The 57671-nt window shown below is 41.6% G+C and carries 58 protein-coding genes and 1 tRNA gene (1 of these 59 running past the window's edge); 29 read left to right on the plus strand and 30 right to left on the minus strand.

What is annotated here, in order from left to right:
• Nucleotides 1-121 precede the first annotated feature (121 nt).
• A complete protein-coding gene (locus JEY82_RS13920; RefSeq protein ID WP_304086516.1) occupies nt 122-1960 on the plus strand; it encodes an alpha-amylase family glycosyl hydrolase in 1839 nt (612 codons plus the stop codon).
• A 66-nt stretch (nt 1961-2026) separates the two neighbouring features.
• Entirely contained in the window at nt 2027-3574 is a 1548-nt protein-coding gene (malQ, locus tag JEY82_RS13925; protein WP_304086518.1) for a 4-alpha-glucanotransferase, read from the plus strand.
• 37 nt (nt 3575-3611) lie between these two features.
• Here the strand turns inward: malQ and JEY82_RS13930 are convergent, their stop codons facing one another.
• Both JEY82_RS13930 and JEY82_RS13935 read right to left on the minus strand, forming a co-directional pair.
• Nucleotides 3612-4256 carry a class I SAM-dependent methyltransferase gene (locus tag JEY82_RS13930; protein ID WP_304086520.1) on the minus strand — a complete coding sequence of 215 codons (645 nt, stop codon included), beginning with the start codon at nt 4254-4256 and terminating at the stop codon, nt 3612-3614.
• A 24-nt stretch (nt 4257-4280) separates the two neighbouring features.
• Nucleotides 4281-4751, minus strand: a complete 471-nt coding sequence (locus tag JEY82_RS13935) for a pyridoxamine 5'-phosphate oxidase family protein (RefSeq protein ID WP_304086522.1) — start codon at nt 4749-4751, stop codon at nt 4281-4283.
• A 47-nt stretch (nt 4752-4798) separates the two neighbouring features.
• Between JEY82_RS13935 and JEY82_RS13940 the strand changes: the two genes are divergently transcribed.
• Nucleotides 4799-5506 carry a TIGR04283 family arsenosugar biosynthesis glycosyltransferase gene (locus tag JEY82_RS13940; RefSeq protein WP_304086524.1) on the plus strand — a complete coding sequence of 236 codons (708 nt, stop codon included), beginning with the start codon at nt 4799-4801 and terminating at the stop codon, nt 5504-5506.
• Nucleotides 5503-6165 carry a TIGR04282 family arsenosugar biosynthesis glycosyltransferase gene (locus JEY82_RS13945; protein ID WP_304086526.1) on the plus strand — a complete coding sequence of 221 codons (663 nt, stop codon included), beginning with the start codon at nt 5503-5505 and terminating at the stop codon, nt 6163-6165. Before JEY82_RS13940 ends, JEY82_RS13945 begins: the two co-directional genes overlap by 4 nt.
• On the opposite strand, the gene JEY82_RS13950 is transcribed toward JEY82_RS13945, so the two are convergent.
• The 7 genes from JEY82_RS13950 to rpmH all read right to left on the minus strand — a co-directional run bounded on the left by JEY82_RS13950 (nt 6162) and on the right by rpmH (nt 11944).
• The gene (locus JEY82_RS13950; protein ID WP_304086528.1) at nt 6162-6416 is read right to left on the minus strand and encodes a hypothetical protein; all 255 of its coding nucleotides are present in this window, start codon (nt 6414-6416) and stop codon (nt 6162-6164) included. The two genes, JEY82_RS13945 and JEY82_RS13950, sit on opposite strands and share 4 nt — an antisense overlap.
• A gap of 1 nt (nt 6417) precedes the next feature.
• Nucleotides 6418-7803 (minus strand): tRNA uridine-5-carboxymethylaminomethyl(34) synthesis GTPase MnmE, encoded by a 1386-nt coding sequence (gene mnmE / locus JEY82_RS13955; RefSeq protein ID WP_304086530.1) that lies wholly within the window; start codon nt 7801-7803, stop codon nt 6418-6420.
• A gap of 98 nt (nt 7804-7901) precedes the next feature.
• Nucleotides 7902-9494: an RNA-binding cell elongation regulator Jag/EloR gene (gene jag / locus JEY82_RS19705; protein WP_369681164.1), complete on the minus strand. Its 1593-nt coding sequence runs from the start codon at nt 9492-9494 to the stop codon at nt 7902-7904.
• Between the two features lie 53 nt (nt 9495-9547).
• Complete coding sequence (gene yidC / locus JEY82_RS13965; protein ID WP_304086532.1) at nt 9548-11152, minus strand: membrane protein insertase YidC; 1605 nt, start codon at nt 11150-11152, stop codon at nt 9548-9550.
• 26 nt (nt 11153-11178) lie between these two features.
• Nucleotides 11179-11445, minus strand: a complete 267-nt coding sequence (yidD, locus tag JEY82_RS13970; protein ID WP_369681165.1) for a membrane protein insertion efficiency factor YidD — start codon at nt 11443-11445, stop codon at nt 11179-11181.
• Nucleotides 11442-11822 (minus strand): ribonuclease P protein component, encoded by a 381-nt coding sequence (gene rnpA / locus JEY82_RS13975; RefSeq protein ID WP_369681167.1) that lies wholly within the window; start codon nt 11820-11822, stop codon nt 11442-11444. Before rnpA ends, yidD begins: the two co-directional genes overlap by 4 nt.
• Nucleotides 11810-11944 (minus strand): 50S ribosomal protein L34, encoded by a 135-nt coding sequence (gene rpmH, locus JEY82_RS13980; protein ID WP_092159822.1) that lies wholly within the window; start codon nt 11942-11944, stop codon nt 11810-11812. The genes rnpA and rpmH overlap by 13 nt, the downstream gene beginning before the upstream one ends.
• 376 nt (nt 11945-12320) lie before the next feature.
• Between rpmH and JEY82_RS13985 the strand changes: the two genes are divergently transcribed.
• Together JEY82_RS13985 and JEY82_RS13990 are read left to right on the plus strand one after the other, a co-directional pair.
• Nucleotides 12321-12971 (plus strand): lactate utilization protein, encoded by a 651-nt coding sequence (locus JEY82_RS13985; RefSeq protein WP_304086533.1) that lies wholly within the window; start codon nt 12321-12323, stop codon nt 12969-12971.
• A gap of 105 nt (nt 12972-13076) precedes the next feature.
• Nucleotides 13077-13847 (plus strand): UPF0280 family protein, encoded by a 771-nt coding sequence (locus tag JEY82_RS13990; RefSeq protein ID WP_304086535.1) that lies wholly within the window; start codon nt 13077-13079, stop codon nt 13845-13847.
• Between the two features lie 10 nt (nt 13848-13857).
• On the opposite strand, the gene JEY82_RS13995 is transcribed toward JEY82_RS13990, so the two are convergent.
• The 6 genes from JEY82_RS13995 to JEY82_RS14020 all read right to left on the minus strand — a co-directional run bounded on the left by JEY82_RS13995 (nt 13858) and on the right by JEY82_RS14020 (nt 19760).
• Entirely contained in the window at nt 13858-14352 is a 495-nt protein-coding gene (locus JEY82_RS13995) for a hypothetical protein (protein WP_304086536.1), read from the minus strand.
• Nucleotides 14353-14414: 62 nt separating this feature from the next.
• Nucleotides 14415-14708 carry an MTH1187 family thiamine-binding protein gene (locus tag JEY82_RS14000; protein ID WP_304086537.1) on the minus strand — a complete coding sequence of 98 codons (294 nt, stop codon included), beginning with the start codon at nt 14706-14708 and terminating at the stop codon, nt 14415-14417.
• 78 nt (nt 14709-14786) lie between these two features.
• Nucleotides 14787-17258, minus strand: coding sequence for a glycogen/starch/alpha-glucan phosphorylase (locus JEY82_RS14005; RefSeq protein WP_304086539.1), 2472 nt, complete (start codon nt 17256-17258; stop codon nt 14787-14789).
• A gap of 258 nt (nt 17259-17516) precedes the next feature.
• Complete coding sequence (locus JEY82_RS14010) at nt 17517-18167, minus strand: ATP-binding cassette domain-containing protein (protein ID WP_304086541.1); 651 nt, start codon at nt 18165-18167, stop codon at nt 17517-17519.
• Nucleotides 18164-18859 (minus strand): ABC transporter permease, encoded by a 696-nt coding sequence (locus tag JEY82_RS14015; RefSeq protein ID WP_304086543.1) that lies wholly within the window; start codon nt 18857-18859, stop codon nt 18164-18166. Before JEY82_RS14015 ends, JEY82_RS14010 begins: the two co-directional genes overlap by 4 nt.
• A gap of 73 nt (nt 18860-18932) precedes the next feature.
• Nucleotides 18933-19760: a substrate-binding domain-containing protein gene (locus tag JEY82_RS14020; protein ID WP_304086544.1), complete on the minus strand. Its 828-nt coding sequence runs from the start codon at nt 19758-19760 to the stop codon at nt 18933-18935.
• 288 nt (nt 19761-20048) lie between these two features.
• Between JEY82_RS14020 and fdhD the strand changes: the two genes are divergently transcribed.
• From fdhD to JEY82_RS14040, 4 genes are all read left to right on the plus strand, one after another.
• Nucleotides 20049-20837, plus strand: coding sequence for a formate dehydrogenase accessory sulfurtransferase FdhD (fdhD, locus tag JEY82_RS14025; protein WP_304086546.1), 789 nt, complete (start codon nt 20049-20051; stop codon nt 20835-20837).
• Between the two features lie 389 nt (nt 20838-21226).
• Nucleotides 21227-22174 (plus strand): formate dehydrogenase accessory protein FdhE, encoded by a 948-nt coding sequence (locus JEY82_RS14030; RefSeq protein WP_304086548.1) that lies wholly within the window; start codon nt 21227-21229, stop codon nt 22172-22174.
• Between the two features lies 1 nt (nt 22175).
• A complete protein-coding gene (moaA, locus tag JEY82_RS14035) occupies nt 22176-23168 on the plus strand; it encodes a GTP 3',8-cyclase MoaA (protein WP_304086550.1) in 993 nt (330 codons plus the stop codon).
• A complete protein-coding gene (locus JEY82_RS14040) occupies nt 23135-24037 on the plus strand; it encodes an IS1595 family transposase (protein ID WP_304086553.1) in 903 nt (300 codons plus the stop codon). Before moaA ends, JEY82_RS14040 begins: the two co-directional genes overlap by 34 nt.
• Before the next feature lie 418 nt (nt 24038-24455).
• On the opposite strand, the gene JEY82_RS14045 is transcribed toward JEY82_RS14040, so the two are convergent.
• The 6 genes from JEY82_RS14045 to JEY82_RS14070 form a co-directional block, all read right to left on the minus strand.
• A complete protein-coding gene (locus JEY82_RS14045; RefSeq protein ID WP_304086555.1) occupies nt 24456-25913 on the minus strand; it encodes a sensor domain-containing diguanylate cyclase in 1458 nt (485 codons plus the stop codon).
• A gap of 129 nt (nt 25914-26042) precedes the next feature.
• On the minus strand, nt 26043-27023 hold the full coding sequence (gene ruvB / locus JEY82_RS14050) for a Holliday junction branch migration DNA helicase RuvB (RefSeq protein WP_092159848.1): 981 nt from the start codon (nt 27021-27023) through the stop codon (nt 26043-26045).
• Nucleotides 27024-27032: 9 nt separating this feature from the next.
• Nucleotides 27033-27647: a Holliday junction branch migration protein RuvA gene (gene ruvA / locus JEY82_RS14055; RefSeq protein ID WP_304086560.1), complete on the minus strand. Its 615-nt coding sequence runs from the start codon at nt 27645-27647 to the stop codon at nt 27033-27035.
• Entirely contained in the window at nt 27644-28150 is a 507-nt protein-coding gene (ruvC, locus tag JEY82_RS14060) for a crossover junction endodeoxyribonuclease RuvC (protein WP_304086563.1), read from the minus strand. Before ruvC ends, ruvA begins: the two co-directional genes overlap by 4 nt.
• Nucleotides 28151-28900 (minus strand): YebC/PmpR family DNA-binding transcriptional regulator, encoded by a 750-nt coding sequence (locus tag JEY82_RS14065; RefSeq protein ID WP_304086566.1) that lies wholly within the window; start codon nt 28898-28900, stop codon nt 28151-28153.
• A 130-nt stretch (nt 28901-29030) separates the two neighbouring features.
• Nucleotides 29031-29630, minus strand: coding sequence for an RlmE family RNA methyltransferase (locus JEY82_RS14070; protein ID WP_092159856.1), 600 nt, complete (start codon nt 29628-29630; stop codon nt 29031-29033).
• A 107-nt stretch (nt 29631-29737) separates the two neighbouring features.
• Between JEY82_RS14070 and JEY82_RS14075 the strand changes: the two genes are divergently transcribed.
• Both JEY82_RS14075 and JEY82_RS14080 read left to right on the plus strand, forming a co-directional pair.
• A complete protein-coding gene (locus JEY82_RS14075) occupies nt 29738-31225 on the plus strand; it encodes a glycosyltransferase (protein ID WP_304086569.1) in 1488 nt (495 codons plus the stop codon).
• A 72-nt stretch (nt 31226-31297) separates the two neighbouring features.
• Entirely contained in the window at nt 31298-31963 is a 666-nt protein-coding gene (locus JEY82_RS14080) for a BON domain-containing protein (protein WP_304086572.1), read from the plus strand.
• Here JEY82_RS14080 and JEY82_RS14085 read toward each other — a convergent pair whose 3' ends face one another.
• Complete coding sequence (locus JEY82_RS14085) at nt 31964-32650, minus strand: GntR family transcriptional regulator (RefSeq protein WP_304086576.1); 687 nt, start codon at nt 32648-32650, stop codon at nt 31964-31966.
• A gap of 459 nt (nt 32651-33109) precedes the next feature.
• On the opposite strand from JEY82_RS14085, the gene JEY82_RS14090 reads away from it, so the two are divergent.
• Nucleotides 33110-35347 (plus strand): MEDS domain-containing protein, encoded by a 2238-nt coding sequence (locus JEY82_RS14090; RefSeq protein WP_304086579.1) that lies wholly within the window; start codon nt 33110-33112, stop codon nt 35345-35347.
• 63 nt (nt 35348-35410) lie between these two features.
• Here the strand turns inward: JEY82_RS14090 and JEY82_RS14095 are convergent, their stop codons facing one another.
• Both JEY82_RS14095 and JEY82_RS14100 read right to left on the minus strand, forming a co-directional pair.
• Complete coding sequence (locus JEY82_RS14095) at nt 35411-37687, minus strand: ATP-binding protein (RefSeq protein ID WP_304086582.1); 2277 nt, start codon at nt 37685-37687, stop codon at nt 35411-35413.
• A 405-nt stretch (nt 37688-38092) separates the two neighbouring features.
• On the minus strand, nt 38093-38554 hold the full coding sequence (locus JEY82_RS14100; protein ID WP_092159862.1) for an Lrp/AsnC family transcriptional regulator: 462 nt from the start codon (nt 38552-38554) through the stop codon (nt 38093-38095).
• Between the two features lie 231 nt (nt 38555-38785).
• Between JEY82_RS14100 and JEY82_RS14105 the strand changes: the two genes are divergently transcribed.
• Together JEY82_RS14105 and tdh are read left to right on the plus strand one after the other, a co-directional pair.
• Nucleotides 38786-39976, plus strand: a complete 1191-nt coding sequence (locus tag JEY82_RS14105) for a glycine C-acetyltransferase (protein WP_304086586.1) — start codon at nt 38786-38788, stop codon at nt 39974-39976.
• Between the two features lie 22 nt (nt 39977-39998).
• On the plus strand, nt 39999-41024 hold the full coding sequence (gene tdh, locus JEY82_RS14110) for an L-threonine 3-dehydrogenase (protein ID WP_170830351.1): 1026 nt from the start codon (nt 39999-40001) through the stop codon (nt 41022-41024).
• Nucleotides 41025-41104: 80 nt separating this feature from the next.
• Here the strand turns inward: tdh and JEY82_RS14115 are convergent, their stop codons facing one another.
• Both JEY82_RS14115 and JEY82_RS14120 read right to left on the minus strand, forming a co-directional pair.
• Nucleotides 41105-41374: a hypothetical protein gene (locus JEY82_RS14115; protein WP_304086590.1), complete on the minus strand. Its 270-nt coding sequence runs from the start codon at nt 41372-41374 to the stop codon at nt 41105-41107.
• 177 nt (nt 41375-41551) lie between these two features.
• Nucleotides 41552-43714 carry an AsmA family protein gene (locus JEY82_RS14120; protein ID WP_304086593.1) on the minus strand — a complete coding sequence of 721 codons (2163 nt, stop codon included), beginning with the start codon at nt 43712-43714 and terminating at the stop codon, nt 41552-41554.
• A gap of 199 nt (nt 43715-43913) precedes the next feature.
• Here JEY82_RS14120 and JEY82_RS14125 point away from each other — a divergent pair, with 199 nt between their 5' ends.
• Entirely contained in the window at nt 43914-44714 is an 801-nt protein-coding gene (locus tag JEY82_RS14125; RefSeq protein ID WP_304086595.1) for a hypothetical protein, read from the plus strand.
• A gap of 97 nt (nt 44715-44811) precedes the next feature.
• Here JEY82_RS14125 and JEY82_RS14130 read toward each other — a convergent pair whose 3' ends face one another.
• The gene (locus tag JEY82_RS14130; protein ID WP_304086598.1) at nt 44812-45216 is read right to left on the minus strand and encodes a MerR family transcriptional regulator; all 405 of its coding nucleotides are present in this window, start codon (nt 45214-45216) and stop codon (nt 44812-44814) included.
• A gap of 227 nt (nt 45217-45443) precedes the next feature.
• Here JEY82_RS14130 and JEY82_RS14135 point away from each other — a divergent pair.
• Nucleotides 45444-45518 (plus strand) — tRNA-Val (locus JEY82_RS14135).
• A gap of 105 nt (nt 45519-45623) precedes the next feature.
• Here the strand turns inward: JEY82_RS14135 and JEY82_RS14140 are convergent.
• From JEY82_RS14140 to JEY82_RS14150, 3 genes are all read right to left on the minus strand, one after another.
• Nucleotides 45624-46646 carry a site-specific integrase gene (locus JEY82_RS14140; RefSeq protein WP_304086601.1) on the minus strand — a complete coding sequence of 341 codons (1023 nt, stop codon included), beginning with the start codon at nt 46644-46646 and terminating at the stop codon, nt 45624-45626.
• A 1-nt stretch (nt 46647) separates the two neighbouring features.
• Complete coding sequence (locus JEY82_RS14145; RefSeq protein WP_304086604.1) at nt 46648-46896, minus strand: DNA-binding protein; 249 nt, start codon at nt 46894-46896, stop codon at nt 46648-46650.
• Nucleotides 46897-47010: 114 nt separating this feature from the next.
• Nucleotides 47011-47508 carry a helix-turn-helix transcriptional regulator gene (locus tag JEY82_RS14150; protein WP_304086606.1) on the minus strand — a complete coding sequence of 166 codons (498 nt, stop codon included), beginning with the start codon at nt 47506-47508 and terminating at the stop codon, nt 47011-47013.
• Between the two features lie 270 nt (nt 47509-47778).
• Here JEY82_RS14150 and JEY82_RS14155 point away from each other — a divergent pair, with 270 nt between their 5' ends.
• The 12 genes in view from JEY82_RS14155 to JEY82_RS14210 are tightly spaced (at most 51 nt apart) and all read left to right on the plus strand, a layout consistent with a single transcriptional unit that may run on beyond the window.
• The gene (locus JEY82_RS14155) at nt 47779-48138 is read left to right on the plus strand and encodes a TraK family protein (protein WP_304086609.1); all 360 of its coding nucleotides are present in this window, start codon (nt 47779-47781) and stop codon (nt 48136-48138) included.
• A gap of 17 nt (nt 48139-48155) precedes the next feature.
• Nucleotides 48156-48875, plus strand: a complete 720-nt coding sequence (locus JEY82_RS14160) for a conjugal transfer protein TraL (RefSeq protein WP_304086612.1) — start codon at nt 48156-48158, stop codon at nt 48873-48875.
• Between the two features lie 8 nt (nt 48876-48883).
• Nucleotides 48884-49288, plus strand: a complete 405-nt coding sequence (locus JEY82_RS14165; RefSeq protein ID WP_304086615.1) for a hypothetical protein — start codon at nt 48884-48886, stop codon at nt 49286-49288.
• The gene (gene trbB, locus JEY82_RS14170) at nt 49288-50262 is read left to right on the plus strand and encodes a P-type conjugative transfer ATPase TrbB (RefSeq protein ID WP_304086618.1); all 975 of its coding nucleotides are present in this window, start codon (nt 49288-49290) and stop codon (nt 50260-50262) included. Before JEY82_RS14165 ends, trbB begins: the two co-directional genes overlap by 1 nt.
• The gene (locus JEY82_RS14175) at nt 50246-50557 is read left to right on the plus strand and encodes a TrbC/VirB2 family protein (RefSeq protein ID WP_304086621.1); all 312 of its coding nucleotides are present in this window, start codon (nt 50246-50248) and stop codon (nt 50555-50557) included. Before trbB ends, JEY82_RS14175 begins: the two co-directional genes overlap by 17 nt.
• The gene (gene trbD, locus JEY82_RS14180) at nt 50554-50856 is read left to right on the plus strand and encodes a conjugal transfer protein TrbD (protein ID WP_304086624.1); all 303 of its coding nucleotides are present in this window, start codon (nt 50554-50556) and stop codon (nt 50854-50856) included. The genes JEY82_RS14175 and trbD overlap by 4 nt, the downstream gene beginning before the upstream one ends.
• Nucleotides 50857-50860: 4 nt before the next feature.
• Nucleotides 50861-53281: a conjugal transfer protein TrbE gene (locus JEY82_RS14185; protein ID WP_304086627.1), complete on the plus strand. Its 2421-nt coding sequence runs from the start codon at nt 50861-50863 to the stop codon at nt 53279-53281.
• The gene (gene trbJ / locus JEY82_RS14190; RefSeq protein WP_304086630.1) at nt 53278-54078 is read left to right on the plus strand and encodes a P-type conjugative transfer protein TrbJ; all 801 of its coding nucleotides are present in this window, start codon (nt 53278-53280) and stop codon (nt 54076-54078) included. The genes JEY82_RS14185 and trbJ overlap by 4 nt, the downstream gene beginning before the upstream one ends.
• Nucleotides 54079-54080: 2 nt before the next feature.
• Nucleotides 54081-55505: a P-type conjugative transfer protein TrbL gene (gene trbL / locus JEY82_RS14195; protein ID WP_304086633.1), complete on the plus strand. Its 1425-nt coding sequence runs from the start codon at nt 54081-54083 to the stop codon at nt 55503-55505.
• Nucleotides 55506-55556: 51 nt separating this feature from the next.
• Entirely contained in the window at nt 55557-56213 is a 657-nt protein-coding gene (locus JEY82_RS14200) for a type IV secretion system protein (protein ID WP_304086636.1), read from the plus strand.
• An 8-nt stretch (nt 56214-56221) separates the two neighbouring features.
• The gene (gene trbG / locus JEY82_RS14205; protein WP_304086639.1) at nt 56222-57193 is read left to right on the plus strand and encodes a P-type conjugative transfer protein TrbG; all 972 of its coding nucleotides are present in this window, start codon (nt 56222-56224) and stop codon (nt 57191-57193) included.
• A protein-coding gene (locus JEY82_RS14210) for a hypothetical protein (RefSeq protein WP_304086642.1) crosses the window boundary here: on the plus strand, nt 57190-57671 show its 5' portion. The gene runs 328 nt beyond the window's last position; the window shows 482 of its 810 coding nt (coding positions 1-482); its start codon is at nt 57190-57192; its stop codon lies off the right edge, out of view. Before trbG ends, JEY82_RS14210 begins: the two co-directional genes overlap by 4 nt.

Consider the following 57671-nt stretch of genomic DNA (forward strand, 5'->3'; position numbering starts at 1 on the left):
ATGTCTTGATTTTAAAACGCCAAATCAAGTATTTAGAGACTTAAACAACAGTTGCACTTACTAGTTGAATCTAGGTAACCCAAAACAAAATTAAAAACCAAAAAGCATTACGAGAGCAAGAATGAAAAAAGCACACTTCGGCGCACAGGTTGATAATAACGGAAACTGCACATTCAGATTATTTGCTCCCCACATCCAAGATGTCGGAATGACTTTAAATACCAAACCGGATCACACTTTCATGCTGTCCCCCGCCGAACATGGGTTTCATGAACTGACCATAAACGATATTGCACCTGACACCTCTTATTCGTTTCTGCTGGATGGATCAAAAAAATTCCCGGACCCAGCATCATTATGGCAGCCGGAAGGATTAAATTCCTATTCAACTATCTTTGATCATCATAAATTTGACTGGAAAGGAGACAATTTTTCCGGTCTGCCTATCCATGAAATGATCATCTACGAAGCCCATATAGGAACTTTCAGCAAGGAAGGCACTATCCACGGGCTTATATCTAAACTCGACCATCTGTCTGAACTTGGAATCAACACACTGGAACTTATGCCTGTCGCACAATTTGCAGGTAGCAGAGGATGGGGAAATGAAACTGTTTTCCCGTATGCAGTCCACAATAGTTACGGAACACCGGATGAATTAAAAGCTCTAGTTAAAGCATCTCACAAGCTAGGCATTGCGGTAATTTTAGATGTAGAATTCTGCCAACATTGCTTTATGAAAGATTTCAACGCAGCTTACATCCCCTTTTTCAGCGACAATCGCACCATGGCATGGGGAAAAACCATAAATTTCGATGAAGAATACAGTTTCGGTGTTCGTGAATTTTATATCCAGTGTGCTCTTTCATGGCTTCGCGATTTTCATATCGACGGACTGCGCATAAACAACACACATTCTATTCTCGATCAAAGTCCGGTCCATTTTCTGGAAGAACTTTCTTTTAGAATCAGATCTTTTGAAAATAAAAGAAAATGTGTTTTAATAATTGATGACAAACACAACTCTCCACGCCCTATTATGCCAGCTGATAAAGGAGGATTCGGGCTTGATGCGTTATGGAGTGATGATTTTCACCATGCACTTCATCACAGAATTACAGGCGATGTAAACGGAGTCTTCCGCGACTATAGTTCACCGGAAAAAATGGTCTCAGCCATGCAGCATGGCTTTGCATACAGAGGACAGTTCTCTGAGCATCGCAAAAGGGTTCATGGGTGCAGTCAGCAGGAACTTTCAGGTTCTAAATTGATCATCTACTCTCAGAACCATGATCAAACCATTTGTTCTGGAGACGAATGCAGGACAATCAAAAAAGCCGGATTTGAGGCCGCAAAACTTAGTGCCGGAGCAACACTGCTCTCTCCATATACCCCACTACTTTTCATGGGGGAAGAGTATGGAGAAACAGCACCGTTCCATTATTTTTCTGACAACGCTGAAGCTCTGCCACCGAATGCAAGCAACGAACAAGAACTAGATTTACTCTCCTTTGAAGCACCAGATCCTTATGATGATTCAACATTCACCGGCAGTCAGCTCGACTGGAATAAAAAAGAATCCGAACAAGGCAAGTTCATGTTTGAGTTCTATAAAAAATTACTTACTTTAAGGCGGGAACACGCCGTTCTAAAAGAACCATGCCACAGCAGATGCCAAGTTCAGGAGATCCAGCCGGGACTTATCATGATGATCAGAAACCCCTCGGCATCTGATGGAAGATACGCCTCAATAATTTTTAATTTCAACAAAACTGCAATATCCGAAAAACTTGAAGCGTACCTGCCGAAAGGACCATGGACACTTGAACTTTACAGTGCGGCAAAAGCGTTCGGAGGGGATCAGCCACCTCTGGACAAAATATTATCCGACAGCAAACCGTTGGAACTGGCTCCGCAATCGTTCGCATTATATTTTCACACGCCACTGAATATATATTAATTACGATTTTGTTTCATAGCTGAATGCAAAGTAGCTGGACAGACTCCCCATGCTCTGAGATATTGTATGGGTATCGTCTTTCGTCAGCAAAAGGAGTTCAATATGAAACGTTCCAGTGGAATACTTCTCCACTTTACATCACTGCCTTCCAGATTCGGAGTCGGTGATATTGGGCCTGCAGCATATGAATTTGCAGATTTCCTCGCCGAAGCCGGGCAACGGTTTTGGCAGGTTCTGCCAATTACTCCTACATCCAGTAAACTTTGTAATTCTCCTTACTCCGGCTTTTCAGCATTTGCCGCAAGCCCCTTACTGATCAGCCCGGAAATTATGGTCGATTACGGACTGCTGACCGAAGAAGAAATTAAAGAATTTGTCCTCCCGGACTCCGATAAAGCTGACTTTGATGCGGCGGCCCATGCTAAAGAAAAACTGCTACGCATGGCCTTCTCACGAGTTGCAAACGGATTGCTGAATGACCCCGTATTTTCCCAGTTTATATGGGACAACATGCACTGGGTTAATGATTTTGCGCTGTTCACGGCTCTCAAACAGGACTTCAACGGTGACAGCTGGACCAAATGGCCCGAAGATATCCGTGAAAGAACTGAAGACGGTATGCGTTACTGGGGCGAATTTTTAGCTCGCGAAATATTATTTGTTAAATTCTCCCAGTGGATTTTTTTCCGGCAATGGGGACAACTGAGAGATCACCTTGCCGAGATCGGTGTCGAACTTATCGGAGACATCCCGATCTATGTTACCCACGACAGTTCAGATGTGTGGGCTAACCGCAAAATTTTCAAACTCGATGAAAACGGTGAATCATGGTGCGTCGCCGGCGTTCCACCAGATTACTTCAGCAAAAAGGGGCAATTATGGGGAAATCCGGTTTATGACTGGGTCGTTCTTGAACAGGAGGGATTCGGATGGTGGATCAGTCGGTTAAAACACAATCTGGGTCTTTATAACTGGGCCAGACTTGACCATTTCAGAGGATTTTCCGCTTATTGGGAAATTCCCGCTGAGGCACAGTCCGCAATAGACGGATATTGGGTTCCAGCCCCCGGACATAAGCTGTTTGAAAGACTTTCCTGCGAAGAAGGATGTTTGCGTATTATTGCAGAAGATCTGGGCCACATAACACCGGATGTAGCTTATCTTAAAGACCGCTTTCAACTGCCCGGCATGAATATTCTGCAATTCTCTTTCGGAAGTGACATCGGCATCTGCGGAGACGCGCTCCACAATCACAGACGAAATTCTGTCGTATATACAGGGACTCACGACAATAACACCAATCGAGGCTGGTTCAATCAGGATGCAGATGAAATAAGCCGCAAAAACATGCTGTCATATCTAGGTCATGACTGGATAGATGAGTCAAAAATTTCATGGGAATTGATCAGACTTTTGATGTCCAGCGTCGGCTGTCTATGTATTTTCCAGGCTCAGGATTTACTGAACCTGGGCGGGGAAGCACGCATGAACGTTCCCGGGGAAGCGAATGGAAACTGGGGATGGAAGCTCATGCCGGGACAACTTACGCCGCTGATACGCGAACGTCTCGGTGAAATGACGGAGATTTTCGGACGCACCAGCCGAATAGATTAAGTCAAACATTAATCAATATTAATAGACTTTTACATAATTATTTACGCCCAATGTAATAAAACCCGTTAGCGCGGTTTCCATTCATTGTGGTGTAAACGACTTTTTTATGCTCAAGATCTGCAAATGGACTTAACAGTTCTTTGATACGTTCATCTGAAAAATGACGTAGAATTCCGCCGCCCTCAATTTCAAATATTCCATAAGTTCCGTGCAGCTTTTGAAAGTGATCATATCTTTCAAGATTACGCTCATCAGTATTCAGCATAAAATCATTGATATAAAGAACTCCACCCGGTTTCAGAACGCGGTAGACCTCTTTCATAACCTGATCCTGATCTTTATTATCCGGTATACAGGTGAGGACTGCGACAAGAAGAGCTGCATCAACGGATTCATCTTTGAAAGGAATAATTCCGTTTTCTATAGGCTGTACATCAAGCTCACGGCTGTCATCCATAAGCCTCTGTCGTAAGGCAGCAGAAGGTTCTACACCCTTCACACAGGTAAAGCCTTCACCAATCAGTCCTCTCATCACGCGCCCATATCCGCATCCTACATCAAGAATATCAGCGTCACTGGAAACATATTTCTTAAATTCATCGAATTGTACCGGAGTGGAAAAAGTTTTCAACGAACCTTTATCTTCCCAATATTCTGAATAATTACTAGAATCTAAAGTCATAAATACTCTCTGTTTATACTAAGTTTATTCCCTGTCCACGAGCCTTGCGGTAGCTGTTGTGATCATTATTTCAACAACTTCTACAGCACGCGTTGCGTCGTTATCAATATCCCATTTTTTACCGCTGTACTGCTCCATAATCAAATTCAAAGCAGCGGCTTTTTCATGATCTTCAAGAAGACGCGGGACACCGCATCCGATAACTGAGCGAAATGCACATCCCCATTTACAAGGTTTTTCAGCTGATTGCAGTTTATGTGAAGCAACCACGCTGAAACCTACTTCTTCACCTAAAATCAATGCAGAAATTTTCCGGCCTGATTTAAATGAATGAATATATATTGCTCCGGGTTTAAAACCGTAATTAACAGGAACAGAATAAATTCCTTCACTGTCTTTTAATGCCAGATGAAGAACTTCCCCTTCACGTAAAACCTCAGCGACGACTGATTCATCACTGGTAACGCCTTTTCTGAGCTTAATATCTTTAGACATACTCATCTCCTCTTTATTCTGTCAGTTAAAGAGTATAAACATATTCCATGCCGATTCATACACGAATATCCATCATTATCCCTGTATTCAATGAGCAGGCAACTATTAACAGTTGCCTCAATAATGTCAAAGCCTGCCTCGGCAATGACTGTGAAATTATTGTGGTGGACGGATCTATAAACGGATCAACAAATATTTGCATCGAAGATAAAAACATAATTAAAATTTGCGGACAAGCAGGTCGTGCTGCTCAAATGAACGCTGGAGCAAAAATGGCTACCGGAGAAATACTTTTATTTCTTCATGCTGATACAATACTGCCTCCGAATTCCGCCCCCCTTATCCGTGAAGCATTGGATGCCCCGGGTGCAGCGGCAGGTGCATTCAGTCTCAACTTTGATAACAACTCAGCCACCATGCGTTTGATTTCCTACGTAGGGAATATTCGCACACGAATAGAAAGAGTTCCTTACGGAGATCAAGCTCCATTTATTAAAAAGAAAACTTTTCTTGAACTGGGATCTTACCCACTGATACCAATCATGGAAGATGTTGAGTTTTTCAGAAATATTAAGCGAAAAAAATTAGAAATTGTTATCCTGAAAGAATCAGTAACAACTTCAGCACGCAGATATAAACAGATGGGTATGATTCGAGGATTTTTAAGAAACTGGCTATTGAGAATATTACATTTATGCGGAGTCAGTCCATTTACTCTTAAAAAGTTATACTCTGATAATGGAGACAAAAATTGAAGCAGGCTCTGCTTTTATTCGTAAAGTTACCGATAGCTGGCAAAGTCAAAACCCGCCTTGGAACAAGTGTCGGAGATGCACAGGCAGCTCTGTTTTATACAGCTTTTGTTCAGGATTTACTTACAAAAATTGATAATCATGGGCTTGAAACCTTGATTTTTTTTAATCAGGAAGAACCCGTCACAAAATACATTGAATGGCTTGGAAATCGAAAACTGTTTCCACAACGGGGAAGAAATCTAGGCGAGCGCATGTTTAACGCTTTTGAGGACAGTTTCGCCCTTGATTATACAAGATGCGTCTTAACGGGAAGCGACTTGCCGGACCTGTCTCCTCAAACAATTGAGGAAGGTCTATCCAGTCTGAAAAAACATGCTGTATGTATTGGTCCGGCAAAAGACGGTGGCTATTATCTCATCGGATTTCAAAACAAAAAACTGACAGATATTCCTTTCACCGCCATTAACTGGAGTACCCCGAGAGTCTTTAAACAAACAATACAAAAATTTAAATCTAACAACCTCGATCCGTATATTTTACCGGAACAAGCAGATGTAGACACACTTCAAGACCTCGAAGATCTGGTACAAAGCAAAGACTTTAAGACAAGATGTCCGCATACTTTCAAAGCATATCGCAAGTATATAAAAACTGCCTAATATTCGACAATATTAAGGCTTGAAACAACACTACATTCCTTGGGGGTAAACCTTAAAACATCAAACCCCAGATCGGTAATAATCTCAATATTCCAGTCTCCGCCTGAGCCGAAACCGCTCATAATTTCTTCACGGATTCCCGGTCTTATATGAAAATCAACAACCGGTTCGGAGACCTCTCCAAGTTGTGCAACTATAGCGGGAACCAGTCCACATGTGACGGAACGCATATCAAAAATCTTACTTTTCATTTTATTTTCCCACGCAAAATTTACTGAAAATTGAATCAAGCACTTCCTGCGGTGTAATTTCACCTGTGATTTCAGATAAAGCAGAGCAAGCAGTTTCCAACCGGACACCGAGCAAATCATAAGGAATTGTCATTTCAATATCCTGAACAAGACCATCAAGTTCAGACAAAGCCTTTCTTAATGTCGCCGCCTGTCGTGAATTAGGCACAAGCTCATCAGGGTCAGGTTCGCCCGCTCCAGCTAAAATGTGTTCACGAATACTAGAAGCAAGTTCATCGATACCTTGGCCCCTTTTAGCTGAAATTTCAACAACTTCATAACCTGCTTCAGCCATAACTTCTGAGGCAGACGGGGTGGACTGAGCCAGATCAATTTTATTGATTACGGCAATACATTTGCCGCTTTGCGCTGAAAATTCAGGGTCAATATCCGAAAGATCAAATGGATCGAAACCATCAACAATTAAAAGAACGAGATCAGCTTGTTGCGCCAGTTCTTTTCCCATATCCAGACCGGCTTGTTCAACCTTATCAGTAGTTTCACGCAATCCGGCAGTATCAACCACCCGTACTTGAAGGCCGTCTAAATTAAGAGTTTCTTCAATAAAATCTCTTGTTGTACCCGGAATATCCGTAACAATAGCGCGATTCCGTCCAAGCAAAGCGTTTAGAAGGCTGGACTTTCCAGCATTTACTTTACCTGAAAGAACAGCAAGCCCACCCTCGCGCCATGCACGGGTACGCTCTACACCTGCGAGAATTTCAGAAATATTTTTTACAGCATCAGTGACTTCCGTCATCATTTTATCAAGGGGCAAACACTCAAGTTCATCTTCGGGAAAATCTACGGCAACACATAGATGAGTGCGCAGTACTTCAAGCCTTCCCCGCAATTCTTCGATGCGATGACCAAGCACCCCTGAAAGCTTCACCCTTGCGAGCTGAGCCGCGCCTTTAGACGGAGCATGAATCATTTCCGCAACGGCTTCTGCCTGCGTAAGATCCATCTTACCATTCAAAAAAGCTCTCAGAGTGAATTCACCAGCACGTGCAAGAACAGCCCCGTGTGATAAAATTTCTCCTAGAACAGATGCAAGAATAGCTCGGCCGCCATGACAGTTAAATTCAACTGTATCTTCACCCGTGTATGAATTAGGGCCGGGCATGAAAACAGCAAGGACATCATCCAGTTCTGTAGAATTTTCATCAAGCACGTACCCATAATGCATGGTGTATGGCTTGAATCCTGAAAAAGAATCTTTTGCGGATTTAAATATTGCTTCTGCAATAGGTAAAGCCTTTTCTCCGCTTACACGGATAATTCCGACTCCCCCTTCACCGGGAGGGGTGGCAATGGCTGCAATGGTCCCGGAAGAACTGACTGACATATTGAAATCTCCATTAACAGATTAAAAAAAGTTAACCCCGCGGACATTGTCCACGGGGTTAACTTAAAAGTCTGTATTCACCGCTCGTAAACTAATGTCTAATAGCGGTTGTAACGATCATCGTTGTAGCCGCCGGTATTTCCTGAACTGCTGTTTCCAGTACGTTCAGTTCTACGGGTTTCGCTAGTTTTTGGTGCGCGATTACCGAAGTTTTCATCCCGTGGTGCACGGTTACCGAAGTTCTCGTCGCGTGGTGCGCGATTACCGAAGTTTTCATCCTGGGGTGGACGATTACCGTAGTTTTCCCCGCGTCCGCGAGGAGCTGTATTTTCAGTACGACCACGTCCGTAATTATCATTACGCTCGCCTGTACGAGGTCTGCTGCGTTCTGGGCCGCGAGCTTCCCCGCGTGAATCATTACGAACAGGACCGCGCGGTGCTCCACGCTCTGGGCCGCGTGCACTACCGCGTTCAGGACCACGAGCTGGGCCGCGAGCGTCTCCGCGTTCTGGGCCACGTGGTGCTCCACGTTCCGGGCCACGGGCACTGTCGCGCTCAGGACCACGAGCTGGACCGCGTTCAGAGCTGCGTTCAGATCCACGACTGTTATAGCTGTCACTTCCGCGACTGTTATAACGATCAGTAGGCTGAGAAGTATATCCTTCGCTGCGCTCTGGGCGTTCAGTTCGTTCGCCACCGCGTCCGCCGGCTGCACGACTACGACGTGGAAGAATCAGCACACGCTTCATAGGGCCATCGCCCTTGCTGCGAGTATTAACATGTTTATCTTCCTGCAAAGCCATATGAACAACTCTGCGGTGATAAGAACTGAGAGGTTTAGTGCTCTGCACCCTTCCGGTATGCATTGCTTTATCTGCAAGATGCCATGCGAGCTGACGAAGTTTTTCATCCTGACGTTCGCGATAATCACCTGTATCAATCTGAACACGAACAGAGGTCTGAAGCTTCTTAGAAACCATCCTGTTGCAGAGATACTGCAAGGAGGAAAGAGTCTGTCCTTCACGGCCGATAATAAGACCGGAATTTTCTTCATCATCAACGAGTACGTTGACTCTATCTTCGCCCACTTCAATTTCAAGTTTAGGAGGCTGCTGAACGATAGGCTCAATCATCCTTTCAAGAGCTTCGCGAACAGCTGCTGCAATATCTTCAGGATCCGCTTCCATTATGCTGCGACGTTCTCTAAAGCCTTCATTTACACTGGAATCAGTATCCGTATCTGCATCAACTGCTTCACTTTTGGATTCAGAAACAGCAGGTACAACGGATTCTTCTCTGACAGCAACGACAGATTCTCTTTTAACAGCAGGAGTTTCAACTTCTGCGCGAGGAGCAATGGCTGTCTCTTCTCTTACAACAGGAGCTTCCTGCTCTACTTTCTTTTCTACAGGTTCAGGCTTTCTTTCTACAGGCCGTTCAACGGGTTTTTCATATCTGGCAGACTGAGCCCTTTCAGGCTTAGTTTCGTTATTTAATAAAGATCTACTCTCTCCGCCTCTAGGACGGGCTTTTACTTTGGCATTCTTTTTTCCAACGAGTCCGAAAACCCCGGTAGAACCACCGCTGAGTATTTCAATTTCAAGCTTATCGCGATTCAGGTTGAAGTAATCGCAGGCGTTATTAATCGCCTCATCCAGATTCTTCCCTTGGAATTCTTTGAATTCGCTCATTCTATCTCCTAGTAGTGTTCATCACTCAATTAATCCGACTAATCGTACGCCCGTTATTTTACTTTGCGAGTAATAATCCACTGCTGGGCTATAGATAGTACGTTGTTCACTAACCAGTACACAACAAGCCCTGCGGGGAAGTTGAGGAACATAAAGGTGAACACCAGGGGCAAGAACATCATGATTTTCTGCTGAGTCGGATCACCTGCTGAAGGTGTCATTTTCTGCTGAAGGAACATGGTAGCACCCATCACGATCGGAGTGATGTAAAGCGGGTCTTTAGCCGAAAGGTCGGCAAGCCAAATGATATCAGTAAAAGGTAAATAAGTAATGAAATCGGCATGCCTAAGTGCAACCGTTCCCAACAAGGCCTTATACAGACCAAAGAAAACCGGAATTTGCAGCACCATGGGTAAACACCCACCAGCCGGATTAACATTATACGTTTTATAGAGCTGCATTGACTCTTTGTTGAGTCTTTCTTTGTCATCACCATATTTTTCACGAAGCTTTGCAACCATAGGCTGTAAGCGCTTCATCTGTTCCATGGATTTGTAACTTTTCTGTGACAGGGGCCAAAAAAGAATCTTAATGGCAATCGTCAACAGGATAATAGAAATACCATAGTTATGTACATACTGGTTAAACCATTCCAGAGCTATTGTCAGCGGTTTTGCAATAATATCAAACCAACCGAAATCAATTGCTGCAGAAAGGTCGCCCGGAACCTTGTTCATAACAGTCGGGTCCATTGGACCGAAGAAATAAGAACAGTTCAGTTTACGCTCAATCCCTTTATCAAAAGAAACTGTCTGTTCAGTTGCTATTCTGAAAATGTTGTCCTGAACTTTACCCTTGATGGTAACACCATTAGAACCAGGCAAAAGAGCCAGAATAAAGAAGTTAGAATCAATAGCTCCCCAGCTCATGTCTCCAGTAACTTCAACTCCGGTCTTTGCGAGGTCTTCGCGATCATCTTCCTGATTTAACCCTTCAGGTCCGAACCATGAAATACGGGTAGGATTGTAACGGTCATCCTCGGCACTGAGGCTTTTGGTCGCAGTGGTAAAAGCCAATCTGCCCTGACCGCTGGGATTCGAAACATTAAGAACACGAACATCTTCATCAATTAAATAGTTGTCTGCATGAAATGTGAGTCTGCGTTCAATTCTGAACCCTTCCACATCTCCGCGAAAAATAAGAGTTCCGATTTTATCTCCGTCAAGAGACAAATCATTTCCTTCGTATCCCCATACTCCACGGGTCCAAGTGGGGATTCCATTAAGAATAAGTCCCATAGGGGCTTTGTTTAAAGCATCAGTTCCGACCATATCCACATCAGGAGAGTTCGGTTCTATTGTCTCTTTGTATTTTTTAAGCTTAAAATTCTCAAGCAGTCCGCCCTGTGAATTAATCACGGCAGAGTAAAGAGGTGTTTCCACTTTCAGTTTAGTTCCTTTAGCAGAAACTATTGCACTGGTGGTGATAGGATCAGGGAATTGATTAGAAACAGGGCCCTTAACGGCCTCATTCTGTTTAACAACTTGTTGTTGTTCGACAGGTGCAGGTTGTTGCGGCTGAGGAGGAAAAAGGAATTGCCAGCCGAGAAGTACGACAAATGATAAGGCAACAGCCAAGATAACGCGTTTATTTTCCATTTTTTAATTTCTCACTCATTTTGACCTTAAAATTCAGGCCGAGACTGCGCGGTGGTAGATTTTCTTGGGACGGGAACAGGATCATGTCCGCCCTTGCATAACGGATGACAACGCATCAGACGCCACAAAGCGTAAATCCCTCCTCTGATCACTCCATGAAGGGATATCGCCTCTATGGCATATTGCGAACAGGTAGGATGAAAGCGGCAACACCCCGGAAACAACGGGGAAATAAACTTCTGATAAAAGCGTATAGGATAAAGAAACAGAGTCCGCATTCCCTGATTTCTCATTCCTGATCCGGACTTACGACAAGCTTGTTAAGCTTACCTATTATCGGAATCAGTTCTTTTTCGACAAGACCAAGAGTGATCTTCTTGCCGTCCAGAGCTCGTTTGGGCACAAAAATTATGTCCGCGCGAAACTGGAATTGATTTTGATAGAGCCTGAAGAATTCCCGCATTACTCTTTTAATGCGATTCCTAACAACAGCAGGCCCCGCTTTTCTGCTCACGGTAAGGCCCAAACGAACCCCGCCGGGGCCGCTACCATGGCATAACACGAACAATATAAAACTCTTCGTGTAGTGTTTCTTTCCCTGCTCATAGCAGTGATCGAAATCAGGCTTCCTAAGGAGACGATGCTCCTTAGTCCAATTTAAACAGATAATCTTTTGCGTCCCTTAGCACGACGTCTTGCAATTATTGCACGACCATTTTTAGTGCGTGAACGAACGAGGAAACCATGGGTTCTTTTTCTTCTGATTTTACTAGGCTGATAAGTTCTTTTCATTGTTCTATTTCTCCAAAAATTATTTTCTTGATTAAGCCGGATTTTTTCCGGACACGAGGAACGGGAACATATATCCCCAACGGGGGACATCGTCAAGAAATGTTTTTAAAACTGGGCCGACGCTAATTCCTTTTAATCTCACTCCGAATAATATATATTCCTTTGAAGTGAAAACAAGACCGCATACCCTGATGTTTGCCCTTCTGTCAAAGTCTATTAGCACTTAGATACACCATGATTTTATTTTTATCAATTTTTTGAATAAAAATCTATTGAGATGTATGGCAGAACACTTCATAATGTTTGCGAAGAAAATTAATTAACATACAATCAACTGTTCAATCCATGAATATCTTATAATCAAAGGAGAAAATTAATGCACCCTATACAAAATTTCTGGAACATACGTCTTGGTGAGCTAAAAGAAGTTCTCGATGACAACGGCTTCACCACTCATATTGCTAATAATTCCAAAGCTGCAGCCATGCTTGTTCTCGAAAAAATTATTCCTCAACTGTCTCCAGCATCTATCAGCTTCGGCGGGTCCATGACTGTTGTCGACTCAGGTCTTTATGATCAGATCAAACAGCTCAAAAAGGTCAAAGTAATCGATACGTACGATACTAAACCTTCCGCTGATGAAAAAATCGAGCGCCGCAGACAGTCTCTTTTAAGCGACCTGTTCATCACAAGCGCGAATGCTGTCACCAATGACGGAGAACTCGTAAACCTCGACGGAACAGGCAACAGAGTCGCAGCAATGGCTTTCGGGCCGAAGAGTGTTGTCGTTCTAGTAGGCAGAAATAAAATTTGTGGCGATCTTGAAGCTGCAACACGCCGCATCAAAGAATACGTCGCTCCCGTGAATGCCATGAGACTTAAAAGAAAAACTCCCTGTGCAGTGACAGGCACATGTGCGGATTGCAGTTCTCCTGAACGAATCTGTTCAATATGGGGTATCACTGAAAAATCCTCCCCTAAAGGACGTATCCACATCATTCTAATCAATGAAGATCTTGGATTTTAACCAGTTTTAATCTAAAAAAATCAGGCTGAGTTGTCATTAATGCAACTCAGCCTGATTTTTTATTAACGTACGATAACCTGTTTTTGCCATGACCACAGGATTAATTTGACCAGAAAAAAGCACACCGGCCATGCTAGAGATTACAGAAAAAATGTAACTCCTTCTACTGAGGAAACATCGTTTCAAGTAGTAGTTGAACAGACAGACCTTTTTGTCATTGCTCAAAAAAAACTCAGTTCTGAAGTCGCTGCAATTATCCATAAAGTTCGTTCCGTGATTAAAGCTCATATCTTCCTGAATCCTCAATTCGGAACAAGCCTGACCCCTGTGGATGTCCCGGAAGGAGCTGATCCGATAATAACAGCCATGGCGCACGCAGCCTCTCTTTGCGGAGTCGGACCAATGGCGGCTGTTGCCGGGGCTGTTGCTCAGGAAGTAGCGACCAGACTGCAACCGATAAGTGAAAATATTATTGTGGAGAACGGAGGGGACATATTCATGAACTCAACTGTTCCCCGCAGAGTTGCACTGCTTTCCGATCCTGAATCCGGTTCTAAAATAGGCTTAATTATCAAGTCAGATGAATTTCCAGTATCAATCTGCTCTTCGTCCGGAACAATAGGCCACTCTTTAAGCCTTGGCAGCGGTGATCTTGTCACAGTCCGATCTCAGGACGCCCGCCTTGCAGATGCAGCAGCCACAGCCCTTGCCAATCTACTAAAATCCCCTGCTGACGTTGCTCTCGTCATAGAAAAAGCCCGGACCTTGTCAGAAAGTTTGACAAAATCCGGGGCTGAGTTCGGTCTGGATGGAGTTTTCGTGCAATACGATTCTAAAATAGGAGCATGGGGAAATATAGAACTGATTGCCCTGTAAGGCTATATTATTAATGACTGACAGCCCGCTCTATCGCCATAAACGGAGGACTGGTATCGCCCTGCTTCTCCTTGAGGAGCACAAGCCTGTAACCAAAAGAAATAAACAACGGACCTGAATCCAGTTGCTCCGGCTTCAGTTCAAAATCAAACGGCACGCCAAGCCCTTCTTCAAGCTTTTCAGGCGAAAAGACCTGAATTCCCTGTGCCAGAACAATTCCGTCCTCATCACTTAAGTAGCCCTGAATCCAAAGTTCTCCAATCCACTGCGCCCATGATGGAACATTTGCTTTTTTGATAAAGGCTGTACCTCGCACTCCGAAACTGTCCTTGCGCGGAATTACCTGATAATCAAATTTCATAAACTCCATCGACACAGAACTTGGACTCTCAAGTTGCCACGGTTTTCTGCTCAAATGAGAAACGTCAAGATGAGCGCAGCCTGCGGACATCAAGACAACTAAAGCCAATAAAATTCCGCTTACTTTTTTCATATCCAAACGCATCCGTCTCTCCAATTCCCAAGGATTTATTTCAAACCTTTTAATATTCTAATTTGGAACAACGGCTACAACTTAGACTCAACAGATTCAACCTTGCCTTGCAATCTATCGACAGCCCCCCTGCGGCAATCAGCCGTCATAACTATATAGATGCGGTCACAATCTGTTGCCAATTCGCGGTAACACTTTGTGATAGCGGCCATAATGTCATCCCACTCTCCTTCGATACTGGTCCCCATCGGACCAAGCTGGCAGGATAAGCCGCTTGAACGAATAATTTCAACAACCCGCGCGACATAAGGGCTGACACTTACGCCCTTATCGGTTGGAAAGATTGTCAATTCTACTAAAACACTCATGTTATATTCTCCGGTTAGCATTGATAAATTAATACTACATGTACCGGACATGAGAAAGCAAGCATCATGAATATGTGATTACTCTAAATCCTTAAGAGTTTTAATATTCCAAATATCACGGGCATATTCTTTCATCGTTCTATCTGTTGAGAATTTTCCCATACGGGCGGTGTTCAGAATTGCCTTCTTATTCCAAAGAGCAGGGTCGGCATATTCACGATCCACAATTTTCTGAGTTTCAATGTACTCCACAAAATCAGCAAGATGCAGATACTGCTCATTATCCGTCAGCAATTTATCTACGATCCAACTGAACATTCCCGGATCTTTCGGAGAAAATCTATTTGACCGCAAAGCATCCAAAACCTGTCGCACTTCAGGAGATTTTTCATAAATTCCTCGTGGATGATAAGAGCCTGTCACCAAAAAAGTTTCAACTTCCTCCTGTCTCAATCCAAATAGGTAAAAATTCTCAGCCCCGACTTCCTCACGCATTTCAACATTGGCTCCGTCCAGAGTTCCAATTGTCAAAGCACCATTCATGGCAAACTTCATATTACCGGTTCCCGAAGCCTCGGTACCTGCGGTTGAAATCTGTTCACTGAGGTCACAGGCCGGAATAATCTTTTCCGCAAGCGAGACACGATAATCAGGAGTAAAAGCAACCTTGATCAGCCCTTTAGTCCGCTTATCTTTGTTGATTACATCCCCGACACTATGAATAAGCTTAATTATCTGTTTGGCTTCCCAATATCCGGGAGCAGCCTTGCCGGCAAAAATAAATGTTCTGGCACAAAAAGGTTCCCGACCATGATCAATCATTTCCAGATACATATGAATAATATGCAGAACATTCAGTAACTGCCGCTTATATTCATGTATGCGTTTGGCGTGAATATCAAAAATAGAATCTGGAGAAACCTTAATATCCAAGGTACTTCTTATAAAATCCGAAAGAACTATTTTATTTTTACGCTTGGCGGCAATAAATTTTTTCCGGAATTCTGAATCCGTTGCGTATTTTTCAATTTTTTTGAGTTCACCTAGATCAGTAATCCACTTTTTACCTATAGAATCAGTTAATAACTGAGCAAGAGGAGGATTGGATTTAAGCAACCAGCGTCTGGGAGTTACCCCGTTTGTTTTATTGTTAAATTTCTCAGGGTTCATTTCATAAAAATCAGGGAAAAGCCTGCGCTTTACTAGATCTGAATGAAGTTCGGAAACCCCGTTAACTGAATGCGAACCGATAACAGCAAGATTGGCCATACGGACTTCTTTCTTACCGTCTTCCTCAAAGAGTGACATGCGCCTGATTTTCTCAACATCATCTGCATACTTCTTCTTAACACCGTCCAGAAAACGGCTGTTAATTTCATATATGAGCTGCAAATGACGCGGAAGAACCTTTTCAAGCAAATCAACCGACCAGCACTCAAGAGCTTCCGGCAATAAAGTATGGTTCGTATACGCACAGGTCGCCTGTGTAATCTCCCAGGCTGTTCCCCATTTGATTCTTTTTTCATCCACAAGATACCGCATCAACTCAACAACGGTTAAAGCCGGGTGAGTATCGTTAAGCTGAATAACTACATAATCAGCAAATTCTTCAAAATTTTTGTTTTGAGCTGAGAACCTGCGTGTGATGTCCCTCAAACCGCAAGCCACCAGAAAGTATTCCTGAACAAGGCGTAATTCTTTACCGAAAGAGACTGATTCGCTGGGATACAAAACCTTAGTAACCATTTCAGATTCAATTTTTCGCTGGACAGCCCGGATGTAGTCCCCGTGATTAAAAATTTCCATATCAAAGCTTTGAGAAGCACGAGCGGCGAACAATCTAAGGTAATTTACTGTTTTTCCGCCATAACCTACGATTGGAATATCATATGGAACACCTATAATATCTTCCCAGTCCATCCACATGGGCAGATACTCACCATTAGGCAAAATACTGTTTTCCACCCTACCGTATAAAGGAATCATCACAGCCTGATCAGGGCGGGCTATCTCCATCGGCATACCGTCTGCCATCCAGTAGTCAGCCAGTTCTTTCTGGCAGCCGTCCTGAATGGACTGCCTGAAAAGACCATACTCATAATGGATACCGTAACCGCATCCGGGCATATCAAGTGTTGCTAATGAATCTAAAAAACAGGCAGCGAGTCTTCCCAAACCACCGTTTCCAAGCGCCGGATCGCGTTCGCTCTCGCGGACTTCGTCAAGATCGTACCCGATATCCTTGAACATCTCCTCACATTCTGAAAGGAGCTCCATGTTGCACAAGGTGTTACCAAGGCAACGCCCAAGCAGATATTCTATAGAAAAATAATACATACGCTTGGCTTTAGTTTCGCGGAACCTGTCACGAGTCAGCATCATTCTTTCAACAAGACGATCCCGCATCGATAATGCCAAAGCCTTACCGATATCATGCTCTGTGGCACTATCCACTTCCTTGCTGAGCGAAAAAACAACGTGGTCACAGATATCAGCGGCAAGACTCTTGCGATCATTTTTCTTTTTCAAAGTAAATCTGCGTTTTGTCATAAGTACTCCTACTTATTCATGAGGGATGATATAACCACATTAACAGTTTCAATATTCTAAATCCACTTGAAATAACATTTCATAAAAAAGCTTAATTTTCAGAAATATAAATACAAAAAACAGCAAAATAATGGAAAGAATATTCCATAATTTTGCTGTTTTTTGTATTAACACTTGCTTAATTATATTTTGTAAAATTTAGAAAAGTTAAGTCTATAAAATACGAAGAGATTAATAAGCAAAAAGATCAAGATTGCGCTAATTTTTAATTTTACCCTGAGAGAAAGTAATAATATTATCGGCGACATCTTCAAGCCAAAGATAATCATGACTGACAATAACAAGCGTTGTTCCGTATTTTTCGCGAACCTTCACAGCGGCTTCGTGGATCAAAAGCGTGCTTTCTCTATCTAGACTGGCTGTGGGTTCATCAAGAAGCAGAACCTTCGGATTAATTGCAAGCCTTGCCGCCAAGGCAACTCTTTGCGCTTCACCTCCCGAAAGTTCATACCATTGACGAGACATAAAGATATCAGGATCAAGTCCCACAAGACTTAAAGATTCTCGGACCTTACTTTCAATATGAGTTGCGCCTCTAAGTTCAAGTCCATAAGCAACGTTCCCTGCAACCGTTCTTTTTAACAGATAAGGTTCCTGAGTCAGCAGGGTTACTTTCCGACGAAGCTGAATATCCGCAATTTCGATCTTTTTGCCGTCAAATATAATTTCACCTGAAACGGGGCTCTCAAGAAAAGCTAAAATACGCATAAGGGTACTTTTACCACTGCCGTTGTGTCCGGCAAGACCGATGATTGCCCCTTTCGAAACAACAAAGTCATCAAGACTAAGAACGGTTTTACCGCTATAACACTGAGTTACACCGGATAGTTTGTACAGAATATCACTCATTTCCCCGCCCTCTTTTTAATACCGGACATGGAAAAATTCACGGCAAATGCAACAATCATCAATACAATGCCAAGAGCAATCCCCATCGCAAACTCACCCTTACCTGTCTCCAAAGCAATTGCCGTGGTTATGGTTCTTGTATGCCATTTTATATTTCCACCAACCATCATAGAAATACCTATCTCAGAAACAATTCGGCCATATGCCGCAGCTGCCGCAAGTACAAGGCTATAACGAGCTTCCCAGAGAGTTGTACGCAATATATGACTACGCCCGGCTCCGAGAGTCAGCAGTGTATTTTTTAATCGCTGATCAAGGTTTTCAACGGCTGTAGCCATCATTGCAATCACAATAGGGAGCCCTAATAACGCCTGACCAAAGGCAATACCGGGAATGGTGAAAAGAAGCTCCATCTCTCCCAGTGGCCCTCTGTGGGAAAGAAGCGCATAAACCAGAAGCCCAATCACTACAGTTGGAAAAGAAAGCAGAGAATCCACCACAGTTCGCAAGAATTTCTTTCCGTAAAAATCATGATAACCAAGCATGAACCCCAGCGGGGCGCCGATTATCAGACTTGCGGAAATCGAAATAGTCGAAACCGAAAGGGTAGTGAATATGGCAGAATAAGTTTCAGCATCTCCACCGAAAAGCAATAAAAATGCCTGAAAAAAACCATTTACAATAAAATCCATATAGTACCCTTAAATAAAAAAAAGGGACGCAAATGCATCCCCTCTTTTTCAACATTATAGTGACGACTTAAAACTATTTTGCGTTAGGAATGAACAGTTTTTTACCAAGAAGTTTGAAATCGGCAATATCCTTCTGAGCTTTAGAAGAAGTAAGCCAGTTAGAGAATTTAGTTGCCAGTGCATACTTAGCATTTTTGCACTTTTCAGGATTTACAGCAAGAACGCTGTACTGGTTAAACAGAGACTTATCACCTTCAACCAGGACTTTAAGCTCAGGATTACCCTTCTTGTTAGCTTCATATTTAATATAGGTGCCGCGATCAGTCATAATGTAGCCATCGCGTTCTTCGGCAATGTTGATACTTTTGATCATGCCCTGTCCGGTCTGAACATACCATGCATCTTTATCAGGAACAGCCATTCCAGCTGTTTTCCAAAGAGATATTTCTTTTTTGTTGGTTCCGGAGTTGTCACCGCGGCTTACGAATGCAGCTTTCTTGGAAGCAATTGTCTTCATAGCCTCGACAACTGAAAGACCTTTAACTCCTGCAGGATCGGAAGCCGGACCGATGATAACAAAATCATTATACATAACTTCTTTACGATCTTTAAGTGCGCCGGAATCAACATATTTCTGTTCCGCAGCAGGAGCATGAACCAAAAGAACATCAACATCACAATTTTCGCCCATTTTGAGAGCCTTGCCTGTACCAACAGCGGTCCAGCGTAATTCAATTCCGGTGTCTTTCTGGAATTTAGGAGCAAGCTCATCAAGCAAACCTGTATTATCAGTACTGGTAGTTGTAGCCATCATTAAAACTTCTTCTGCTTTAACCAGCCCAGGTGAAACAAGCAGTACAACAAGCGCAAATGTTAACAGCATCACATTAATTTTTTTCATCTTCCCTCCGAATTAAAAAAATTGGATCATTGTATACAATTAAAATAAATCCGCCACAGCTAGTGCCGTTCAGATCAACCCAGCACTATCAATATGTGCTAAAACAAAATCCAGACAATATGTCAACTCAAGCATAATTATACTATTAGTTTGGCCCCTAATATTGAAAATTTAACATTATACGATTCCTTAAATTCAATTTCTGTGCTGAACTTGAAGGAGAAAAGATAAACTTGCCCACTACACAAGTTTTTATTTATCCTATTCGAAACAAACGCAGGTGAAAAAATGGTCAAAGACAGTCATAATTTTACGGTTAAAGAATATTCCAACAACTCTTTTCGAGATAAAGAAATTAAAAGTATTCTTGAAATTCCGTTAACCATTAATCTTAACGGTCGAGAAGTAGTAACGCTGCTTACGACTGCTAAGTATCCAAAATATTTAGCAATAGGATTCTTGAAGTCCGACGCATACATTTCCACAAGGGATCAAGTTACAGACATTAAAATAACAGAGCGAGATGACAGAATAATTGCGGACGTAACAACAAATAATGATCCATGGGAAGGGCGCGTTCTCGAATATTCAATAACTTCCGGCTGCGGAAAAGGGACAAACTTCGGACGAAACGTTTCCACCATTTCTAAAAAAACTATCCATTCCGACCTGAAGGTTACACCTGATCAAATCCTGCATCACGCCCGCACACTGCATGAAAGATCCACGCTCTACGGACAGACCAGAGGTTGCCATAACTCCTCCCTTTGTACGCCGACTGATATGCTTTATTTCAGAGAAGATATAGGCAGACACAATGCAATTGATATGATTGTCGGTCAGTGCTTTTTTGAAGAAGTTCCTACCAACGGTAAAATCATTGTTTCTACCGGAAGAGTTGCTTCTGAGATCCTGCTTAAGGCTGTCCGCATCGGTGTTCCAATTTTGGCTTCGACAGCAGTCGCCACAAGTTTTTCCGTTGAACTGGCAAGAAAAATCGGCATCACTTTAATAGGTAACATCAGTGATACCGGATTCTGGGTGTATAATGATCAGGGCAGAATTGAAGGCCTTTGATGCCTTCATAAAATAGCTTAATCCTACTTTTTTTGTATTATACCAAACCTGACATAATAACTCTTTTTACATAAAACTTACAGAATCAAAAAATAAAGCCCTTATCTCCTTTAAAACTAACTAAAGAGGCAAGGGCTTCGTTATGTTTATCATTCCTCATTTTATTTTTAAAATAGATGTTGACGACGTAACCAAAAGAGTTGATTTTTAGTGCTAAAACGAAAGTAATTAACATTAACATGCAGCTTTCTCAAAGAAGGCTTATTCCCTCTTTAGTGCAAAATCGGAATCAATACTTAAAAAGATGCTCCACGTTAAGTAATTAGTATTTAAGCAATATAAATTCAGAATGTTATGTCCCCAAAGATGATAACGACTAGGAGAATATTATGACTTTTGATTACAGCAAGGCACAACGTCAGTTAGATAAAAAAATTATAAACCTGAATAAAAAAGAATTTCTTCCGGGCGAACTTGTTGATCTTATATCAAATGTAGCAAAAATTCAGCTTGAAGCAGAACAACAAGCCGCACCAGTTATGCCAGACACCGCGTCCCTTGCTCCTGCCGCCGAAAACATTCAGGGACGCCCTTTACTCGCCCGGGCAGATTTCCCATATGATCACGATCAGGCAGTTCAATTATTCGCAAAATTTTCTGATATACTTTTAAATTTGTCCGGCCCCATTGCTGATGCTGCAAAGTTTATTTCTGATAGAATTGAAAACGGAGAACTTGATCTTGAAAAAGGTTTTTCCGCATATGTTCAAGGGGATGACAACTTCTTTGCTAAATGGGGAGAGCTGACACCCGAAGCTCCGCGTACTTTAAATTTTCTTATCCAATCGTCAGTAACTCCATCAATCAAAGTTGTTGCTAGAAACATTGCCGAACATCTGCCTGAAATTGAAAAAACAGAAGAAGAAACACCAACCAGCGTTGATCTGGAAATTGAAGTCAGTCCTCCGCCAGCCCGTAATCATGGACATTGCCCAGTGTGCGGCAGCATTCCTTTCATTCATGTCCTGCGTCACAAACAAGGATTCCGTTACGCGGACTGTTCGTTCTGTCATACCGAATATCGCGTGCGCAGACTGGCGTGTGCTTACTGTGATGAAAGCGACTCTAAAAAAATTAAATTTTTCACAGCTGAGGGAGAGCCCGGTTACCGTGTTGAGGTTTGCGACAGTTGCAATAATTACATCAAAACTATTGATTTCAGAGAACTGGACAAAGTTTCCATCCCGACACTTGATGACTTGGAATCTTTACCGCTTGATTTTTTAGCAGTCGAAGAGGGTTACAAACGCGGAACATTATCAGCATGGGGGTTCTAAAATGACATTAATTGACAAACTCGGAAGAAGTGTCAGCTACCTCAGACTTAGCGTGACTGACCGATGTAATCTAAGATGCAAATACTGCGTAACTAAAGACTTCACTTTCACACCGCATCCCAACATCTTGCGATATGAAGAAATGCTCAGACTTATTGATCTGGCTGCCTCTCTAAATATCTCAAAACTCCGGCTGACCGGCGGGGAGCCATTCGTTCGTCGCGGTTTTATGGATTTTATTTCATCTATACAAAACAATCATGCAGATATGGACTTGCGAATTACGACCAACGGCACACTGCTCGAACAATATGTAAAAGATCTCAAAAAGATCGGCATCAGCAGACTGAACATATCGTTGGACACCTTGAACCGCGAGACATTTAAAGACATCACAGGATCCGATTATCTAAATGAGGTTCTGAATTCTATTTCCGCCTGTCTTTCAGCCGGAATACGCGTTAAAATAAATGCAGTTGCCATGAAAGGTATTAATGATCACGAACTGGAATCATTCATAAAATTTACAAAAGAGAATCCCGTTGATTTCCGTTTTATAGAATTTATGCCCATGGGCGAAGACACAAGATGGTCCAATGAAAGATTTTGGGGAGCTGAAGAAATTCTCGAGCAAGCACGGCAATTTGCCAGCTTGAACCTGATTAAAAGAACCGCTGAAAACCGGGGACCGGCTCAAATGTATTCTATTCACGGTGGTAAAGGAAGATTAGGATTAATTTCTCCCGTCAGTTCCCATTTTTGCGGAACATGCAATAGACTTCGCATTACCTCCGACGGATATCTCAGAACCTGTCTGTTTTCCGACAAAACCTACCGACTCCGTGACATCATGAGAAATCCAAAATTAAATGATGAGTCTCTAAAACGCGTACTTGTAGCAGCTACACGAGATAAACCTCTCGGGTACGATCTTCTACAAGCCAGAAGAGGAAGTGAAGTATGCGGCACACAAATGTCAGCCATCGGCGGTTAGATGATCGTGCAGCTAAACTTAAAAGGCTAGCTTCTTCCGAGGAAGAAGCTAAAAAATTTCTAATTGCAAACTGTTTCGGAGAAAGAAAACCTTTCTGTCCACGATGCAGAGAAAATAAATTATATGTTCTAAACGGCAGCCGCTACCGCTGTTCTTCCTGCAAATATACATTTCAGGATTTCAGCGGCCGATGGATCAACAATGGAGGTTTGTCCTGCACTGAATGGATACGCCTTATTCAACTTTTTGCTGAAGACAATACAGCTCATGCAATTTCGCTGGATTTAGGGATTTCTTACAATGCAGCTTACAAGGCTGTATCATCTCTGAGATTTGCAATTCTAGCGCAGGCAATTGACGCTGTTCAGCTCCTTGGACCTGAAACAGGTCTGCACAAGCATTTAAATAATAAAAAACTTACAGGTATACCTGCTAAAACAGGGTCTGAAGTAATTCCCGTATTCGGCGTGCTTGAAAAAAATGGTTGGGTGTTTATTGACCTTATGCAAAATATCAACGCCGAATCTGTTTTTCACTTTAACCACAACTTTCACCTTAAACTTGTAAGACACGGAAGCATTATTCACACTGATCGCTATCAGAAATACAATGCACTTATACTCTGCGGAGACGATTCGCTCCCTCTTGATTATATCCGTAAATATCCGGGTGTAACCCCTGAAATTGAAAAATCAGACGGAGAATTCTGGACATTCGCCCGAGACAGATTCAAACGGTACAAAGGAATATCCCCTCACAGATTTCCGTTATATCTTAAGGAACTGGAATTCAGATTCAATAATCGAGATAAAGATATTTTTAATATTCTGGTCAACTATGTCTGCAAAATAGTACCTGATGTAGATTAAATCTTAATATCTGCTAACTGAGAAATCATAAACAAAGTCCAAGCTCTGCAAACAGACGCTTGGACTTTTAATTATGTAAAAACAAACACATTTTAAATAAAACCATATAATACCAGCAACTTATAAAAAATAGTAATTTAACAAATTTATTATTACACCATCACAACAAAACTATTATTTTTTAAATATTAAAAAAAGTCATCAATACAGACTGTTACAAAAACCTACCTACTCATTCATTTTTCTACCCAAAAGATTTTAGTGCAGAACCAGCTGCAAGCGCCTACTTATAGCAATTTCTAAAATGGACCTATAGATGTTTTCGTACAAACTCAAAAAACATTTTCTACCCTACCTCCTTTATCATAGGGTAAAGAACGAAGGCCGCCGGATCTCTGTCCCGACGGCCTTCATTTTTTCAGCTCGCAACAACTTTATTTTTACCCAGTTCCTTTGATTCATACATAGCTTTATCGGCTCGCAAGGTAAGGGAATCAAGCGTATCTCCAGTGATATACTGCGCAACTCCGCAACTGACCGTAACATTCATTACGGTAGATTCGATGGAAGTAATATCTTTGCAAACACCTGCCTGCTCAACAGAACTACGAATTCGCTCGGCTATGAACACAGCCTGCGAACTATCTCCGCTCACCAGAACAATAAATTCATCGCCACCCCATCGGGCGCACAAATCACTGTCACGAATAGAAGAATTAATAACCCCGGAGATCTCTTTTAACAGTCGGTCACCTTCGTTATGACCGCAAGTATCGTTAACCTCTTTGAACCTGTCTAAATCCAACAGAACAACCGAAAACGGACTCCCTGTTTTCAGATGTAAATTCATAGCCCCATCGAATCTTTTTTCAAAAGATCTACGATTAGCAACTCCGGTAAGTTCGTCAGTATTAGCCTGAACTTCAAGCCTTCCCTGAAAATGGTTAATTGTGAGTATCGAAATAATTATTATCAGTAGCGTTGCGAGCGCTCCGATACCTAAAGTTCTTATAAAATTATTACGAGCCGCTCTCATTGCCGCATTTTCTTTTTGTTCAACAATTAAAAACCAGTCAAATTCAGGAATGAAACGTGCGGTAAGATGAACAGGTTCGTCATCTTGCATATATTTAAACATGGCAGAGCTGTCCCGGTTCATATCAAGAACTTCGTCAGCTATATTTTTAAGCCCCTCAATATCTTTAATATTCAAACTTTCAACCAGTTGCTTATCGGCATGAACCTGCACAACACCCTGCGGATCCACCAAAAAAATATTCTTTGAATACTTTTGGGTGAATATTTTAAGGAGGCTGGCGACTTGATCCATCTTAAGACCTACGCCGGCAACACCAAGAAGATTACCTTCTTTATCTTCCACTCTATGATTAATAAAAACAGTGAGGATGTCATCAACGGCCTGATTTGTATCAACATCAAATTCATACTCCAAACCGGACTTAACAAAATTATAATACCACACGTCGTGACTGTCTTTCGGAGATATTGTTTTTAAAACTCCGTCATAGTAAAAATACTCACCAGTCTTGGCAGACACAAAAAAAGAGGTGAAAAAACCATATTTAGTCCTGATTTCGTCAAGATACCTCATGATCTTAACAACATCCTTCTCGCCTTCGCTTGCCCAGTCTTTTAAAAAAATATCATTGGCCATGAGAGACGAAACAAAAAGAGGACGCATGAGACCGGACTGCATTTCCGAATAAATATTATCACGGGTTAACGGCAGAGCTGAATTCAATATTTCATCCCGGGCTGAATTCCGGGAAACATTGTAATTGAAAAAAGACACGGAAATAAAAGCTACGACCAGAATTGTCGTTAGAGTGATTATCAATTTTAGTCTGACAGACACATTCATCCTCCTATACTCCACACTTTACCCCGACCAAAGAGTTATGTGCAATAATATTTCACAAACTTCAACGCACGCAAAAGCATGACATTTAAAGAATGTACACATTAAAAAATAAATTAAATAGTTTTAAAATAATCTCTTAGATCCAGAGTGAGCTTGCAGATGCTGATAAGCTTTAGCTGTTGCGACGCGCCCCCGTGAGGTCCGCTTTAAAAAGCCGCATTGTATCAGGTAAGGTTCATAAATTTCTTCGATAGTTCTGACTTCTTCGGAGCAGGCAACTGCAATGGTTTTAACACCGACAGGTCCGCCACCGAACTGATCAATTAATACAGAAAGGATCTTACGATCCATCTGATCAAGACCAAGCGGGTCGACTTCCAGTCGATCAAGAGCCATGTCCGCAATTTTAGCATTCACAACACCATCACCATGCACGGTTGCGTAATCCCGCACCCGGCGCAAAAGACGGTTTGCAATACGCGGAGTCCCTCTTGCTCTTCTACCTATCATCAAAGCGCCCTCATCCGTGACTTCAAGATCAAAGATACGGGCTGCGCGAGTCACGATATGAGCCAGTTCTTCGGGGGAATAAAATTCCAACCTGAAAATACAACCGAATCTGTCGCGCAATGGAGAGGTAAGAAGCCCCAGACGTGTCGTAGCGCCAACCAGAGTGAAAGGTTCAAGATCAATCTTCACTGTACGGGCGGCAGGCCCCTGTCCGATAATCAAATCAAGATTAAAATCTTCCATCGCCGGATAAAGAACTTCTTCGACAGAAGATGGAACACGATGAATTTCATCAATAAAAAGGATGTCGTTTCGTGAGAGATTGGTAAGAATAGCGGCTAAATCTCCGCTTCTTTCAATTACGGGACCAGAGGTAGAAACTAGATTCACCCCCAACTCTGATGAAATAATACGAGCCAGCGTTGTTTTACCGAGACCCGGATTTCCATAAAAAAGAGCATGATCCATTGCTGTGCCGCGTCCACGGGCAGCCTGAATAAAAACATCAAGATTATGACGCAGATCATCCTGCCCGATAAAATCGGAGAGCCGTTGCGGTCTTATATGATCATCGGGAAGATTACTTTCGTTCATACGCCTAAACTATTTGTTTCTTTGTGAAATTTTCTTTAACGCCACACGGATAGCCCCTGCTGCGTCAAGATCGGGTTCTTCATCGAAAATATCTTTAAGGAAAGTTCTGACTTCATCATCCGCGTAACCAAGGTTGCGAAGACCGGAAAGAGCATCAAGAAATTCACTTCTATCGCCTTCAGCAGGACAGGCTCCGGAACGGATAGTAGCCGAACTCAGTTTATCCATTTTGTCTTTCAGACTCCACAAAATCTGACGGGCAGACTTCGGGCCGATACCGGGAACAATAGAAAGAGTTTTCACGTCTTCACGAAAAACAATATCCTGTAATTCTTTAGGACTGAACTGCGAAAGAATAGCCAATGCTTTTTTAGGCCCGAGGCGATCTATCGAAATCAATGTCTGAAAGACTTCGCGATCATCAAAGCAAGGGAAACCATAAAGATCGAGAGCATCTTCCCTTACCACCGTGAACACGTAAAAAGTAACATCAGAACCTGATGCAGGAAGAGTTGAAAGAGCAGTTATAGTAAGAAACAGTTCGTAACCCACTCCACCGGGAGTAAGGACAAGGCACGATCTATCCGTGGCTTCAAGCAATTTTCCGTGAATGTAGGCAATCATTTACCGGCCATCCTTGCAAACCTGCGTTCATTTAAATGACAAACTGCAATAGCCAGCGCATCAGTGGTGTCGTTGGCCCACTTGGTATTTTTAACTCCGAGAATACGCTCAACCATAAAAGCGACCTGACTTTTATCAGCCCGCCCTGCTCCAACCAGATTACGTTTGACCTTGGTAGGTTCATAGCCGGAAACAACCAGACCGGCGACAGCACAGGCAGCCATTGCCGCACCGCGAGCCTGACCAAGTTTTATTGCAGAGGACGGATTTGAAGCGACGAAGACATTTTCTATCGCCGCTTCATCCGGTTTATGACTTGCTATAAGCTCGGCTAACCGGACATAAATTTGTCCGAGACGAGCACACATAGGCTTTTTAGTATCTGTCCGGATTGTGCCGGCTTCAACCAGAGAGACCTGTCCGGAAACTTCTCTGACTATCCCGAACCCCGTAACACGGGTACCGGGATCAATACCGATTATCACAATGCCGGGATTTCCCATCTAACCTTCCATCTCAGCCATTAATTCATCAGGGAAATCAGCATTGACATAGACATCAGTGACGTCTTCATTGTCTTCGAGTTTTTCCATCAGATTCATTAGCTTTTTGGCGCTTGGAACATCTACTTCCAAGAGGTTTTTAGGGATAAAAGAAAGTTCAGCACTCTGGCTTACACATTCTGCGTCTTCAAACGCTTTCTGAACTGAAGAGAAATCTTCAGGAGCACAATGAACGGCAAAAGAATCACCTTCATCTATTACATCTTCAGCTCCGCCTTCAAGGCCGATTTCCAAGAGCTGATCTTCTGTGTAAGCTTCCTTGTCGAAAATCATTACGCCTTTCTTATCAAACATCCAGGCAACGCTTCCGGCTTCGCCCATACTCCCGCCAGCTTTACTGAGAGCATAACGAACTTCAGCAACTGTACGGTTTTTGTTGTCAGTAGCGGCTTCAATAAGCAAAGCAACTCCTCCGGGGCCATAACCTTCGTACATCATCTCATTGATGTCACCGCCAGCCAATTCTCCGGTACCTTTTTTAACGGCAGTATCAATTCTATCATTGGGCATATTAACAGCTTTTGCTTTAGCAACAGCGAGACGCAGGGAAGCGTTCATATTAACATCACCACCGCCGGCTTTAGCCGCGATAATTATGTCTTTAGCCATCTTTGTAAAAATCTTACCGCGCTTAGCGTCCTGTCTGCCTTTACGATGCTGAATATTCGCCCATTTACTATGTCCAGCCATTATTCCTCCTGAAAGAATCTGCCTCCGTCCGAAATACGGAACGGATAATTTATGATTTTGTTTATGCGGAACTTCATTCACGCACAAAAGGTTCCTATACTATATAATATGAACAGATGCAGTGAGACTTTTACCCTTCAATGCCACGAAAGCCAAGCGCTACAATAAAAAGCTCCATACTTTCCTCTCTGGAACTTTTCGGCTTGAAGTTTTTCACCTTTCCAAACATCTTACGCAACGAATCCGTATAAGCTCTTACATCTGCACTATCAAAAATTTTTACGACGAAATGACCGCCCTTCTTGAGTCTTCTCGGGATTAAATCTCTAGCTCTTTCACACAACTCAAGAGAATTAACCTGATCAGCAAATCTAACTCCGATTGTTTTAGGAGCCATATCGCTGATAATCAAATCATAGGGCAGGTGTTTCTCCATTGCGTCCATAAGTTCCGTAGAATCTTCAAACACGTCAGCCTGTAAATAAGTTACATTTTCGGGGAACACTGTTTCGGTGGTCTGGATATCTACACCAAGCACATACCCCTTAGGGCCGACTTTTTTTGCTGAGAACAGAGTCCACGATCCCGGCGCGGCTCCAAGGTCCAAAACCTTTTGACCTGCTTCAAAAATATGAAACCGCTTGTCGATTTCCATAAGCTTATATACTGAACGGGCAGGATAATTTTCCTTTTTCGCCTTTTTGAAGTAATGATCTTGATATTCTTTCATCTTCTCTTTTTTTGTTTAGCTGTCCGGAAAAAAGACTTTTTCCCGAGACTGCGGTATAAGGTGACAGGAAATTAACTTAATACGGCCCGCAAGCCAAGTCTAACACTATGCAACGTCCCCAAAGAATCCGCATTAAAAACGAATCCGGCAAATTTCAATCATTGCCCGACGGGAAGGAATATTTTCAAGACCTCGGCGGAAATGGAGATATACTATTTCTTGGAGTCGGTCCGACCCCGGACCTGTTGCCGAAATTATTTCCCGAGGAATCCTGCTATTACTATATTGAATGTCCTGACTACGAGAAACAGATCCCGACTTCACATGACATCCCTGCAAAATTTATAAAAATCCAGCCGGGCAACACCGACTTTCTATATAATAAAAATTTTCGTCTGATATTATACAAACCTAACAAAAGACTTTTCCCTTCATTCTGGGAACCGATAATATCAAAACTCACACTGAATAAAACCGGAATTAATTCGAATATACAAAGCAAATCCGTCTGGATTCCGGGAGATGACAAATCTCTGCTTGTACCCGAAATATCCCGAGCCTTTGCCCGTGCCGACTTCACATACAGGGTTATCGCACCGGATGCAATGCGCCGGGATCTACTATCCCTTTTGGAACAGGAACGCCCCGAAATTGTTTTCAGTATAAACTTTAACGGACTTGATAATTCGGGTGAAACATTCTTCCTACTCCGTGAAGCAAGAGTTAAAGTTGTCGTCTGGATGGTAGATAACCCTTTCCACATAATCTCAGGCATTAAATCTGCTTATTGGAAAGAAGTCCCCATGCTGATTACAGATGACTGGTTCATTAAGCCGCTCCAGAATCTCGGTGCGGCTAAAGTTGAACACCTTCCTCTTGCAGCCGACCCTGATATTTTCAACCCGGATGTTCGTTCATATCCCGGTCTGAAAGAGCGTATTGTTTTTGCGGGTAGATCAAGCTTCCCCAAGAAAATTAATTTTTTTGCAGGATGTGACTTTTCTCAGGAGGATGAACGCGCTGCAATCTCCGCCATTAATCAAGGCGTTAAACCTGATTTCGAATGGTGGACAAAAAGAGATAAGCTTGCATCATTCTGGCCGGAAAAAAACGTCCGAGCCACAGGATTTAAAGCGGAACAGGCAGGCAAAATATGGCGCACCGAAGCTCTTAAAAATGCGGGTAGCAAACTGACGGTATTCGGAGACGAAGGATGGCGTGAATTGCTTCCTGAAATTGATCTGCGCAAACCGATAGACTATTATACAATTCTGCCGACAATTTACTCAAGTTCTGCCATCGCCTTAAATATGACCAGCCCTCTGCTGCCGAATGGATTAACTCAACGCAATTTCGACGTATGGGCATCAGGTGGTTTTCTACTCACCGACCAAACTCCCGGACTTTCGATCTTCCCCGAAGATTTAGTAAGCGAATGCTCATTTTCCACCCCGGCAGAATTGCCTGAACTTTGTAATAAATTTCTAACCAATCCCCAGCAAAGAATTGCGCTTTCAAAAAAATGGCGTGAAGTTATTCTTAAAGATCATACCTACCAAAACCGCATTATTAATATCCTGAATTTTCTGAACTAAAACATCAAACCTAACTTTAGGCATAAGTATTGCTGTATCTGCTCAAACACTCTTATCAAGGAAGATATGGGAATGCAGAAAATCAAATTACTTTGTTTAATGATTATCGCAATTGCCTGCATAAACGGTTGTGCAGCTTCTATTTTCATTCCGCCACTCCCCGGCCCCACAATGATTCCTTCTGCTTTAGGCTCTATCTATACGGCCTATTCCATCGGGGCAGACGAACGAGGATTCCAGACAATTATAGAAGACGAACTGCTTGAAGCAAACATCCAATCTCAAATTATTCATCAAAAAGATCTCGAATTTCTTGATATCAGCACATATTCATACAACGGTCATGTCTATATAGTAGGCAAATATGATGAAAAAGAAGATTTCAATCATATTCGCAAAATAGTTAAAAAATCGGGAAAAGTGAACTCACTTACAACATTTCTGTTTGCAGAAAAAGAGGACGCTGCCTGTAATGTGGCAGACGACTATATGCTGCAAATGCAGGTTAAAGGAGCTTTACTGAATGATGAGTCTGTGTGGGGAACAAATATCGCTGTGAAATCAGTGCAATGCAATATCGTTCTTTTAGGCAGAGTGGGAAATATTAATGAAATAGCTCGCGCCAGACAGACAGCAGCGCAGGTCGCAGGAGTTGTCTCGATTAAATCTTTTATCAAGCCCAGTAAGCACAATAGATACAACATACACACCAAGCGCGAAGTGGCTCTTAATAAATAATCAACAACTTTCGAGAGACTCGTCCAAGTTATTATTTTCAATCGAATGATCACTTTTTAAATCTAAAAAATGGTTTTCCAGACGCATTTTCACTAACTCCAAATTGCCCTCGGCAATAGCATCTACCACTAGCTGATGCTTCTCAGCCTGCTCAATTAACGCGGGGAATTTCTTTATCTCAGCATCAACCCCCATATATATCCAATAGTCATTTGCGAGTGAATTCCAAGCCCGATGCAAATATTCATTCTCTGCGAAATCAATTATTCTTTTATGAAACTTGACATCATTTTTTAGGATCATGAGTTGATCACCGAATCTTGCACCTTTATACATACCATCAACAATGGAACGCAACTCTTCGATTTTAAGAGAATCTTTTTCGATAGCCCATTTTACAGCAAGCGGCTCCAGTTCAAGTCTTACCTTATAATAATCTTGCAGATCAGCAAGAGACATCACTTTAACCCTTGAGCCTTTATAAGGTTCTGACTCAACAAAGCCACGGGCCTTTAAATCTCTAAGAGCTTCACGCACAGCCCCCTGACTGACTTGTAAATCTCGGGAAATCTTTGTCTCAACGACCCTTTCACCGGGCATAAGCTCACCACTGAGAATTGCTTCAATTATAAACTCAACAACATCATCTCGCAAAACCCGCCGTTTAAACCTGTCCTCGCTATTCATATCGTCACCCCCATAATACAATGAGACCAAATTACAAATACACCACGTAAAGTGGTGCAAATATTAATTTACCTGCACGAACATAGCTTTTTTTATGCAAAATGCAAGACCAAAGCATAATAAGTAATAATATATTATATAACTTTCAGCCTTACATTCTAGAAAGGCAATATTTTAAAGCATGAATGAATACAAATTTAAATTAAAATGACTATTAATAATAAATAAACAAAAAACTTAACGAGTAACAACCGAGTACAATAGACTTTCAACATAAATTTTTCCCCATCACCATTGACCATTCTGAACAAAGAGCGTCAAATTATTTCTTAAAGCCCTTCTTGATTTTTCAGGACATGAGCACTAGGCAACATCTTGGCAAGAGCTCTAAAAGCGTATTCAATTTAATTACTTTCAGAATATTATATTGCTGGAAAAGTGGGACTTAGAGGGGCTATTATGAACGAGGAAATCAGACAAAGTGATTTTAAAACAGAATTGATTAAGTGTATGCATGAAAAAAAACATGTTTTGCTTCTTTATGATGAATTAAAATACTACAGAAACGCTGCAATAGAATTTATAGTAGATGGACTGAATTCTGGAGATCAATGCCTGCTCGCTTTTGATAAATACAAACCTGGAATGGTAGCTAAAGATCTATCTGGCTATGGAATTGATTATGCTAAGGTAGTTAACTCCGGTCAATTAATTCTTGTTGATGCGAATACCTACTATTTAACAGATAAGGTTTTTTATCCAGAAAAGATTCTTAAATCATGGCAAGAGTTGACTTCGAAAGCGGTACAAGCTGGCCGAACATGTTTAAGGACTGTTGGAGAAATAAATTTTGATCTTGATGATCATTCAAAAATTGGTAATCTTATCTATTATAAATATTTAGTAAATAAAAACATTTACTCTGAATATCCATTTATGTCTCTATGTGTATACAATAAGAATAGATACTCAAGTGAAATTGTTAAAAGGGTTGTACAAGCTCATCCTATGCTTATCTACAACTCTAATATTTACAAAAACAACATTCATTATATACCTTCTGTTATATATTTAAATGACGACTACGATAAAAATGAAATAGATATATGGCTTGAAAATGTTAAGTCAGGCAATTCAATATTCAAAAGAATGAATGAAAGTGAAAAAAAATTTAGATTACTATATGAATACGCTCCAATTCCATATCTATCACTTGATGAGAGTGGATTTTTTGTAGGAGTTAATAAATCGCTTTGCTGTACACTGGGTTACGATAAAGAAGAACTTATCGGTAAAAAAATCAGAGATTTGTTACATCCTGATTGGCAAATTAAATTTGAAAATGAATTCAAAAAACTTAAGAATTCCGGGGAAGAACATAACGTAGAATTTTGCATGATGAAAAAAGATGGGAGCTATATCTTTGGCGAATTCAGTGGAGTGAGTGGATATTATGAAGACAACTCGTTTTGTCAGACTCATTGCGTCTTTCGCGATATTACAAAGGAAAAACAAGCAAATGAAAAGTTAATTGAAGCAAAAGAAGCTGCTGAAGAAGCAAGCAGAACAAAGACAATGTTTCTAGCTAATATGAGTCATGAAATCAGGACTCCGCTAAACGGAATTATGGGGATGCTGCAACTCCTCCACGATACCTCGCTAACTGAAGAACAATGTGATTTTTTAGACACCAGTATGGAATCATGCAATAGACTCGCACATTTACTCGGCGATATATTGGATATTTCCCGCATAGAAGCATGTAAACTAAAAATATATAGCGAAGACTTTGAATTGAGAGAAATATTTTCCTCTCTTCAGCAACTATTTGCATTCTCAGCGGCACAAAAAAAACTATCGCTTAGGTTCTATATTTGTCCTTCAGTGCCTAAAACTCTTATAGGGGACAAAGCTAGAATCCATCAAATACTAAACAATTTGGTAGGTAATGCTCTCAAGTTTTCTAATAAGGGAAAAATTGAAGTCACAGCTTTCCCTCTTCCCCACTATAAAAAAAAACAATACCGGATTTTATTTTCCGTTTCTGATTCAGGGATTGGTATTCCTGAAGAAAAGCTTGATGTAATCTTTGAAGAATTTACACAAGTTGATGGAAGTATGATTAGAAATTTTGAAGGAGCCGGCTTAGGTCTTTCAATTGTTAAAAATCTTGTGTCTCTGATGGGTGGAAGATCATCTATTGAAAGTGAAGTAGGTATCGGAACAACCGTTTATTTTTGTTTAACTTTTGGCACTACAGATAGACAGCATGAACAAGTAAAAACAATAAACAAGCTAAAGAATTGCAGTTATAAATCTCGAGATATTCTTGTCGTAGAGGATGAAAGAATAAATCAGTTATACCTCGTAAAAATTTTACAACGAAATGGCTTTTCAGTAAAAACGGCTAATAATGGAAAACAGGCTTTGGACTTATTAAAAAATATTCACTTTGACTTAATTCTTATGGATATTCAGATGCCTGAGATGGACGGTGTTGAGACTACATTAGCTATTAGAAGTGGAAAAGCTAGTAAAACAAATAGCCAGATTCCAATTATAGCCTTAACAGCGCACACCCTTGCCGGCGATGAAGAATTATTTTTAAAAGCCGGGATTAATGCGTATATACCAAAGCCGCTTGATATTAATAATCTTTTGAACAAAATTAATTCTTTTTTAATTAATATCAATTAGCTATTTTAAAATTCAACATTCGATGTTCATATAAACTTACAGAAGCGCCCCAATTGCAATTTATTATGATGAAACAGTAGCCTCAGGCAGACGAATAATGAACTTTGTTCCTTTACCCGGCTCAGATTCAACAAGAAACTCTCCTTCATGATTACGAGCAATTATGAAATAAGAGACAGAAAGCCCCAAACCGGTTCCAAGACCTACGTGCTTTGTTGTATAAAAAGGTTCAAAGACTCTTTTACGGACATCCTCTTCCATACCCGGTCCGTTATCCTCTACTTCGATCCGAACAAAGCCGCCGTCCTTCCTCGTCCTCAAAGTCAGGCAAGGACGTTCATCTCCAAAATCTTTATCGGACATTGCTTGAGCCGCATTTTTGAAGATATTCAGAAAAACCTGCTCAATTTCGGTTTCAGTAATATTGATCTGAGGTAATCCCTGCTCATAGTCTCTACGAATATCAATAGTTTTGAAATCGTATTTCTTCTTTAAATCATAATCATTGGCGGCAAGACTGAGTGATTTCTCTAGCAGTCCCTTCACGTCCATCGTAACCCGCACAGATTCACTCTTCCTGCTGAATTCAAGCATATTACGAACAATCTGAGCGGCCCTGCGCCCTGCGTCGCTTATACCGCGCAAATAGCCGATTATACCACGTTTATCCATGTATTCCTGAACTTTATCCAAATCTAGATCAATTTCAGAAGCAACTTCAACATTCTTAGGTAAGGATGGCGACAAACGTCGTTCCGCTCCTTGAACTCCTGACAAAATGGCTCCAAGCGGATTATTAATTTCATGAGCCATACCAGCGGCAAGACCGCCGACAGACATCATTTTTTCAGTCTGAATCATCATCTCTTCCAGACGTGATTTCATGGTCACGTCATCTATCAATAATACAGCTCCCCCACCTTCTTCACTGTCAAGGAGAGGATAAACTTTTAGATTCTTATAAAGAATTGTTCCATTCACGGTAAAAGGAACCTTCGGTTTTTCACGGATTTTAAACATTGAGACGGCTTCCGAAATCAATTTCTGCTCACTTTCCAACTGAGGAAAAACATCGGTAAGAGGAAGGCCTTTAACCTCTTTCCATGACAATCCGGTCTCTTCTTCGGCAGACCTGTTCCATTGAATAATATGCCCATTATCATCAATCCCGACTAAAACAGTAGGCATTGAATCAATTGTATTTTTCAAGAGGTTACGCAGCCGGGAAAGTTCATTCTCAGATTTTTTGCGTTCAGTAGAATCAGCAACAATACCCATATAATGAGTAATAACACCTTCTGCGTCTCTAGCTACGACAATACTGTCTTCAGTCCAGATAACGCGCCCGTCAGGGGCAATAATCCTGTATTCCTGCTTAAAATGGTCAGCACCTGAATTTTGATGCTTCTTAACTTCACTGATAGCCTTGCCTTGATCTTCGGGATGAATAACATCAATAAAATTTATTTTTCCAGACATAAAATCGTCTGCATTAAAACCTAGCTGCGTCACATTTTTAGAAACAAGTTCAACAGGCCACCCATCCTCAGCCCTCCATTTAAAAAGAACAACAGGACTTTTTTCCACAATCATATTAGACTGTATAAGGGCTTCTTCAGCTTTTTTACGCTCAGCAATATCTCTTATCAGATTAAGCCGCATATCGTTAAAAGCTTTGGCGACCTTATCAAATTCATCAAACTTCTTTCTGTTCTTTCTACGATTTAAAACAAGCGGGCGCTCTAGATTGTCAATATCCATTTCCTGCGCGTAGTCAGCCATCGACTGTAAATGCCGGGTGACCATGTAGTAGATAATAATTAATATGCAGAGTGCGACCAAAAAAGTTTTAATACCCTGCATCAGTAATACAACGAATACCCGATGTTTCAAACGGTTAATAACATTTTCAAGATCAGCAACAACCCGCAGTTGTCCTACATCAACACGTCTGCCATCCACCAGATGACTGAGTACAAAAGTCTTTTCGATAATCTTGCCATTTGAAGGTATCATACCGACAGAGACAACTGACTCAACTGCCCCCGAAGTCATATCACTGACTTCTAAATAGCGCATCCCGGGTAATTTATTAGCCCCTTCAAGCTGAATTTTAACATGATCAATATTAATATCCCAAAGGCTGGCAGAAATAGTATTCGCATAACTGTTTTCAATTTGTGTCATCGCCTTTTCAATCTCGCTGACATCACTCCGGTATTCCATATACAATTGAACGCTGGTTCCAAGAATTGTAAAAAAAGAGCTGCATATCAAAATATAAATAAGGAGCCTGTAAGGTAAAACCTGCCCTTTTCTTGATCCTAAAAATTTTATCATGAAACTCCACCCAAATATTTTGTTGCCAAAGTACAAACTCAATAGGTTATCTCAGTCCGTCCAATTATCATTTAGAATGACATAATTAACATAAATTTAAAAGGTTCAGCTGTGATCGATCACACAATCTCCAACCGACACCATTGATTACATAATTTCAAATTTGGATTCTACTCTTAAAATTGCAATTCACGAAGAACAAAAAGCTATAAACTTTAAGTTTCTGTCAATGAAATAAGCACCGAGGAAAATGGAAGAAATTGATTGCACGCAAAAAATCGGGCACCACAATTCAGCTCATATAGAAATGAACTTAATATAAAGTGACTTAGACAGAACCATACGCAAATAGTAAAATCTGAATTATGAAGAAAACTAATAAGGTATTTCGAGGTAAGACAGAAACTACTTTTTATGCTCCGCCCATTTATCTATCGCATCAAGGAACATGAATGTTTCAGTAGATTTAATTCCACCAATATTGGAAAGGTCATCCACCAGACACTGTCTGAACGCATTCCGTGAAGGAACAAATACTTCCACCAGTAGATCATAACGACCAGAAACATTTATTACAGACTGCACTCCACTGACTAATGAAATTTTTTCCATAATATCACGATTTGCACGCCCTTCAAGGTTGATACCTACCAAGGCAATCAAACTGTTCTCAAAATAAAGAGGATTTACAGAAGCGGTAATTCTCAAGTAATCATTTTTAATCATCCGCTCAGTGCGTAACCTGACAGTTCCATCTGAAACACCAAGCTTACGCGCTATATTTTTATAAGATTCACGTCCATTACTCTGTAATTCTTCTATAATTTTACGATCTATGTCATCAAGAACTAAAGTTTTATCTTTCACCCGGAATCTCCTGCTTTCAATATTACTATGAAATTTACAATTAATTATGTTATACATAGTGGCAAAATGACAATTCCGTCAATCCATGATAAAAATTATCCTGTCAAAATAAAAGCCTACGTTTTTTTGTATTTTAACAATTTTAAAGCCATATTTTAACATTGACAAGATTTAGCATATTGTTTTTTAATTAAAACGAAAGAAGCACTTTCCCAACATGGAGGATTAAATATGCCCAGCAATTTATTTAAAGCACTTTCGGAGCAGACTGAGGAGCTAAAAGCAACAGGTCTTTACAAAGATGAAAGAATCATAACATCACCGCAACAGGCTCAAATATCTGTAGCAGGTGGACAGGACGTTCTTAATTTCTGTGCCAACAACTATCTCGGCCTTGCCAACAATCCAGAACTGATAGAATCCGCAAAGAAAGCACTTGATAAGTACGGATTCGGACTTTCATCCGTAAGGTTTATCTGCGGAACTCAGGATATTCACAAAAAGCTTGAACAAAAAATAAGCGAATTTCTCCAAACTGAAGATACAATTCTCTATGGATCGTGTTTTGACGCAAACGGCGGATTGTTCGAAACTATCCTTTCGAACGAAGATGCGGTTATAAGCGACTCGCTGAATCACGCTTCAATAATAGATGGTGTACGCCTCTGCAAAGCTAAACGATTCCGCTATAAAAACAATGATATGGCAGATCTTGAACAGCAATTGAAAGATGCTTCCGATTGCCGTTACCGACTGATTGTCACTGACGGTGTTTTTTCCATGGACGGGATCATAGCTGATCTCAAATCAATTTGCGACTTAGCGGACAAATATGACGCACTTGTCATGGTTGATGATTCACACGCGGTCGGATTTGTCGGGGAAAACGGACGAGGAACACCTGAAGCTTGCGGAGTTCTCGGCCGTGTCGATATAATCACCGGAACTCTCGGCAAAGCTCTCGGCGGAGCTTCCGGCGGTTACACATCAGGCCGGAAAGAAATCATTGAATGGTTGCGTCAAAGATCCCGCCCTTACCTTTTTTCAAACACTCTGGCTCCGGTAATAGCCTCTACATCAGTTGCAGTACTCGACCTGATCCGAAATCAACCGGAACTCAGAACCAGACTGAATGAAAACAGTCAACTTTTCCGTTCACGTATGGAAGAAGCCGGATTCAACCTTGTGCCGGGCCATCACCCCATCATTCCGGTAATGCTCGGTGACGCGGTTCTGGCGCAAAAAGTTGCCGCCGGCCTTCTCGAAGAAGGTATTTATGTAATAGGATTCAGTTTCCCTGTCGTTCCTCGCGGACAGGCCAGAATCAGAACGCAGATGTCGGCAGGCCATACCACGGAACAAGTAAACAAGGCCGTGGATGCATTTATCAAAGTAAGTCGTAAACTCAACATTATTGATTAAAAGGCTCACCTTAATGAAGACAATGAAGGCTCTGGTTAAAAGTAAATCGGAAGAAGGAATCTGGATGGAAGAAGTGCCAGTTCCTCAGTGCGGGCATAACGATGTTCTGATAAAAGTAAAAAAAACAGCTATTTGCGGAACTGATATACACATATATAATTGGGACAAATGGGCGCAGCAGACAATCCCTGTCCCTATGGTTGTCGGGCACGAATTCTCAGGTGTAATCGAAAACCTCGGCAGTGAAGTTCAAGGCCTTGCCCTTGGTGACAGAGTTTCCGCAGAAGGACATGTCACTTGCGGTCACTGTCGAAATTGCAGGGCCGGGAAAAGACATCTCTGTAGAAACACCATCGGTGTAGGTGTTAATCGTCCGGGATGTTTTGCCGAGTATGTTTGTGTTCCGGCTTCAAATGTATTTAAACTCACTGACGCAATTTCTGACGACGTAGGTTCAATCCTTGATCCACTTGGAAACGCCGCGCACACGGCCCTTTCTTTCAACTTAGTTGGTGAAGATGTCCTTATCACCGGAGCCGGCCCCATCGGCATGATGGCTGTCGCAATAGCCCGCCATGCCGGAGCCCGTCACATTGTTATAACCGACCTTAATGACTATCGTCTGGACATTGCCGACAAACTCGGAGCTACCCGCACCGTAAATGTCAGCAAAGAAAAGCTGGATGATGTCATGGCCGAGCTTAATATGACCGAAGGGTTTGATGTAGGTCTTGAAATGTCCGGCAGCCCTGCCGCTTTCAGGGAAATGCTCGCAAAAATGAATCACGGCGGACATATTGCTCTGCTGGGTATTCTTCCGGATGACACTCAGATAGACTGGAACATGGTCGTTTTCAAGGGGCTGAAACTGAAAGGTATTTATGGCCGAGAAATGTTTGAAACATGGTACAAAATGTCCTCCATGCTCCAATCCAATCTTGATATTACTCCCGCAATTACGCATCACTTTAAAATCGATGATTTCCAAAAAGGTTTTGACGTTATGCGGACTGGACAATCTGGAAAAGTTATTCTGGACTGGACCTAATCTGACAAGACTTTAAAATCTAAAATATTCCTAATAAAAACGGTCCCGCTATGATATCGGGACCGTTTTTATTTTGAAAATTAATTATTCATACTGGAATATATTCTTCTCACATGTCTTTTGGTAATTCCCAGTCTGTCCGCTATATCAGCATTTTCTATGCCATAATTTTTAAGCCTAATCACTTTTTCCGTAAGTTTTGCATGTTCTACAAAACGAGTCGAAATATACACTCTATCATTAGAAAATTCCTTAAGAACACTGAGAGCAGCCTTTTCTGGGCTTTTATTTCCCAGCCGGACACTATCCATCTCACGAACCATAACCTCATATAACAAGTTCTCTTTCATTACCTCTCTCCGGTTTATTATCAATTGATGAGTATAGACTAATGTTTCAACCCGTCAGCCCCTGCCAGACATTGTCGGAGGTAATTAAAAACATTAAGGGCCTGCCCTTATAAATAAGACAAGCCCCTAATTTTAATACATTATAATTATTATTTCACACCAAACGTCTATCTTTCATTAAAATAGGCTTTTAATGGTATCACCTATTTTTTTTACAGGATTTTTATCAGGTTCGGTTGTAGATTTCTCTCCACTCTTACCGGTAAAAGTCTTACCAATACCTTCCAATGTGTTCTGGACTCCTTCAAGCACATTGCCGACAATACTAAAACCGGACTTTGCAAGAATTACTGCAAAGCGTGGTAAATCGACCATAATTGAAGGGTCCGCGACCGCACCGGTAATATTGACAGGAACTGTCAGCCCCACAAGGTCCTTACTGCTTTTCCCACCCTGTCCTTCAAGAGAACCTACGATTTTAGCATCAAGTGCATAATCCAAAGTCATCGTATTAAGATCCATTTTACCGGCCCCATCGGCTCTAAGCAGAGGAGATTTGAGTACTAAATCCTTGTTGACGGCAACACCTTTATCAATCTTCGCTGTCGCGGAAACTTCGCCAAACTCTGTTCTGTTATTATTTCTATGACCAATCACCCCGCCTGTGAGGATCGAAAAAGCATCTCCTGCCAGAAACAGGATATCAAAACCGGACACATACCCGTCCAGAACTTTGAACCCAAGATTCCCATTCAGATTAGCAATAATAACTTTAACGTCATTCCCTCTGCTTGCAAGGTTGGTAGTAAATCCCATTTTACCGGAGAAACTGTCTTTTCCTGTCATTTCTTGTGAAAGAGCCTCACCGTCAAGTCCGGTAAGCGCACCGTTAAATGTCATTGTCGGAACAACTCCGGTCACATTCAAAACGGCTGTAGAAGTAAACGCGCCTTTGGCTGCATTCAGAGAGAGCGGTTTGATGGTCAAAACTCCGCCCTTTGCGCGGGCAACAACAATAACATTAGTCAAATTAGCCTTTCCGGCTATCAACTGCTTAACACTAAGATCAGCTTTCAAAGTCAACTTGCGTAAAAACTCAACAGGAAACAACTCACCTTTTTTCTCGGATTTTACATCCTTTGTCTCTTTTTTATCAGCTTTGCCAGACTCATCCGGAGGCAGGTAGCTATCAAGATTAAATTTATCTACATCTACAGCTAACTTAACATCAGGACGATCAGGGTTGGCAAACGAAGCCGCTCCCTTGATAGTTGTTTCATCCAGATTGATCAGTAAATTTGAAATGGCAACGGACTTTGCCGTTCCAGCTACGGCGAAATTAAGACCGACAGCCGTTAATGCCTTATCACTGGAAGTTTTAACTTCAATTCCCATCTGCTCGAGAGTGCTTTTCAAATTAAATCCGGGAACACTCATGTCACCAGTAAATTTAAGATTGTCTCCGCCCAGCCCTGAGCCCTTGAAAGAGGCTTCAGCTTTCATATCATAAGCTTCCAGAATAAGATTACCAACGTCAGCAGTTCCGGCAGCAAGATTAAGTGCTGCGTCTCCGGAAAGTTTAACCTGACCTTTATTACCGGGAACAGCTGCTCCCTTTGCATCCAGAAGAACCTTCAAATCCTTAACAGAGAAAGATTTAAAATCTGACGACAGGGTTGCAATCCCTGATGTGGTGGTATCAGCTACAATTTCCGGCTTTGTTGAAGACAGGAGCACGTGCACTTTAAAATTAAACGGCTCTCCGGGAGCAAATTCATCAATTGAAATATCACAATCATCAACTGCCTGCCTGACATTATCCTTACGGTCATCCCATACAATTTGGGCATTTTCGATAAGAAGACCACCCAGAGTAATATTAAGATCACTCTTGGCGTCATCAGCGGAAGATTCCGGCTTTGTTTTCTCGCCTTCTTTACCAACCAAGTCGTCCCAGTTAGTTACTCCGGCTTTATTACGCATAAGATTTAGAACCAGATTCTCAACGTCAACCCGCATTAATTGCACATCTCCCGAAAGAAGAGGAAGCAACTTAAGGCTTACATCTGCGGATTTAAGGCTGAACATATTCTTCTCCGAAAAACCCGGAGCATTTGAAAGAGTCACACCTGAAGTCGTCACTCCTACCCAAGGGAAAACCGACAGTTTGATATCCCCGTCAAAAGTAAGTTCGCGCCCTGTTTTATCGCGCACGATTTTAGAAATTTCATCTTTGTAATCATTAGGGTTAATAAAAATTGTCGCTAGCACCATTGCGGCAACAACGACAACAACTAGACTCGCGACCACTATCCCAATTATTTTAATCGGTTTACTCATGGGTGCATTCTCCCTACATAATTGCATAAATATTTAGGCAAATTGCCATACTTCAAACATAGCCTGTCAGCGAAAAAAATCAAACTATAATTATAACAAAACAAAAAGACCAAACAAATAACAAAATTTTTTACTCAGCATAAAACACGTCTACCCCTTTTTTATTGCCAATATTCCCGAAATCAGGCAATTAATCGGCATGCAAAAAAAATGGTCTTTCGCCCTTACATGCCTTGTTACGTATGCAACCTACCTTTTCACCATGGCAGAACTACCCGCAATTTTAAATCATCTTTTGGGAAACTGGCCGGAAATGCTCGGTTACAGATTTGCGACCAGATTAAAAGATCCCGTACTTTTATATTTCTGCCTTGGTCACTTGGCTATATTCGGCGCGATTCTACCACTCTATATAGCTAAAAAATTTGATCTTAAACCGCACAGAAAAGTTCCATCCGCCATATTATGGCCCAGCATCGCGGCTTTACTGGGATCATTTTTATTTTACGCACATTTTCAAGGATTTCTCACAAACATGCTGCATCCGGACCCGGATCTGCCATACATGACAGAAGCATTTTTCTACATATTCCCATTCTCACTGGGCCTTTGCGTCTACTCATGCTTTTTGATTCCACGCGCAGTGATGCTGATTATGGACGGCAATAAACTTTCACCTATTCTCGAAGCGGCGGCTGCCATTGGAACCATTTTGATTTCATGGCAGATTTACACACACAATGGTCATATTTTACCGGAAAAAATATTCTGGACAGGTATGGTAATAGCTGCGGCAGGAGCATTATCCAGATCGTTCTATCTGTCGTTTATAGCCTGTTTTGCCACCCTTTACGGGGCTTCAATGGTCAATCCTGTTTTCTACAAAATTCCATGGGAACCTATCTTGCCTGGATTCCTTGGCGCCTTCGTAGCCTTCTGCCTATATCTTCATTCAAGAGACACAAGATCATTCCCGCACGTTTCTACGACAAACAGTTAAAGGTCGCCAGAAAACACCATATTCTAAAATATGAGATATATGAATTAGTTGTGTGGCTATGATGTAATTAAGAAAAGTAGACGGGATGGCGAGTATTTTAATCGAGTAGTTTTCTTACAACAAGCAATTCAGCGTGGATTTCCTTAAGAATTGCTGTATCAAAAGAACCTTCGGATTTATTATCCATCCCAAACAAAGGCAATTGCTCGGCAGGAAATTTTTCAAGAAGTTCAGCTGTCATTTCCGCATCACTCTGCGGATCAAATGAATCCAGCCGTTTTCGAGCACCTTCAATTGTAAGGCCCTCATCATGCAGAAGCATCTTGATGCGAGCGATAAGCTGAACGTGTTCTTCATTATAAAGACGCTGACCTGACGGCGTGCGAATAGGCTCAAGCTGCTCAAATTCCCCTTCCCAGAAACGCAGCACGTAAGATTTCAAGCCGACAAGTTTTGCCGCCTGACCTATTTTGTATATTTTTGATTCATTCTGCCGACTCATAAGAACCTTACTATCAAAGAGATATCCCTTAGAAAAGACTAAATACGCAAAAAACTGCGCAAATTCAGATTAATTTTACACACGACAAGCAAAGTTATGCTTAGCACCCTAAACGTATAAAAAGAAATCCTTATTTTATGAACCGTCCACAATCATTAAAAAAATATTTTTCTTGCTTGACAGAGAACACTACCTCAAGTAGTTATCGTTTCCGTTGAGACAAACATAGGCGCGTAGCTCAGGGGTAGAGCACTTGCTTGACATGCAAGGGGTCAGCAGTTCAAAGCTGCTCGTGCCTACCAAAAAAGTCAATAAAAAGCACCGATTAGAAATTTTTCTAATCGGTGCTTTTTATTTGGTATACACTTTGGTCTACATTGAAACCATAATGCCAAATAAAGGGACTATCACAACGTTGGCTTCAAATTAACAGCTTTAGCTTTTTCACCTTGCATCAAGTGGTAATATTTTTGTTGAGTTGTGCGAATACTGGCATGGCCAAGCATGGCAGAGACAGCGGCAAGATCCGCTCCATTTCTAAGCAGCTCTGTTGCCCATAGGTGCCTTATGTCATACATCCGTACCGGATAATTAATCTCTGCTTTTTCTACAGCAGTATTAAAACTTCTTCTTATTTTCTTTAGAGGCTTGTTTCGATATTCAATTATAAACTTGGATGAAGGATTTAACTCTCTCTTTTCTTTTAACTTATTATTATCGGTTGGATTAAGTGGTATTAAACGGTTTGACGTTGCCGTTTTTGTCCCTCTGACATGTAGAGTAGAGTTCTCATAGTCGTGATCCGACCATCGTAACGATAGCAGTTCCGACCTTCCCGTTCTAGCTCCACACATCCATTCAACTTCAATTGCCCAACCTAGATGCGGCGCAGCCACTTTTATTAACAACTTAAGATCCTCTACATTGAGCTGTAGATCCCTTTTTTCTTCTCGTGCTTTTTTCCACTTTTTCAGAGGATTATTGGCTGTGATTTCATGCTCTATACCGAAGTTAAAAATAGCACTGATGTAACCTAAATACCTATTGCGCGTAGCAACGGAGACATCAGACCACTGATTCTCTGCAAGAGCTAGAAGATCACTATAAGTTATTTTTTCTACGGGAGTATGTGTTAAAGCTGGCAAAACAGTTTTGTTTAATATGTTTACCCAGTCTTTTAAAAAAGCCTTACTGACATTTCTTGCTTTCGCATCTCTAATATAAAGCTGTGCGAGTTCATCAAAATAAATACCCTTTCCCTGATGAAGCTCTTCGCCGTGCGCTTTTTGTAGGGCTATTTCCGCATCTCGTATTTTTGCGGAACTTAAAGCATCCTTTCCTCGTCCAAAATATTCACGAACGGGACTCTTACGCTCTTTTATTCGGTACTGTATGTAGTAGCGTCCATCTTTGGTTATTCCAATGCCCACACTAGCACTCACGATCTATAGATATAGGTGTAAATCCCCGTTTTTTGCGCAAAGGAATCTGTTTCTTTTTCTGCTTAAAGAAAAAAGGATTGGCCATGAACTGATCTAAATCATCTTTGTTAAATCTATTTTTGCGTGGACCATAGGTAGGAATGGAAAACTCCTCCACATATCGAAGAAGCTGCCTTCTTGAGTAGCTAATATATTCTGCGGCTTTTGCAGTAGGTATAAATTTTGATGTAGGTTCCATATCGCTTCCATCCTTATACAGTTTTTCATACTGTTTCTAAAAAGGAACAGAAAGTCAATATATATATAATTTTTCAGAAGTTTTGTTTTTTTCTAGGAACCAAACTAAGTACCGTTAAACTGCTTTTTTACTAGTGCCAGAAGCTAAATTCTGGTGCTCCATTATTTTTTTTGCAGAGTTAATTACGGTATCAGGAGAACATCCCAATGCAGAGCACAGCTTTGAGAGTTCCTCTATAGTAATGAACTCTCCTTTAAAAATACTCTCAATTCTTTCTATAGGAATTGCTGATCTTTTTTGAATATCACTACTGCTAACATATAAACTTTTAGCCATATTTTTTAGGACAATCCCAACTTCTGAGTCGAAAGAATTCTTTTCTTGCTTCCTAACAGGGACAAGGTCTTCCCAGTCTAAATTTAACCTATCTACAATTCTTACGATCGTTTTCAGATTTGCCCCTTCCTGATGATCATTTAACCATCTGGAAATCATTGATTTTACAATATCAAGTTTTTTTGAAGTTGCAGTTAGGCTAGACTGCTCAACTTCAATTTTTACAGCTGATTTTATGTTTGTCCAAATAAAATCAAAATTTTTATTAGTTTTCATCTTAAATATATACGGCAAAATCTGTTCCTTGTTAGGAACAAAGTTGTTGACTTTTTATTCCTAATTAGGAACAGTGCCTCATGTCATCAATAATCATAAAGCTTTTAAAGACAAAAACATTATCTCAAGTCTCCAAGGAAACCGGGCTAGGACGCACGTCTGTTTATATGCATAGCACAGGAGAACGTGAAATAAGCAAGAAGGCGGCACTAGCTTACCATGTTGCGTATGCGATTCCTTTAAAGGAACTTTTACCGGAGCTTTTTAGCAATGAAAAGAAATGAAAGAGGCTTCGCTAAAGTAGAATTTTTAGCAAATATTGCTAAAATCCGAGATTTGGTAAGCAAGGGATATTCGAAAAAAGCTGTTTATAGAAAGCTTAAGGACGCAGGTTCTTTGTCTGTAAGTTATTCCCATTTCTGCCGTTTTGACCTGTCTGGGAATATTTCAAAAAAAGATGATTTTACCCCAGGTGTACCCACCTCCAGAACCGTCTCCGCTCTAATCCCTGCAATCCCCGCTGAAAATAGCGGAGACGGTTCAATCACCCAGCAAGCAAACAGCAATTCAAAATTTGTTCATGAAAATAACGTAACTGAAAAAGACCTTGCTGAAAAATTGGTCGGTTAACAACAGGAGAATTTAAAATGGCTACTATTAACATGATTTTACAAGGTAAAGGCGGAGTGGGCAAAAGTCTCGTTGCCAGCCTTCTGACTCAACACCTTCTCGAATCCGGCAAAGAAGTTCACTGTGTTGACACTGACCCGGTCAACGCAACCTTTGCCGGTTACAAAAGTTTCAACGTCACAGCTTTGGATATTATGAACGGTGATGACATTGACCCCAGACGTTTCGACACATTGGTTGAGCTAATGATGGACCTTCCTGACGATTCTCATATGGTTATCGATAATGGAGCGGCCACATTTGTCCCTCTAGCAAGCTACCTTGCAGACAACAATGTTTTTGAACTGCTTCATGAAAGTGGCCACCAGATAAATCTCCATACAGTTATTACTGGCGGTCAAGCCTTGCCGGATACTTTAAGCGGATTGAACTCACTACTGAAAGCTTTTGATACACCTATTTACATCTGGCTTAACGGTTACTTCGGACAAATTAGCCTTAATGGTAAAAATTTTGAAGAGTTCAAAGTCTTTACAGATAACACTACACGATTCCCTGCGCTAATCCGCCTCCCTCAAAAGAAAAAAGAAACCTTTGGACGAGATCTAGAAAACCTTCTGGCCGTCAAGATGTCTTTCCATGACGCACAGGAAAGCTCCCTTCCGATCATGACAAGGCAACGCCTGCGCATGACATGGAATGAAATCAGATCTGAACTTGAAAAAAGCAACCTATAAGAATTTTTATGTCAGACAACAACGCCCCCCTCACCATCCAGAAAGTGCGCGATCTCATTACTGAGAAGCATAACACTTTACTTGATGAGAACGACCCCATTCTCATGCTCGTAACTATGCACCGCGCCTTTCTGGATGAGTTTGAATTGATGCTGAATCAACAAACTACAGTAGCTGAAGAACACATGAATGAGCATGTGAAAGCTTTTGCAACTGAAGTTCGTAAGTCAACAAACATCCTATTGAGCAAGGCGGTCAAAGCCAACGTTGAAAACTGCATTGCTGAGATCGGCCAGCATCAAGAAGTCATGTCCAACTTCCTCTCTACAATCAAAACGTGGAGTCTCTTCGCCGGGATAATGCTCATTCTATCAATAACCACAACTCTTTCAGTTCTTGTGTGGGGTTCGTGATGGAAGACCGGCTTGTAAACAACCTTATTTTCAACATGGGCCCTATCATCATTTCAGCTCTGAAAGATAAAAATGTGGCAGAAATAATGGTTAATTCCGATGGCAAGCTTTGGATCGAACGATTTGGAGAAGACATGTACGTCGCGGGAAAAATAGATCCGGATCAGACAGCCAGAATAGTTTCCCTAGTTGCAAGTGCGCTGGATTCTACTGTGACAAAAGAAGAACCGATTGTTGAAGGTGAACTACCAAAAGCTGCTCCACTTAACGCATGTAGATTTGAGGGAGTTTTCCCGCCAGTTGTGGACGCAGCCGCTTTTACTATTAGAAAAAAAGCCAGTCAGGTCTTTCCGCTTGAGGACTATGTTGAAGGTGGAATCATGACTCATGAGGTATTGCAATCAATACATACAGCGATATCCGACAAAAAAAACATCGTAGTCTTCGGTGGAACCAGTTCTGGAAAAACGACTCTCGTAAATGGCATTATCAAAGCTATTGCAGAAATCTCCCCCAATGACCGGCTTATCATTATTGAAGACACCGCCGAGTTGCAAAGCAGATCTCCCAACACTCTTTTTCTTAGAGCAACAGATCATACCCCCATTCAATCTTTAGTTCAGGCAAGCATGAGACTGCGACCGGACAGAATACTGATTGGAGAGGTCAGAGCGGCTAAAGCCACTATCGAATTACTTAAAAGCTGGAACACCGGACACCCGGGAGGAGTTTCAACTCTTCATGCCAATTCTGCCGCAGACGGGTTGCAGAGAATTGAAGATTTGATTGCTGAAAAAAGTAATTTTCCTATGCCGCGTCTGGTCGGAGCGGCTGTTGATTTCGTTATTTATATCCACAAATCAAGAACTGTCGAAGCAGGCCGGAGAGTTTCAGAAGTAGCAAAAGTTCACGGCTATGACTCCCAAAAACAAGAATACAAACTGGAGTACATCCACAATGAAAATAAGTACTAAACTGTCACAATTTTTCATGCTTGCTGTTCTTCTGATTCCAGAAGCAGCTTTTGCAAGTGGCCTTGATGAATTTCAGGGACCAATCGATAAAATTTTGGGTACTGTCTCCGGCCCTGTCGGGGGAGCAATCTCCGCCATAGCTATCGCGATTTGCGGCATAACATTTGTCCAAAAACGTGCAGATATTGGAGAAGGATTCAAACTTCTTTTATCTATTGTGGTGGGAATCTGTTTCATAGCTTTAGCTAACAGCCTCGTGCAATCAATGTTCACTTTCAGCGGAGCTATGCTGTGAGTTCACAAGATCCCACACCCGAAAAAAGAATCATACCTATTAACCGCTCACTTCATAAACACGCGTTGTTAATGGGAGCCGAACGGGATCTCGTCATGTATGCGGCGCTGGTCAGTTTTGTACTGGCTATTGGCGGAAAAACTCTTCTATCTGCTGGGGTTGCTGTTGTCTTTTGGATTGGCAGCGTTTTTCTGCTCCAGATTATGGGAAGATCGGATCCTCAAAAATCCAAAGTTTGGCGTCGTCAAAACGCTCTTCAAACTGAATACCCGGCTAAATCAACCCCATGGAGGCGGTAAAAGTATGCTCAAATTAAAAGACTACCGTCATAAGCAAAAAGGATTATCTGATTTACTACCATACGCAGCCATGGTGGATGATGGCATAATTCTATGTAAGAGCGGTGCATTCCTGACAAGTTGGATATTCAGATCACAAGACACAGCTTCCAGCACACCTGATGAATTAGCTCTTGTAAGTGCAAAAGTTAATCTGGCTCTTAAACAGTTAGGGTCTGGTTGGCTATGTAATGTAGACGCAATTAGAATTCCTTCCACAAGCTATCCTGCTTCAGGTTCAAGTTTCTTTCCTGACAAAGTCACTAAAGCAATAGAAAATGAACGCAGAACTGCATTTGAATCTGGTTTTTTTTACACAACGGAAACATATCTGACTGTCACCTATACGCCACAGCTCAAGGCAGAAAAAATAAAAAGATATGCAGGAAACTCCGGGACATCAGGTAACCTGCTTGAAAAATACCTGAATGATTTTAAAAAAAATATCATCCAACTTGAGGATTCTCTTTCTCTATGCCTCCTGATGGAGCGATTAACAAATTATACTTATGAAGATGAATTCGGACAGAAGAAAACAATATCTCCATTACTGAGTTTTCTTCACTCCTGCATTACCGGCGACAATCAGAAAATACTTTTACCTGCAACCCCAATGTATCTGGATGCTGTTATAGGCTGCAAAGAATTAATTGCCGGCGATCGCCCCTCCATAGGCAATAAACATATCCGAATTTTAGCAATTGACGGATTACCTTATGAAAGTTGGCCGTCTATGCTGTCCTGCCTTGAAGGCCTTCCTCTGGAGTACCGTTTTTCAAGCCGCTTTATCTGCATGGATCAGTATGAAGCTCTTAAGGAATTGGAGCAGTACCGTAAAACATGGCAACAACAAGTTATTAAGTTTTTTGACCACGTGCTCAACAAAGTTAATCCAAGTCCTAACGAATACGCAAAATCCATGATGGAAGATGCCAAAGAAGCAATTACAATCCTGCAATCAGGAGATGTTTCTGCCGGATTTTATACAGCTTGTATTGTTCTTCTTGGTGAAAATCTAGAAGAGCTTGAAGAATACATCAGGTTGTTAGGCCAGCTCGTTAAAAGTGAAAATTTCAGCTGTAGAACAGAAACTACCAATGCTATGGAAGCATGGCTCGGGACACACCCCGGAAATGGAGTAGCAAATATTCGTCGGCCGATTATTAATTCTTTGAATCTAGCTGATATGCTTCCGCTGGCAACAATCTGGCCCGGCAGAGAATTTAATCCTTCTCCCATGTTCCCGCCATCCTCTCCGGCCCTGATGCATTGCGCCACCGAGGGGTCAACTCCATTCAGACTTAATCTTCATACCGGAGATCTTGGCCATACTCTTATTTTCGGTCCTACCGGATCGGGTAAATCAACTCTTCTGGGAATCTTAGAAGCTCAATTCAGACGCTATAAAAGCTCGACCATTTTTGCCTTTGACAAAGGCATGTCCATGTATCCGCTATGCGCAGCAACAGGCGGAGCACATTACGAAATTGCAGGTGAGGACTCGGCTCTATCATTCGCACCTCTTTCATATATTGATTCCGATGCAGAACAAAGCTGGGCTGAAGAATGGATTGAAACACTGGTCCGGCTTCAAGGATTTACGGTCCTTCCTGCTCATCGAAATGCGATACATCAAGCAGCAAATTTGCTTAGAAAAAACCCTGTAGACATGCGCTCCCTTACAGATTTTTACCACCTTTTGCAGAATGAACAACTGCGTGAAGCTCTAAAGCATTACACCGAAGCGGGAGCCATGGGCTATTTACTGGATGCCAAAACTGATAATCTGGACATGGATAATTTCATGGTTTTTGAAACCGAAGAGCTCATGAATCTTGGAGATAAAAATCTTATCCCGGTCCTGCTTTATCTTTTCCACCGCATACAGAAAGCCTTGAAAGGACAACCGGCAATGCTCGTGCTGGATGAAGCATGGATCATGCTCGGTCATGATGTTTTTCGTGAACAGATAAGGGAATGGCTCAAAGTTTTGCGTAAAGCAAATTGCGCGGTTGTTCTGGCTACTCAATCTTTATCAGACGCCTCCCGTTCAGGAATTCTGGATGTTCTTGTGGAGTCATGCCCGACCAAAATTTTCCTAGCGAACGAAAGTGCTGCTCAAGAAGTACAGCGGAAACTGTATCAAAATCTCGGCCTTAACTCTACCCAGATACAGATCATAGCCTCAGCTATACCCAAACAAGACTACTACATAGTTTCCCCGGAAGGCCGCAGGCTAATTGATTTAGCACTGGGACCAGTTGCCCTGTCCTTTGTCGGATCTTCTGACAAAGTCAGCATTTCACGCATTAAGGAACTGGTCAAAAAATACGGCGATAACTGGCCGGAAAAATGGTTGGAAGAAAGACAAGGGGATTTCAGATGAAAAAATTAACTCTAACTCTCATACTTCTTATTTCATTTTTTGTTTCTGCCTCGCCAGCTTCAGCAATGGTCGTGACTTGTACCAACTGTAGCGACAGATTTTTGCAAGCTTTAGAGCGAGCAACCAGCATCGAACAACTTGAAGGTATGTGGAAAACTTATGCTGAAGAAATGATGCAGACGCAGCAACAAATCATGATGGTGAAGCAAAATATTGAGCGATACGTCAACATGGTAAAGAACACCGTTCGGCTGCCATTCTCCATCAAAAATACAGTAATGCGAGATTTCAAAAACCTTGCATCTCTATCTAAAAATCTCGCCACAACCATGGGCGAACTCGATGTCATGGATGGAATATATGACTCTTATTACCCAAGCTTCAGCTACGCTAAAGAGCTGGTTGGGCTCCCTGCCGGAGATATTAACCCCAAATATTACGAATATTATTCCAAGTGGTCAAAGAGAGTCGATAAAGCGACCAAAGCGACTTTTAAAGTGTCTGGCCAGCAATTGAAAGAGATCAGTGAATCTGATGAATTTGACTCATATATAGAAGACCTTCTCAGTACTCCTGAAGGCCGCATGCAGGCATTAGAGGCAGCAAATCAACTCACTGGAGTTCAGATTTCAGAAATGCGCAAACTCCGTGCGCTCATGGCTACACATATTCAGAATCAGGCTCAGGTTGAGCAAAAAAAAGAGAAGATTGAGCAGGTTAAAGACCTTAATAGCAAAAGATTTTTTGAAAATAATCTAGCAGATCAGGCCAAAAAAATTTTGAGTGAAGGTAACTAATCATGCTATCTTATATCATTTTTTTTCTTCTTTCTTATCTAAAAGTTTTTGAGCTTGAGCAGCCAAATCATTTTGGAGAAAAACTCTCGTTGCTTGCTCAGCTTTTTGTTCCTGTAGCACTTTTTCTTTCTGAGCCTTTTCAAGATTATTTTGGCCACAAGCAAACAACAAAAAACTTAGAAACAAAGTTGTTAAAAAACAAATTAATAAACGCACTTGAACTCCTTATTTTAGTTTTAATTATTTTAAAAAATAAACTTTTTAATGTCAAATTCATTATTCTTTTTTCTGTATTACTACTGGCATTTTTCTACTCAGATTTGGCCTTTGCTGATGATGCAGAAAAAACAACACAAAATTTAGATTTTCCATCAAAACTGCTTTCTGAAATTGAAACTGCAGCCAAAACATGGGGACCAGCTATCCAAAGATACTCCCTCAGCCTGTTCAAAAGTTTGCTCATAATAGAAATAGCATGGATGGGAATTCAAGCCATACTTAAGGGCTCTGATCTTCAGCAAATCTTGGCAGAATTTGTACTGCTGATTATATATGCATGTTTCATGCTGGCTATTTTGTATCATTATGAAGAGTGGGCCAATGCTTTAATCAAGTCTTTTGGAAGTGTTGCAACAAAAACGGGAGCGCCTAAAATTAGTCCCAAAGATATTTTTATCTATGGAATAATAATTATAGGCAACATGTTAAACACTCTTAGTGTATTAAATATACCGTTAAGCATTGGAATAATCTTCTGCTGCTTAATCATCGCCATTACCTTTACACTTATCACCGCCCAAATTGTTATGGTGAAATGTGAAGCATTTATAGTACTCAATGCCGGAGCCATCCTTTTAGGATTCGGTGGTTCTAAATTTACTAAAGACTACGCAATTAATTTTCTTCGCTACGCCCTTTCTGTTGCTGTAAAGCTCTTTGTCCTACAGCTTTTATTAGGAATGAGCATGAATTTTATTGAAAAGTTCACTTCTGTAAATACGAAGAGCTTTGCTGATATATTCCTAGTAATTTGCTCCTCTATCCTGATCCTCGCTCTCGTCAAATCCATCCCTGATATCGTTTCCGGAATTGTTAACGGCTCGCACGTATCCACTGGTAGTGCTTTGACTTCCGCATTTTCTGCGGTTGGGATTGGAACTATGACAGCTATGCAAGGTCTTAAAGCTGCTGGAGGTGGAATTATTGACGGCAAGCGCGGAGTTGATGCTGTCCGCGAAGGTGCAAACATGGCGAGTTCACAAGGAGCAACCGGATTCGCTAAAGCAGCTCAAACCGTTAAAAATCTTGGTGGAGCCATGCGGGACAACATAGGTAGCAGCGGCATGGGCAACATAAGAAGCAGTATAAAAGCCCGCCACGAAGCTTTCAAAATGGAACAGGATAGTTTTTCTAACAGCGATAAATAGCCTTAACTCCGTAATTTTAGAAAATTCATAAAACCCAGAGAGTCAACAAATATGTCAAATGAAACCAACCCATACCTCGATGCGCGAGCTGAATGGCTTGAACGCTATGGATCTTACATAGAAAGCCGTAACCAGTGGCGCATCGCTTCACTCATAGCTCTTCTAATTGCCGTGCTGTCCATCAGCATAAACTTTGTTCAGATCACACAGAACAAAGTCATTCCTTATGTGGTTGAAGTGGACAAACTCGGCCACTCTGTTGCGGTTAAACGCGCAGATTCTACGGTCAATGTCTCTGACCGGATCATACAAGCGGAAATTGCAAACCTCATTGTTAACTGGCGGACAGTTACAGCAGATATCGGCCTTCAAAAAAAGATGGTCACTAAAATGTCTTCCTTTGTAACCGGAGCAGCGCGCGGTGCAACCCGCAGTTGGTACGAAGCCAACAACCCATATGAACGAGGTCAAAAGGTTCTCGTTGAAGTCGATATCAAAGGAATCCCTCTTCCTGTCAGCAGTGAAAGCTGGCGCATTGAATGGCTGGAAACAATCCGAAACCATTCCGGTGTGGCCATGTCCAGCACCAAATATGAAGCGACTCTCAAGGTTCGCATTTCTTCCCCAACAACAGACAGCCAAATTATCAGGAATCCTGCCGGTGTATATATCACCGAATTGTCCTGGGCAAAACTTCTTGAGCAATAGGAGCCGTAATGAACCGAATTATTTTCATATCATTTTGCCTTGTTCTACTAACTTGTAATTCTGTCTCAGCAGCAACTGAGACGGACCAACAAGGGTTAGCAAATAAGGTATTTGCCCAGCACAATCCTGCACCTGAAAAAGATTTAGGTGGAAATGTAGGAATTGCGATAAGCCAACCCGCGCCAGACTATATTAGTAAAACGGACGTTCGTTTGAACAGTAAAGAATGGAAGGCTTTAAAGCTCTCTAAAGAGTGGATTAATCGCAAGGTGAATCCAATAATGCATAGCAATGGCAAGATCGTTTATGTTTTTGGCGCCACTTTGCCGACCATTATTTGTTCCCCTCTCATGGCTTCTGACCTGGAATTTCAGCCCGGTGAAAACGTCAATGACGTCATCATCGGTGACACTGCCCGATGGATTGTTGTTGTAGCTCAGTCCGGTCTTTCAGGACGGGAAAGCACTCACCTTGTTATTAAGCCGCTTGATGCAGGACTTGTAACAACCGCAGTTATTACGACCGACCGCAGAACTTACCATCTTAAGCTTGTCTCCCGCCGCAAGGGATACACCCCGTATGTCGCGTTCATCTATCCTGAAGATCAGGAGAAAATACTTAAAGCCAGCCTCAAGAAAAAACGCCGCAAAGAGTCTTGGAAAAGTACAGAAATAGAAGGAAAACCCACGGATCTATCCGCGCTTGATTTTGGTTACTCCATCACAGGAGATGAAGCCAGTTGGAAGCCGATGCGGGTCTACAATGACGGCATCCGGACTTTTATTCAGCTCCCCAGAACATCCACGCAGACTGAAATTCCCGTTCTACTCGTCGAGAAGGCCGGAGAAGAATCAATCGTCAACTACAGGGTCAAGGGCAACGCCATGATCGTGGACGAGATCTTTGAAAAAGCAATTCTAGTGGCTGGCACCGGCATGGATCAGGAAAAAGTTGAAATAAAAAGACTGGAGACCAAATGATGAACATCACTCTACAAGATTCTTGGAAAATAAAGGCAGGGTTGTTGGAAATAATTCCTGCTGAAAATCTTATTTTTTCATATAAAAATGAGCAAATAAAGGCATTCTTAGATGTCATAAAATCTTTGCCAGAAAACAAAACAATCTTCGCTCAACTTCCCGTTTTACTTAAGTATAAAGATCAACCCAAAGATAGTATTCTGACTGAGATAGTCATGAATAACTGCTTAACTGGTTTTTTTGTATGTTTTTGTGCAACAGTAGCTCTCCCCGATTCAACAACTAAGCACCAGATATGGGATTCTGAATGGTTCTATGTTCCAGAAAACAATTTAGATGAAATAGAAATAAATCTTCAAACTTGGCTTAACGAAAAGCGCAAAAGTTTAGCGAATAGTTGCATCTTCAATGGCATATTTTCAATTATCCATGCCCCAAGTGTATCCTCCACACCAGAGTGTATTGTAGATGAAATAAA

Origin of the sequence: Maridesulfovibrio ferrireducens (assembly GCF_016342405.1) — a bacterium.
In the GTDB taxonomy this organism is placed as follows: Bacteria; Desulfobacterota; Desulfovibrionia; order Desulfovibrionales; family Desulfovibrionaceae; genus Maridesulfovibrio; species Maridesulfovibrio ferrireducens_A.

What these genes read in the sequence shown, in the direction of transcription:
- JEY82_RS14085 (WP_304086576.1), bottom strand. Translation starts at nt 32,650, where the DNA reads ATGAATAGCGAGGACAGGTTTAAACGGCGGGTTTTGCGAGATGATGTT.
- ruvA (WP_304086560.1), bottom strand. Translation starts at nt 27,647, where the DNA reads ATGATTGCCTACATTCACGGAAAATTGCTTGAAGCCACGGATAGATCG.
- JEY82_RS14005 (WP_304086539.1), bottom strand. Translation starts at nt 17,258, where the DNA reads ATGACAAAACGCAGATTTACTTTGAAAAAGAAAAATGATCGCAAGAGT.
- JEY82_RS14185 (WP_304086627.1), top strand. Translation starts at nt 50,861, where the DNA reads ATGCTCAAATTAAAAGACTACCGTCATAAGCAAAAAGGATTATCTGAT.
- JEY82_RS14155 (WP_304086609.1), top strand. Translation starts at nt 47,779, where the DNA reads ATGAAAAGAAATGAAAGAGGCTTCGCTAAAGTAGAATTTTTAGCAAAT.
- JEY82_RS14125 (WP_304086595.1), top strand. Translation starts at nt 43,914, where the DNA reads ATGCAAAAAAAATGGTCTTTCGCCCTTACATGCCTTGTTACGTATGCA.
- JEY82_RS14030 (WP_304086548.1), top strand. Translation starts at nt 21,227, where the DNA reads ATGACTTTTGATTACAGCAAGGCACAACGTCAGTTAGATAAAAAAATT.
- JEY82_RS14015 (WP_304086543.1), bottom strand. Translation starts at nt 18,859, where the DNA reads ATGGATTTTATTGTAAATGGTTTTTTTCAGGCATTTTTATTGCTTTTC.
- JEY82_RS14000 (WP_304086537.1), bottom strand. Translation starts at nt 14,708, where the DNA reads ATGAGTGTTTTAGTAGAATTGACAATCTTTCCAACCGATAAGGGCGTA.
- JEY82_RS14120 (WP_304086593.1), bottom strand. Translation starts at nt 43,714, where the DNA reads ATGAGTAAACCGATTAAAATAATTGGGATAGTGGTCGCGAGTCTAGTT.
- tdh (WP_170830351.1), top strand. Translation starts at nt 39,999, where the DNA reads ATGAAGGCTCTGGTTAAAAGTAAATCGGAAGAAGGAATCTGGATGGAA.
- JEY82_RS13985 (WP_304086533.1), top strand. Translation starts at nt 12,321, where the DNA reads ATGCACCCTATACAAAATTTCTGGAACATACGTCTTGGTGAGCTAAAA.
- yidC (WP_304086532.1), bottom strand. Translation starts at nt 11,152, where the DNA reads ATGGAAAATAAACGCGTTATCTTGGCTGTTGCCTTATCATTTGTCGTA.
- JEY82_RS13930 (WP_304086520.1), bottom strand. Translation starts at nt 4,256, where the DNA reads ATGACTTTAGATTCTAGTAATTATTCAGAATATTGGGAAGATAAAGGT.
- JEY82_RS14165 (WP_304086615.1), top strand. Translation starts at nt 48,884, where the DNA reads ATGTCAGACAACAACGCCCCCCTCACCATCCAGAAAGTGCGCGATCTC.
- JEY82_RS14070 (WP_092159856.1), bottom strand. Translation starts at nt 29,630, where the DNA reads ATGAAAGAATATCAAGATCATTACTTCAAAAAGGCGAAAAAGGAAAAT.
- JEY82_RS14175 (WP_304086621.1), top strand. Translation starts at nt 50,246, where the DNA reads ATGAAAATAAGTACTAAACTGTCACAATTTTTCATGCTTGCTGTTCTT.
- JEY82_RS13950 (WP_304086528.1), bottom strand. Translation starts at nt 6,416, where the DNA reads ATGAAAAGTAAGATTTTTGATATGCGTTCCGTCACATGTGGACTGGTT.
- JEY82_RS14075 (WP_304086569.1), top strand. Translation starts at nt 29,738, where the DNA reads ATGCAACGTCCCCAAAGAATCCGCATTAAAAACGAATCCGGCAAATTT.
- JEY82_RS14040 (WP_304086553.1), top strand. Translation starts at nt 23,135, where the DNA reads ATGCGGCACACAAATGTCAGCCATCGGCGGTTAGATGATCGTGCAGCT.
- JEY82_RS13935 (WP_304086522.1), bottom strand. Translation starts at nt 4,751, where the DNA reads ATGTCTAAAGATATTAAGCTCAGAAAAGGCGTTACCAGTGATGAATCA.
- trbG (WP_304086639.1), top strand. Translation starts at nt 56,222, where the DNA reads ATGAACCGAATTATTTTCATATCATTTTGCCTTGTTCTACTAACTTGT.
- JEY82_RS14095 (WP_304086582.1), bottom strand. Translation starts at nt 37,687, where the DNA reads ATGATAAAATTTTTAGGATCAAGAAAAGGGCAGGTTTTACCTTACAGG.
- JEY82_RS13940 (WP_304086524.1), top strand. Translation starts at nt 4,799, where the DNA reads ATGCCGATTCATACACGAATATCCATCATTATCCCTGTATTCAATGAG.
- rpmH (WP_092159822.1), bottom strand. Translation starts at nt 11,944, where the DNA reads ATGAAAAGAACTTATCAGCCTAGTAAAATCAGAAGAAAAAGAACCCAT.
- trbJ (WP_304086630.1), top strand. Translation starts at nt 53,278, where the DNA reads ATGAAAAAATTAACTCTAACTCTCATACTTCTTATTTCATTTTTTGTT.
- trbB (WP_304086618.1), top strand. Translation starts at nt 49,288, where the DNA reads ATGGAAGACCGGCTTGTAAACAACCTTATTTTCAACATGGGCCCTATC.
- JEY82_RS14150 (WP_304086606.1), bottom strand. Translation starts at nt 47,508, where the DNA reads ATGAAAACTAATAAAAATTTTGATTTTATTTGGACAAACATAAAATCA.
- JEY82_RS13995 (WP_304086536.1), bottom strand. Translation starts at nt 14,352, where the DNA reads ATGCGTTTGGATATGAAAAAAGTAAGCGGAATTTTATTGGCTTTAGTT.
- JEY82_RS14105 (WP_304086586.1), top strand. Translation starts at nt 38,786, where the DNA reads ATGCCCAGCAATTTATTTAAAGCACTTTCGGAGCAGACTGAGGAGCTA.
- JEY82_RS14130 (WP_304086598.1), bottom strand. Translation starts at nt 45,216, where the DNA reads ATGAGTCGGCAGAATGAATCAAAAATATACAAAATAGGTCAGGCGGCA.
- JEY82_RS14200 (WP_304086636.1), top strand. Translation starts at nt 55,557, where the DNA reads ATGTCAAATGAAACCAACCCATACCTCGATGCGCGAGCTGAATGGCTT.
- JEY82_RS14145 (WP_304086604.1), bottom strand. Translation starts at nt 46,896, where the DNA reads ATGGAACCTACATCAAAATTTATACCTACTGCAAAAGCCGCAGAATAT.
- ruvB (WP_092159848.1), bottom strand. Translation starts at nt 27,023, where the DNA reads ATGAACGAAAGTAATCTTCCCGATGATCATATAAGACCGCAACGGCTC.
- JEY82_RS13920 (WP_304086516.1), top strand. Translation starts at nt 122, where the DNA reads ATGAAAAAAGCACACTTCGGCGCACAGGTTGATAATAACGGAAACTGC.
- JEY82_RS14020 (WP_304086544.1), bottom strand. Translation starts at nt 19,760, where the DNA reads ATGAAAAAAATTAATGTGATGCTGTTAACATTTGCGCTTGTTGTACTG.
- JEY82_RS14090 (WP_304086579.1), top strand. Translation starts at nt 33,110, where the DNA reads ATGAACGAGGAAATCAGACAAAGTGATTTTAAAACAGAATTGATTAAG.
- jag (WP_369681164.1), bottom strand. Translation starts at nt 9,494, where the DNA reads ATGAGCGAATTCAAAGAATTCCAAGGGAAGAATCTGGATGAGGCGATT.
- mnmE (WP_304086530.1), bottom strand. Translation starts at nt 7,803, where the DNA reads ATGTCAGTCAGTTCTTCCGGGACCATTGCAGCCATTGCCACCCCTCCC.
- JEY82_RS14115 (WP_304086590.1), bottom strand. Translation starts at nt 41,374, where the DNA reads ATGAAAGAGAACTTGTTATATGAGGTTATGGTTCGTGAGATGGATAGT.
- fdhD (WP_304086546.1), top strand. Translation starts at nt 20,049, where the DNA reads ATGGTCAAAGACAGTCATAATTTTACGGTTAAAGAATATTCCAACAAC.
- malQ (WP_304086518.1), top strand. Translation starts at nt 2,027, where the DNA reads ATGGGTATCGTCTTTCGTCAGCAAAAGGAGTTCAATATGAAACGTTCC.
- JEY82_RS14160 (WP_304086612.1), top strand. Translation starts at nt 48,156, where the DNA reads ATGGCTACTATTAACATGATTTTACAAGGTAAAGGCGGAGTGGGCAAA.
- JEY82_RS14080 (WP_304086572.1), top strand. Translation starts at nt 31,298, where the DNA reads ATGCAGAAAATCAAATTACTTTGTTTAATGATTATCGCAATTGCCTGC.
- yidD (WP_369681165.1), bottom strand. Translation starts at nt 11,445, where the DNA reads ATGAGAAATCAGGGAATGCGGACTCTGTTTCTTTATCCTATACGCTTT.
- JEY82_RS14010 (WP_304086541.1), bottom strand. Translation starts at nt 18,167, where the DNA reads ATGAGTGATATTCTGTACAAACTATCCGGTGTAACTCAGTGTTATAGC.
- JEY82_RS14065 (WP_304086566.1), bottom strand. Translation starts at nt 28,900, where the DNA reads ATGGCTGGACATAGTAAATGGGCGAATATTCAGCATCGTAAAGGCAGA.
- moaA (WP_304086550.1), top strand. Translation starts at nt 22,176, where the DNA reads ATGACATTAATTGACAAACTCGGAAGAAGTGTCAGCTACCTCAGACTT.
- trbL (WP_304086633.1), top strand. Translation starts at nt 54,081, where the DNA reads ATGCTATCTTATATCATTTTTTTTCTTCTTTCTTATCTAAAAGTTTTT.
- ruvC (WP_304086563.1), bottom strand. Translation starts at nt 28,150, where the DNA reads ATGGGAAATCCCGGCATTGTGATAATCGGTATTGATCCCGGTACCCGT.